This is a genomic window from Nitrosococcus halophilus Nc 4, from assembly GCF_000024725.1.
Lineage (GTDB): Bacteria > Pseudomonadota > Gammaproteobacteria > Nitrosococcales > Nitrosococcaceae > Nitrosococcus > Nitrosococcus halophilus.
This window is the reverse complement of the sequence record NC_013960.1, coordinates 1,484,002-1,540,947: the sequence shown is the minus strand read 5'-3', so window position 1 is coordinate 1,540,947 and position 56,946 is coordinate 1,484,002. Positions and strand designations below refer to the sequence as shown.

59 protein-coding genes and 2 pseudogenes (2 of these 61 cut by a window edge) are annotated in these 56,946 nt (G+C 51.4%); 26 read left to right on the top strand and 35 right to left on the bottom strand.

The genetic code is table 11. The features are described 5' to 3' along the window. From NHAL_RS07385 to NHAL_RS07370, 4 genes are all read left to right on the top strand, one after another. Positions 1–1,280: the 3' portion of a multicopper oxidase family protein gene (locus tag NHAL_RS07385; RefSeq protein WP_203434369.1), read on the top strand. The gene continues 697 nt to the left of window position 1, outside the view; 1,280 of the gene's 1,977 nt are visible here — the last part of the coding sequence; the start codon falls outside the window, past its left edge; the stop codon is at positions 1,278–1,280. Positions 1,281–1,840: 560 nt separating this feature from the next. Beyond that, the gene (locus NHAL_RS07380) at positions 1,841–3,118 is read left to right on the top strand and encodes an alpha/beta fold hydrolase family protein (protein WP_013032549.1); all 1,278 of its coding nucleotides are present in this window, start codon (positions 1,841–1,843) and stop codon (positions 3,116–3,118) included. A 16-nt stretch (positions 3,119–3,134) separates the two neighbouring features. Beyond that, positions 3,135–3,893, top strand: a complete 759-nt coding sequence (locus NHAL_RS07375; RefSeq protein ID WP_013032548.1) for an MlaA family lipoprotein — start codon at positions 3,135–3,137, stop codon at positions 3,891–3,893. Between the two features lie 67 nt (positions 3,894–3,960). Continuing rightward, positions 3,961–5,103 carry a glycosyltransferase family 2 protein gene (locus NHAL_RS07370; RefSeq protein WP_013032547.1) on the top strand — a complete coding sequence of 381 codons (1,143 nt, stop codon included), beginning with the start codon at positions 3,961–3,963 and terminating at the stop codon, positions 5,101–5,103. A gap of 21 nt (positions 5,104–5,124) precedes the next feature. Here NHAL_RS07370 and NHAL_RS22215 read toward each other — a convergent pair whose 3' ends face one another. Continuing rightward, complete coding sequence (locus NHAL_RS22215; protein WP_275261078.1) at positions 5,125–5,259, bottom strand: hypothetical protein; 135 nt, start codon at positions 5,257–5,259, stop codon at positions 5,125–5,127. A gap of 74 nt (positions 5,260–5,333) precedes the next feature. Between NHAL_RS22215 and NHAL_RS07365 the strand changes: the two genes are divergently transcribed. The 5 genes from NHAL_RS07365 (at position 5,334) to metA (ending at position 9,708) form a co-directional block, all read left to right on the top strand. After that, positions 5,334–6,185, top strand: coding sequence for an NAD-dependent protein deacetylase (locus tag NHAL_RS07365; RefSeq protein ID WP_203434368.1), 852 nt, complete (start codon positions 5,334–5,336; stop codon positions 6,183–6,185). Positions 6,186–6,282: 97 nt separating this feature from the next. After that, the gene (locus NHAL_RS07360) at positions 6,283–6,762 is read left to right on the top strand and encodes a VOC family protein (RefSeq protein ID WP_013032545.1); all 480 of its coding nucleotides are present in this window, start codon (positions 6,283–6,285) and stop codon (positions 6,760–6,762) included. A gap of 46 nt (positions 6,763–6,808) precedes the next feature. Continuing rightward, a complete protein-coding gene (locus NHAL_RS07355; protein WP_013032544.1) occupies positions 6,809–7,261 on the top strand; it encodes an OsmC family protein in 453 nt (150 codons plus the stop codon). A gap of 472 nt (positions 7,262–7,733) precedes the next feature. Further along, positions 7,734–8,579, top strand: coding sequence for a hypothetical protein (locus tag NHAL_RS07350; protein ID WP_013032543.1), 846 nt, complete (start codon positions 7,734–7,736; stop codon positions 8,577–8,579). Positions 8,580–8,616: 37 nt separating this feature from the next. After that, positions 8,617–9,708 (top strand): homoserine O-succinyltransferase MetA, encoded by a 1,092-nt coding sequence (metA, locus tag NHAL_RS07345; protein WP_013032542.1) that lies wholly within the window; start codon positions 8,617–8,619, stop codon positions 9,706–9,708. Between the two features lie 736 nt (positions 9,709–10,444). On the opposite strand, the gene NHAL_RS07340 is transcribed toward metA, so the two are convergent. The 6 genes and pseudogenes from NHAL_RS07340 to NHAL_RS07320 form a co-directional block, all read right to left on the bottom strand. Continuing rightward, positions 10,445–10,816 carry an antitoxin Xre/MbcA/ParS toxin-binding domain-containing protein gene (locus tag NHAL_RS07340; protein WP_013032539.1) on the bottom strand — a complete coding sequence of 124 codons (372 nt, stop codon included), beginning with the start codon at positions 10,814–10,816 and terminating at the stop codon, positions 10,445–10,447. Between the two features lie 50 nt (positions 10,817–10,866). Continuing rightward, the gene (locus tag NHAL_RS21835) at positions 10,867–11,202 is read right to left on the bottom strand and encodes a transposase (RefSeq protein ID WP_238985468.1); all 336 of its coding nucleotides are present in this window, start codon (positions 11,200–11,202) and stop codon (positions 10,867–10,869) included. A gap of 5 nt (positions 11,203–11,207) precedes the next feature. Then, a complete protein-coding gene (locus tag NHAL_RS21830; RefSeq protein WP_238985467.1) occupies positions 11,208–11,546 on the bottom strand; it encodes a helix-turn-helix domain-containing protein in 339 nt (112 codons plus the stop codon). Further along, positions 11,524–11,706 (bottom strand): annotated as a pseudogene (locus tag NHAL_RS21825) (IS607 family transposase); the annotation flags it as partial. The gene NHAL_RS21830 and the pseudogene NHAL_RS21825, both read right to left, overlap by 23 nt. Before the next feature lie 4 nt (positions 11,707–11,710). Next, positions 11,711–12,658, bottom strand: a complete 948-nt coding sequence (locus tag NHAL_RS07325; RefSeq protein WP_013032538.1) for an MBL fold metallo-hydrolase — start codon at positions 12,656–12,658, stop codon at positions 11,711–11,713. Positions 12,659–12,666: 8 nt separating this feature from the next. Next, complete coding sequence (locus NHAL_RS07320; protein ID WP_013032537.1) at positions 12,667–13,392, bottom strand: tetratricopeptide repeat protein; 726 nt, start codon at positions 13,390–13,392, stop codon at positions 12,667–12,669. Between the two features lie 548 nt (positions 13,393–13,940). Here NHAL_RS07320 and NHAL_RS07315 point away from each other — a divergent pair. Continuing rightward, a complete protein-coding gene (locus NHAL_RS07315) occupies positions 13,941–14,336 on the top strand; it encodes a hypothetical protein (RefSeq protein ID WP_013032535.1) in 396 nt (131 codons plus the stop codon). 82 nt (positions 14,337–14,418) lie between these two features. Here the strand turns inward: NHAL_RS07315 and NHAL_RS07310 are convergent, their stop codons facing one another. The 4 genes from NHAL_RS07310 to NHAL_RS07290 form a co-directional block, all read right to left on the bottom strand. Further along, a complete protein-coding gene (locus NHAL_RS07310) occupies positions 14,419–15,558 on the bottom strand; it encodes a CapA family protein (RefSeq protein ID WP_013032534.1) in 1,140 nt (379 codons plus the stop codon). 433 nt (positions 15,559–15,991) lie between these two features. Next, positions 15,992–16,207, bottom strand: a complete 216-nt coding sequence (locus tag NHAL_RS07300; RefSeq protein WP_013032532.1) for a hypothetical protein — start codon at positions 16,205–16,207, stop codon at positions 15,992–15,994. Positions 16,208–16,317: 110 nt separating this feature from the next. Then, positions 16,318–17,586 (bottom strand): glucose-1-phosphate adenylyltransferase, encoded by a 1,269-nt coding sequence (locus tag NHAL_RS07295; protein WP_013032531.1) that lies wholly within the window; start codon positions 17,584–17,586, stop codon positions 16,318–16,320. Between the two features lie 83 nt (positions 17,587–17,669). Next, positions 17,670–19,910, bottom strand: a complete 2,241-nt coding sequence (locus NHAL_RS07290) for a tRNA(Met) cytidine acetyltransferase TmcA (protein WP_013032530.1) — start codon at positions 19,908–19,910, stop codon at positions 17,670–17,672. Positions 19,911–20,037: 127 nt separating this feature from the next. On the opposite strand from NHAL_RS07290, the gene NHAL_RS07285 reads away from it, so the two are divergent. Both NHAL_RS07285 and NHAL_RS20985 read left to right on the top strand, forming a co-directional pair. Beyond that, positions 20,038–20,871: an EcsC family protein gene (locus tag NHAL_RS07285; protein WP_013032529.1), complete on the top strand. Its 834-nt coding sequence runs from the start codon at positions 20,038–20,040 to the stop codon at positions 20,869–20,871. A 92-nt stretch (positions 20,872–20,963) separates the two neighbouring features. Beyond that, on the top strand, positions 20,964–21,134 hold the full coding sequence (locus tag NHAL_RS20985; RefSeq protein ID WP_013032528.1) for a hypothetical protein: 171 nt from the start codon (positions 20,964–20,966) through the stop codon (positions 21,132–21,134). 76 nt (positions 21,135–21,210) lie between these two features. On the opposite strand, the gene NHAL_RS21505 is transcribed toward NHAL_RS20985, so the two are convergent. After that, positions 21,211–21,369 carry a hypothetical protein gene (locus tag NHAL_RS21505; RefSeq protein ID WP_013032527.1) on the bottom strand — a complete coding sequence of 53 codons (159 nt, stop codon included), beginning with the start codon at positions 21,367–21,369 and terminating at the stop codon, positions 21,211–21,213. Between the two features lie 59 nt (positions 21,370–21,428). Between NHAL_RS21505 and NHAL_RS07280 the strand changes: the two genes are divergently transcribed. From NHAL_RS07280 to NHAL_RS07270, 3 genes are read left to right on the top strand one after another with little or no spacing between them, the layout of a single operon-like run. Further along, the gene (locus tag NHAL_RS07280) at positions 21,429–22,139 is read left to right on the top strand and encodes a WbqC family protein (protein ID WP_157862501.1); all 711 of its coding nucleotides are present in this window, start codon (positions 21,429–21,431) and stop codon (positions 22,137–22,139) included. Between the two features lie 55 nt (positions 22,140–22,194). Beyond that, on the top strand, positions 22,195–22,935 hold the full coding sequence (locus tag NHAL_RS07275; protein ID WP_013032525.1) for a toll/interleukin-1 receptor domain-containing protein: 741 nt from the start codon (positions 22,195–22,197) through the stop codon (positions 22,933–22,935). A 5-nt stretch (positions 22,936–22,940) separates the two neighbouring features. Beyond that, entirely contained in the window at positions 22,941–25,340 is a 2,400-nt protein-coding gene (locus NHAL_RS07270) for an nSTAND1 domain-containing NTPase (RefSeq protein ID WP_013032524.1), read from the top strand. Here NHAL_RS07270 and NHAL_RS20980 read toward each other — a convergent pair. Next, positions 25,326–25,487 carry a hypothetical protein gene (locus NHAL_RS20980; RefSeq protein ID WP_157862499.1) on the bottom strand — a complete coding sequence of 54 codons (162 nt, stop codon included), beginning with the start codon at positions 25,485–25,487 and terminating at the stop codon, positions 25,326–25,328. The two genes, NHAL_RS07270 and NHAL_RS20980, sit on opposite strands and share 15 nt — an antisense overlap. 69 nt (positions 25,488–25,556) lie before the next feature. Next, a complete protein-coding gene (locus NHAL_RS20975; RefSeq protein WP_157862497.1) occupies positions 25,557–25,709 on the bottom strand; it encodes a four helix bundle protein in 153 nt (50 codons plus the stop codon). On the opposite strand from NHAL_RS20975, the gene NHAL_RS07265 reads away from it, so the two are divergent. Both NHAL_RS07265 and NHAL_RS07260 read left to right on the top strand, forming a co-directional pair. Next, the gene (locus NHAL_RS07265; RefSeq protein ID WP_049780599.1) at positions 25,701–26,066 is read left to right on the top strand and encodes an RNA-dependent RNA polymerase family protein; all 366 of its coding nucleotides are present in this window, start codon (positions 25,701–25,703) and stop codon (positions 26,064–26,066) included. The two genes, NHAL_RS20975 and NHAL_RS07265, sit on opposite strands and share 9 nt — an antisense overlap. 186 nt (positions 26,067–26,252) lie before the next feature. Continuing rightward, positions 26,253–27,392: an IS4 family transposase gene (locus tag NHAL_RS07260; RefSeq protein WP_238985334.1), complete on the top strand. Its 1,140-nt coding sequence runs from the start codon at positions 26,253–26,255 to the stop codon at positions 27,390–27,392. Between the two features lie 46 nt (positions 27,393–27,438). Here NHAL_RS07260 and NHAL_RS07255 read toward each other — a convergent pair whose 3' ends face one another. The 3 genes from NHAL_RS07255 to NHAL_RS21820 all read right to left on the bottom strand — a co-directional run bounded on the left by NHAL_RS07255 (position 27,439) and on the right by NHAL_RS21820 (position 30,184). Then, a complete protein-coding gene (locus tag NHAL_RS07255) occupies positions 27,439–28,662 on the bottom strand; it encodes an IS256 family transposase (protein ID WP_013031487.1) in 1,224 nt (407 codons plus the stop codon). Between the two features lie 446 nt (positions 28,663–29,108). Next, positions 29,109–29,702, bottom strand: coding sequence for an RNA-guided endonuclease InsQ/TnpB family protein (locus NHAL_RS21500; protein ID WP_238985466.1), 594 nt, complete (start codon positions 29,700–29,702; stop codon positions 29,109–29,111). Further along, a complete protein-coding gene (locus tag NHAL_RS21820; RefSeq protein WP_238985465.1) occupies positions 29,639–30,184 on the bottom strand; it encodes a hypothetical protein in 546 nt (181 codons plus the stop codon). The genes NHAL_RS21500 and NHAL_RS21820 overlap by 64 nt, the downstream gene beginning before the upstream one ends. A 51-nt stretch (positions 30,185–30,235) precedes the next feature. Between NHAL_RS21820 and NHAL_RS07245 the strand changes: the two genes are divergently transcribed. From NHAL_RS07245 to NHAL_RS19725, 3 genes are read left to right on the top strand one after another with little or no spacing between them, the layout of a single operon-like run. Further along, complete coding sequence (locus tag NHAL_RS07245; protein ID WP_013032523.1) at positions 30,236–30,511, top strand: type II toxin-antitoxin system Phd/YefM family antitoxin; 276 nt, start codon at positions 30,236–30,238, stop codon at positions 30,509–30,511. Beyond that, positions 30,499–30,651, top strand: a complete 153-nt coding sequence (locus tag NHAL_RS20970; protein ID WP_157862495.1) for a PIN domain-containing protein — start codon at positions 30,499–30,501, stop codon at positions 30,649–30,651. Before NHAL_RS07245 ends, NHAL_RS20970 begins: the two co-directional genes overlap by 13 nt. Before the next feature lie 58 nt (positions 30,652–30,709). Continuing rightward, positions 30,710–30,925: a PIN domain-containing protein gene (locus NHAL_RS19725; RefSeq protein WP_049780598.1), complete on the top strand. Its 216-nt coding sequence runs from the start codon at positions 30,710–30,712 to the stop codon at positions 30,923–30,925. A gap of 201 nt (positions 30,926–31,126) precedes the next feature. Here the strand turns inward: NHAL_RS19725 and NHAL_RS20255 are convergent. From NHAL_RS20255 to NHAL_RS07230, 3 genes and pseudogenes are all read right to left on the bottom strand, one after another. After that, a pseudogene (locus tag NHAL_RS20255) lies at positions 31,127–31,219 on the bottom strand (DUF559 domain-containing protein); the annotation flags it as partial. 291 nt (positions 31,220–31,510) lie between these two features. Beyond that, positions 31,511–32,122, bottom strand: a complete 612-nt coding sequence (locus NHAL_RS07235) for a flavin reductase family protein (protein ID WP_013032522.1) — start codon at positions 32,120–32,122, stop codon at positions 31,511–31,513. 219 nt (positions 32,123–32,341) lie between these two features. Further along, positions 32,342–33,172 carry a lipase family protein gene (locus NHAL_RS07230; protein ID WP_013032521.1) on the bottom strand — a complete coding sequence of 277 codons (831 nt, stop codon included), beginning with the start codon at positions 33,170–33,172 and terminating at the stop codon, positions 32,342–32,344. 64 nt (positions 33,173–33,236) lie between these two features. Here NHAL_RS07230 and NHAL_RS07225 point away from each other — a divergent pair, with 64 nt between their 5' ends. Continuing rightward, positions 33,237–35,171 (top strand): aconitate hydratase, encoded by a 1,935-nt coding sequence (locus NHAL_RS07225; RefSeq protein WP_013032520.1) that lies wholly within the window; start codon positions 33,237–33,239, stop codon positions 35,169–35,171. 6 nt (positions 35,172–35,177) lie between these two features. Next, complete coding sequence (locus tag NHAL_RS07220) at positions 35,178–36,533, top strand: cyclic 2,3-diphosphoglycerate synthase (RefSeq protein ID WP_013032519.1); 1,356 nt, start codon at positions 35,178–35,180, stop codon at positions 36,531–36,533. Here NHAL_RS07220 and arcC read toward each other — a convergent pair. Both arcC and NHAL_RS07210 read right to left on the bottom strand, forming a co-directional pair. Next, positions 36,530–37,438 carry a carbamate kinase gene (gene arcC / locus NHAL_RS07215; protein ID WP_013032518.1) on the bottom strand — a complete coding sequence of 303 codons (909 nt, stop codon included), beginning with the start codon at positions 37,436–37,438 and terminating at the stop codon, positions 36,530–36,532. The two genes, NHAL_RS07220 and arcC, sit on opposite strands and share 4 nt — an antisense overlap. A gap of 16 nt (positions 37,439–37,454) precedes the next feature. Continuing rightward, on the bottom strand, positions 37,455–37,802 hold the full coding sequence (locus tag NHAL_RS07210) for a S8 family serine peptidase (RefSeq protein ID WP_013032517.1): 348 nt from the start codon (positions 37,800–37,802) through the stop codon (positions 37,455–37,457). A gap of 307 nt (positions 37,803–38,109) precedes the next feature. On the opposite strand from NHAL_RS07210, the gene NHAL_RS07200 reads away from it, so the two are divergent. Then, positions 38,110–38,739, top strand: coding sequence for a helix-turn-helix domain-containing protein (locus tag NHAL_RS07200; RefSeq protein WP_013032516.1), 630 nt, complete (start codon positions 38,110–38,112; stop codon positions 38,737–38,739). Positions 38,740–38,743: 4 nt separating this feature from the next. Further along, entirely contained in the window at positions 38,744–42,067 is a 3,324-nt protein-coding gene (locus NHAL_RS07195; RefSeq protein ID WP_013032515.1) for an ATP-binding protein, read from the top strand. 323 nt (positions 42,068–42,390) lie between these two features. On the opposite strand, the gene NHAL_RS07190 is transcribed toward NHAL_RS07195, so the two are convergent. The 6 genes from NHAL_RS07190 to NHAL_RS07155 form a co-directional block, all read right to left on the bottom strand. After that, positions 42,391–42,756, bottom strand: a complete 366-nt coding sequence (locus tag NHAL_RS07190; protein ID WP_041354710.1) for a hypothetical protein — start codon at positions 42,754–42,756, stop codon at positions 42,391–42,393. A gap of 24 nt (positions 42,757–42,780) precedes the next feature. Then, positions 42,781–43,539, bottom strand: coding sequence for an NRDE family protein (locus NHAL_RS07185; RefSeq protein ID WP_013032513.1), 759 nt, complete (start codon positions 43,537–43,539; stop codon positions 42,781–42,783). Continuing rightward, positions 43,539–43,964, bottom strand: a complete 426-nt coding sequence (gene arfB / locus NHAL_RS07180) for an alternative ribosome rescue aminoacyl-tRNA hydrolase ArfB (RefSeq protein ID WP_041354709.1) — start codon at positions 43,962–43,964, stop codon at positions 43,539–43,541. Before arfB ends, NHAL_RS07185 begins: the two co-directional genes overlap by 1 nt. 474 nt (positions 43,965–44,438) lie before the next feature. Continuing rightward, positions 44,439–44,687 (bottom strand): type II toxin-antitoxin system prevent-host-death family antitoxin, encoded by a 249-nt coding sequence (locus NHAL_RS07175; RefSeq protein WP_013032511.1) that lies wholly within the window; start codon positions 44,685–44,687, stop codon positions 44,439–44,441. An 890-nt stretch (positions 44,688–45,577) separates the two neighbouring features. After that, positions 45,578–45,805 (bottom strand): DUF2283 domain-containing protein, encoded by a 228-nt coding sequence (locus NHAL_RS07165; protein WP_013032509.1) that lies wholly within the window; start codon positions 45,803–45,805, stop codon positions 45,578–45,580. Positions 45,806–46,236: 431 nt separating this feature from the next. After that, positions 46,237–46,581 carry an addiction module antidote protein gene (locus NHAL_RS07155; protein ID WP_013032508.1) on the bottom strand — a complete coding sequence of 115 codons (345 nt, stop codon included), beginning with the start codon at positions 46,579–46,581 and terminating at the stop codon, positions 46,237–46,239. A gap of 542 nt (positions 46,582–47,123) precedes the next feature. Here NHAL_RS07155 and NHAL_RS07150 point away from each other — a divergent pair. Further along, complete coding sequence (locus tag NHAL_RS07150) at positions 47,124–47,414, top strand: transposase (RefSeq protein WP_083761370.1); 291 nt, start codon at positions 47,124–47,126, stop codon at positions 47,412–47,414. A gap of 85 nt (positions 47,415–47,499) precedes the next feature. Here the strand turns inward: NHAL_RS07150 and NHAL_RS07145 are convergent, their stop codons facing one another. From NHAL_RS07145 to NHAL_RS07115, 7 genes are all read right to left on the bottom strand, one after another. Further along, a complete protein-coding gene (locus NHAL_RS07145) occupies positions 47,500–49,137 on the bottom strand; it encodes an ATP-binding protein (RefSeq protein ID WP_013032507.1) in 1,638 nt (545 codons plus the stop codon). A 400-nt stretch (positions 49,138–49,537) separates the two neighbouring features. Then, positions 49,538–51,349, bottom strand: coding sequence for an AAA family ATPase (locus NHAL_RS07140; RefSeq protein WP_013032506.1), 1,812 nt, complete (start codon positions 51,347–51,349; stop codon positions 49,538–49,540). After that, complete coding sequence (locus NHAL_RS07135; protein ID WP_013032505.1) at positions 51,342–53,408, bottom strand: hypothetical protein; 2,067 nt, start codon at positions 53,406–53,408, stop codon at positions 51,342–51,344. The genes NHAL_RS07140 and NHAL_RS07135 overlap by 8 nt, the downstream gene beginning before the upstream one ends. Positions 53,409–53,419: 11 nt before the next feature. After that, positions 53,420–54,304: a hypothetical protein gene (locus tag NHAL_RS07130; protein ID WP_013032504.1), complete on the bottom strand. Its 885-nt coding sequence runs from the start codon at positions 54,302–54,304 to the stop codon at positions 53,420–53,422. A 356-nt stretch (positions 54,305–54,660) separates the two neighbouring features. Continuing rightward, complete coding sequence (locus NHAL_RS07125) at positions 54,661–56,124, bottom strand: putative sulfate exporter family transporter (protein ID WP_013032503.1); 1,464 nt, start codon at positions 56,122–56,124, stop codon at positions 54,661–54,663. A 92-nt stretch (positions 56,125–56,216) separates the two neighbouring features. Then, positions 56,217–56,471: a DUF5395 domain-containing protein gene (locus NHAL_RS07120; protein WP_013032502.1), complete on the bottom strand. Its 255-nt coding sequence runs from the start codon at positions 56,469–56,471 to the stop codon at positions 56,217–56,219. 12 nt (positions 56,472–56,483) lie between these two features. Continuing rightward, positions 56,484–56,687, bottom strand: a complete 204-nt coding sequence (locus tag NHAL_RS07115; RefSeq protein ID WP_013032501.1) for a hypothetical protein — start codon at positions 56,685–56,687, stop codon at positions 56,484–56,486. Positions 56,688–56,833: 146 nt separating this feature from the next. On the opposite strand from NHAL_RS07115, the gene NHAL_RS07110 reads away from it, so the two are divergent. Then, positions 56,834–56,946: the start of a PAS domain S-box protein gene (locus tag NHAL_RS07110; protein ID WP_013032500.1), read on the top strand. It continues 1,414 nt past the right edge of the window; the window shows 113 of its 1,527 coding nt (coding positions 1–113); it begins with the start codon at positions 56,834–56,836; its stop codon lies beyond the right edge, outside the window.

Sequence of the window (56,946 nt, the reverse complement as noted above, 5' to 3'; positions counted from 1 at the left end):
TCAATGTCTATGCGGGACCGGCAGGTTTCTATCTACTCCGTGGCGAGGAGGAGGACAACCTTAACCTCCCTGGCTCGGCACCAAAGCCTGATGGCAATCGGCAGGGCCCCCAAAAGTTTTTCGAGATTCCCATTGCCATCCAGGACCGCTCTTTCAACGAGGATGGTTCCCTTTTCTATCCGGATAACCGGGCATTTTTCGAGGGTTTGTCACCAGACCAGCTTAAGATAGACTTCCTTCCCGACTCCGATGTGCCTCCCATCTGGAACCCCGAGTTCTTTGGCAATACCATGGTGGTGAATGGCAGGACCTGGCCCGTACTCCAGGTGGAGCCCCGTAGGTATCGCTTCCGCTTCTTGAACGGTTCGAATTCCCGTTTCCTTATTTTGAAGGCCGTAACAGCTGCTCAGCCAGATAACTCAACTACTTGGTCTAATCTCACAGATGAGTTTGTACAGATTGGAGCCGATGGGGGGTTCTTACCCCAACCGGTGGCCCTCGATGAACTCCTCATGGCCCCGGCAGAACGGGCGGATGTCATCGTCGATTTTTCGGGGTTTGCCCCTGGCGAGGCCATCTATCTAGTCAATGTGGGTCCTGACGAGCCCTTCGGGGGCGGTCGCCCAGGAGTGGATTTCGAGCCTGCCAATCCAGAAACCACAGGCCAAGTGATGAAGTTCCAGGTCGTCCCGCTTACGGAACCGGACCCAAGCGCCAATCCAGATACCCTAGTGCTACCTTCCTTCGAAGAACTCGGTCCATCCACCCATACACGGCAGGTATCCCTCAATGAGGAGGAGTCCCAGGAAGTCTGCGTCAAGGTGCAAAAAGGAAAAGTGCAGCAAATAGGCTGTTCTCCAGAAGCCGAGGAATTCGGTCCCATTGCTGCTTTGCTAGGGACACTCCATAACGGTATGGCCAACCCCCTATTTTGGGAAAATACGATCACGGAGAATCCGGCGCTGGGGAGTACCGAAATTTGGGAAATATACAACTTTACGGAAGACGCCCATCCCATCCATCTGCACCTGGTGCAATTCCAGGTATTAAACCGGCAACCCTTTGGTGATGATGGTTCCTCTGACCCTCAACCTTGGGAGACCGGTTTCAAAGACACCGTGATCGCCCTTCCAGGAGAAATCACCCGGATCAAGGCCAAGTTTGATATTCCCGGTCTTTATGTATGGCACTGCCATATTCTTGAGCATGAGGACAATGAAATGATGCGGCCATACTGTGTTGGCGATCCGGCCAATTGCCCCGCGAATGGTGCACCATAAAATTTCAGAACCCCTTCCCTAACAAAATGCTTGTTTATTTTTTCGGCACGTTTTTATTTTTGATGAGTAAACTAGAAAGCAATTAGATCAATGACACCGAGAATTTTTTCGTATAGCCGCCGTTTATATCTGGCATCATTTTTTTAAGGTAATTGCGTCTGCCCCATGGGCAGATATTATGCCAAAGAGAGTTGTTTCTTTTTAAATCAGTTAATTGCCTAATGCTTCACTGCTTGCTGTGAATTGACTTGCGGACAGGGATGTTGCTTATTGCTAACAATCACTCCCCCACATTAAGGGTAAGGGACTGATATATAATTATATTTCTTGTTGCTTATTTGCAACTATGAAATGTTAATAAGGGTTGGGTATCTGTGGATGAAATGCTCGGAGGACCTGGACTGACTGCATGATAGCCTACGGCTAGCGCTCTAGTGGACAGTTAAAAAAGTTGCGATGATGCCCAGACCCCGTTATGGTTTGAGAATGACGATACGTTGGTACCCTTTCAAGCCATTGTTATTCTTTGCTTATTAACTATCTGTACAGAACAAACACCCATGAGAACCTGGATCATTACCCTCTTAACTTTTCTCTTTGCCCCCTACCCCATTCTCTATGCCGATACACACACCTATGGCTATCCAATCAGCAACTCTTACGAGGCCACCGTAATCGGCACACCCCGTCAATTACAAGCAGATCTGCCGGATAAAATCAATATCAAGCCCTTAGAACTTACGGTCTTCGAGGATCGCAAAATCCCAGAAACGCTCTGGTACACTAAACGTTTGGAGTACTTGCTGGCCGCTCAAAAACAGAAGGCGCCCCTCGTTTTTGCTATCTCCGGGACGGGGTCTAGCGCCAATGCCCCCGGCATGCAAATCTTACAGAAAGCCTTATTCCAAGCCGGTTTCCATGTGATCTCATTACCGTCTCCTACCCATCCCAATTTTGTTACCTCGGCTTCGACCCACTCGGTGCCCGGTCATGTCGTTGAGGACTCCGCAGATCTGTACCGGGTGATGCAACTTGCCTGGAATCAGGTAAAAGAGGACATTGAAGTCACCGATTTTTATCTCACAGGCTACAGTTTGGGAGGCGCCCAAGCCGCATTTGTGGCTCGCTTAGATGATAAAAAACAGATCTTTAATTTTAAAAAGGTGCTGATGATCAACCCTCCCGTCAGTTTGTATAATTCCGTCTCTATTTTGGATCAGCTACTTGCCAATAATATTCCTGGAGGGATGGATCACCTAAATGATTTCATCAATAGGGTGATCAATCGATTTACTGAAATCTATAGGACCGAGGAGCAAGTAGAATTCAATGATGAATTTCTCTACAAAGCTTACCAGCGATACCAGCCCAGCGAAGAGACCTTAGCCGCTGTCATTGGGCTGTCTTTCCGCTGGGCGGCGGCCAACATGATATTTGTCTCTGACGTCATTACCAATTCCGGCTATGTGAAACCCAAAAATTTAAAACTTTCACTTACCGACTCCCTCACTAATTATTTCAAGGTCAGTCTCCGCATCGGTTTCCTTGACTATTTCAATGAATATCTTTTCCCTTTCTTTGAAACACGCTATCCCGGGCTAAAACGAAAACAACTTATCCATAGTCTCAGCCTTAAGAGCATTGAAGCGTATCTCAAGGAAAACGACAAAATCGCTATGGTCACCAACGCAGACGATCCCATTCTTGCTCCAGGCGAACTCGAATATCTGCGCGAAGTATTCCAGTCCCGGGCCAAAATCTATCCCCGAGGGGGTCATCTGGGAAATATGGGATATAAGGATAATGTGGCTTATATGGTGAATTTCTTTTTAAACTAACCGAGGATAAATCTCAATGATGCGGCGCTCTACACTAATAAAAATAGTATTTGTTCTGCTGCTGGGTCTCATTTTACAGGGATGTGCATCCCAACCCCGCCAAGAAAAGATTATACCTCCTGAATATTCACTAAGCGAAAACCCAGAAGCAAAAGAACTTCCCATACTCAATGTTTACGATCCCCTAGAGCCTTTTAACCGGGTGGTATACTTGTTCAATTATCAGTTTGACAAGTATATTTTCCTGCCCGTGGTCAACACTTATGAGTTTATCACACCAGATATCATCGAAAGGGGCGTTTCAAATTTCTTTTCCAATATTGGAGAAATCACCAACTTTACCAATACGCTACTACAGTTAAAATTCTCCAGAGCCTTAAAGACAGTAACCCGCTTTGTAGTGAACTCTACTGTAGGTATTGCCGGTATCTGGGATCCGGCTACTCGCTTGGGATTTTTTCAGCACCGGGAAGATTTCGGCCAAACGCTCGGACATTATGGTTTAGGACCAGGACCTTACCTCGTACTCCCTATCGTCGGACCTTCTAACTTGCGTGATACCGCCGGTTTATTAGCCGATTCCCTCGTCTTTGATGCCATTGACCCCTTTAATTTTGAACATAATGAAGAAATTGAAATCCCCTTCTATTTTGCACGGACTGTCGATCAACGACATCGCGCCAGCTTCCGTTACTACGAGACGGGTTCACCGTTTGAATACGACCTCATCCGTCTTTTATATCTCAAAGTGAGGGAGGCTCAAATTGCTAAATAATTTGTTTCCAGGCTATCCCCCCTCTTGAGTCTTTACACCGAAACTACACGTTAGAACGCCATCTAAAATGCTATATTTAGCTGTATTATTATTGGTTTTCCACCTCTGGCAGCTCCTTACCCTACTCAACGGACAACACCAGTTACACCTACTTCCCCCTGAGCCCCAAAATCCTTGCCGTGGCTGGCCTAAAGTATCCATTATTATCCCTGCACGAGATGAGGAAGCAGAAATCGAGCAGGCTCTGCGGTCGGTTCTAGGAATGGATTATCCAGACTTTGAAATTATTGTGGTCAATGATCGTTCAAAAGATCGAACCGGTATTATCCTAAGCCAAATTAAAGCACAACATCCCCGATTACAAATCGTTACAATTGAGCAATTGCCCGATCAATGGCTAGGAAAGAATTATGCATTACACACCGGCGCAGCAATAGCCAGTGGCGAGCTTTTACTGTTTACGGATGCCGATATTCTTTTCTCCGCCTCCGCATTGAAGAAAGCGGTAGGCGTACTGGAAAAACATAACCTTGATCATTTAGCTTTAGGACCTAGAGTCTACTCGCCCAGCCCTTTGGTAAACCTGCTAGTGGCTCTTTTCGCCAAAAGTTTTTCTTTATATATAAAACCCTGGCTCGCCCGCAACCCCAACTCGCGCTATTTTATCGGGCTGGGAGCCTTCAACTTGGTGCGTCGTTCTGTTTATGAGCAGATCGGGGGGCACCAAAAAATACCACTCCGTCCCGATGACGATATGAAGCTGGGTAAGCTCATTAAACAAAGCGGCTATCGACAGGATTGTTGGTCGGCCTTCGATGATTTACGTCTGGCCTGGTATCCATCGTTCAGGGCCTTTATGCAAGGCCTGGAGAAGAATGTGCTAGCAGGCATAGATTATCAAGCAGGAAAGCTATTTTTAGGTCTATCCCTGATCATTGCTACCAGCTTACTTCCTTGGGCCATCTTGCTGGTAGGGGATTCGATTTCAAAGTACATTGCACTAGCCACCATCGGAGCTTCCATGTGGGGATTTGGCCTCTTCTTTAGGGCCGCCAGTTGCCCTTTCTATCAGGTCCTATTTGAACCGGTCATCCTCTTGCTCTATGTTTTCACACTGGCACGATCAGCATTTCTCACCCTTGTTCGCGGCGGCATTCACTGGCGCGATACTTTCTATCCACTGAGCCTATTGCGAAAAAATAAGGTTTGAATGGCAACGATTGTTCTGCACTCAACTCTCCTGACGGGCAACCTGCCATTTAGCAACTGGAATCTTTTCCAGACCGGCAACCCCCAGGTAAGCCAAAACCGCACCCGCCAGAGAAAGCAAATAAGGCGTCTTCCAACCCGCAAAATACTCGCCCACAAACCATAGGGCAGAACCGACGATAAGGGCCGCTAAAAACTACAAAATAATAGCAAATACAGTAAAATTCTCGTATGCCAACCTTTTCCCCTATCCCCCCCCCTCCTCTAATGGATGAATTGGTCAATTTTGTTGCCCAAAGCAAGCACCTATTCGTCCTCACCGGGGCAGGTTGCAGTACCGAATCAGGGATTCCCGATTATCGGGATGCTGAGGGGGAATGGAAACATAAGCGGCCGCTGCAATACCAGGATTTTATCCGCAGTGAAAATGCCCGAAAGCGTTACTGGGCACGCAGTTTATTGGGCTGGCAACGCATTGCCCTGGCCCAACCCAATCCGGCCCACATTGCACTCGCCTGCTTGGAAAGGGCGGGTTGGATCTACCAATTGGTCACCCAAAATGTGGATGGTTTACATCAAAAGGCGGGCAGCCGACGAGTCCTTGACCTCCATGGCCGACTCGATACCGTAGAATGTCTCGATTGCCAATGGCAGTGGCCCCGGGAAACTTTTCAACAGAGACTTCAGGAGAAAAACCCCGATTTCAAAAACTTTTCAGCGGCAATTGCCCCCGATGGGGATGCCCTTTTGGAAGACATTAACTTTAGCCAATTCCAGATCCCTCCCTGTGAGCAATGTGCGGGTATCCTAAAGCCTAGTGTAACTTTCTTTGGAGAAGGCGTTCCCTCCCAAAAGGTCAAACAGGCCTATGCTTATCTAGAAGATGCCGATGGGCTACTGATCGTGGGCTCCTCTTTGATGGTATACTCCGGCTATCGTTTTTGCCGCGCTGCCTGGGAGCAATGCAAACCCATCGCGGCAATCAACCTGGGCCGCACCCGCGCTGATGATAAACTCTTCCTCAAAATACCCGCCCCTTGTAGCCAGGTATTGCCCGCCCTCGTTGCCCAGCTAGGTATTTAGCACTCTCCAAAAATTAACGGCCTGAGCTAGAGGGCATATAATTAGGGGTAGGTGTATCTGAACAATGAGCCATTAAGTCAGAGGAGGTAAAGTAGCCATGCCAACGCAAAGCCCCCCAGAAACCAAAGCACGCGCTTTAGGAATCAACCATGTGGCCTTGGAAGTAGATGACGTCAATGCTGCCTTGGATTTTTACAGCCAGATTGTCGAGTTTAGCTTGCGTGGACGACACGAAAGCATGGCCTTCATCGACTTAGGCGATCAATTTATTGCATTAATGGAAAAACGCACTCAAAGCCCAGATAAACACCGACACTTTGGTTTGGTTGTCGATGACAAAAACACGGTCAAAAAAACCCTTGAGGCACTTAATGTTAAGCTCTTACCAGGTGAATTTCTCGATTTCATCGACCCCTGGGGTAATCGGGTACAAATCGTCCAGTACAGCGATATTCAGTTTACCAAAGCCCCCCATGTATTACGTGGTATGGGCCTTAAACAGCTTGATAAATCTGACGAAGCAGTACAAGCCCTTGCTGACAAAGGAATGGCCCCAGAAAAAAATTTAGGCCAATAATTCAATACTCAAAATTAACCTGCAAGCAATCTGAGAGGCCCAGGCTATGTCTGAATATACCGTCGATATCACTTGGAAACGAGAAACGGAAGATTTTTCCTATAAAAACTACAATCGCGCTCATACTTGGCATTTTCCAGGAGGCACCAACTTATCAGCCTCCGCTGCTCCTGAATATCTGGGGAATGCTCAACTCGTCAATCCTGAAGAAGCGATGATTGCCGCCCTATCGAGCTGTCATATGTTAACTTTCCTGGCAATTGCTGCTTATAAACGCCTGACTGTGGATAATTATGAGGATCATGCCACCGGTATCGTGGAAAAAAATGAACAAGGAAAAATGGCTTTAACTCACATTACCTTACGCCCTAAAATTACTTTTAGTGGCAGCCCTGCACCAGAGCGCTCTACTTTGGAAGAAATGCATAAAAAGGCCCATGAGAATTGCTTTATTGCCAATTCCGTGTTAACCAAGGTGGCTGTTGAACCCGTCTTTTAGCCTGAATTTTTCACCACCAGGACACGAAGGTGAGGGAATCTCAGTCAATCGGGAAAAATTGATGGATAGGCTCATTGCTAACGAAGCAAATTATTTTAATCTATTTAACTTTTTGATTTCTTTGTGTTCTTAGTGCCTTTGTGGTGATCTTATGAATTATCCAGGTTAGGGGTTTGCCAGAAGGCCTACTGGAGAACCGCAAAAGGCTCAAAAACTCCCAAGCGGGCCACACATAATCTTGGGGCCAGAGGGTAGGCCGGACCGATTCGCCGGGAGCGAATCGGGAACTCCGCAGGAGGCCCGAAGGGGGCGCGCCAGGGAGGGCGCGCATCAATAAGGCCTTAGGGCCGTTTCCGGCAGGTAGCTGGAGAGAAGCTGCAAACCTCGTCCTGCTCATAAGGACAGCCGATTTTCATATTTCTATCTTGCCTTAGTACAATACACATACTCCATTAGCAGCCCAAAATTTGATATGAAGCTTAGCGTTAAAGAATTCCAAACCTGGGAAAATAAATGCATTACCCTTCTCGGAATGTCAGGGGTAGGCAAAACACGCCTGGCCTATATCCTGCGTAAGCATAATTGGTTTCACTACTCCGGGGATTACCGTATTGGTACTCGCTATCTGGATGAGGCCATCCTCGATAATATCAAGCAGCAAGCCATGCAGATTCCCTTTCTGCGCGATCTGCTACACTCCGACTCTATTTACATTTGCAACAACATTAATGTTGATAACTTAAAGCCGGTGTCTAGCTTTTTGGGCAAACTTGGCAATCCAGAACAAGGAGGATTAGGTCTAAAGGAATTCAAGCGCCGCCAGGAGTTGCATCGGCAGGCAGAAATTGCGGCCATGAAGGATGTGCCGGAGTTCATTCGTAAAGCCCGGGAAATCTATGGCTACCAGCACTTTGTCAACGACGCGGGCGGAAGTATTTCTGAACTCGATGATCCAGAGGTACTTCAAATCCTAGATCAGCACACGCTCATCCTCTATATCAAGGCCACTGAAAAAGACGAGCGGGAACTTATTCGACGGGCAGAAGAAGGTCCAAAGCCTCTCTATTACCGCGAGTCTTTCTTGGATGAACAACTGACCCTCTATCAGCAAGAAAAAAACCTGTCCTATGTGGCTTTGATCGATCCCGATGAATTCGTCCGGTGGGTGTTTCCCCGACTCTTTTACTCTCGACTTCCCCGTTATCAGGCCATTGCTGATGAGTACGGGTATACTATTACCACCGATGAACTCGCCCAGGTTCAGGACGAAGCCGATTTTCTGGGTTTGCTGGAAACCGTGGTAGGCAGAAAGCCTTAGGATTTTTGTAATACGACAGAGAGCGGATAATTTACCCATGCCTTTGGTTGCTAACTCTAACTTACCGGCCTTTGAGCGGCTGAAGCAGGAAGGTGAAACCGTCATCCCGAGGGATGTCGCGCTCCACCAAGACATTCGCGAGATGCATATTGGGCTGCTAAATATGATGCCTGACGCCGCCCTAGCTGCAACCGAACGCCAATTCTTTCGGCTGATAGGCGAGAGCAACCAGATTGCTCAATTTTACCTCCATCCCTTTACCCTGAAAGAGATCAAACGGAGTCCCGAAGCGACTGACTATGTGGAGCGATATTACGAAACCTTTGAGCAAGTTCAGGCGGAAGGACTCGATGCGCTGATTATCACCGGCGCCAATGTCACCCAGCCCCGCCTCTCACTAGAGCCGTTCTGGGAACCACTCATCGAAGTCATTGGCTGGGCCTACGAAAATGTGACCTCTACCCTTTGCTCCTGCCTCGCGACCCATGCCGTCCTTGAGTTTCGCTATGGTCAAGAACGGCAGCGGTTGCCTGCTAAACGCTGGGGCGTCTATTCTCATCGGGTAGTGGACCGCTCCCATCCCCTAGTGCGGGGAGTCAATACCCGCTTTGATGTCCCCCACTCCCGTTTCAACGAGATCAGCCGTGATCAATTTGAGGCAGCCGGCCTTCATGTCCTGGTGGAAAGTGAAAGGGGGGGAGTCCACATGGCCGTAAGTGAGGACTTGTTCCGCATTGTGTTCTGTCAGGGACATCCGGAATATGACAGCATCAGTCTACTGAAAGAATATAAGCGGGAAGTCCTGCGCTTTGCCCAAGGACAGCGGGACCACTATCCTCCCTTCCCTGAACACTACTTTTCCCTGAAAATCCAGGCCATATTGGAGGAGTATAAAGATCAAATGATTGTGGCCCGGGATAAAGGCTTACCCCTCCCCGAATTGCCAGAGCCGCTAATTGTCGACTACTTAGATAACACTTGGCACGACACCGCCGAAGCGGTAATCAACAATTGGATGGGAAATGTCTATCAGATTACCAATAATGACCGCCGGCTGCCCTTCATGGAAGACGTTGACCCCAATGATCCGCTGGGATTGCGGCGGGTCAGCTTAGGGCAAACTGCCTGAGGAGAGCCCTCCCCAGTGTATGGCACCAGAATGGATAAGGGCGAACTACACCCCATTTGTCTCTAGGCTGGAAAAAGAAATCACCGACATCTATCAACAGGCGCTCATGGCCTGCGATGAATACGGACTTACTGGGTGAAGCATATTCGCCATCAACAACAGCAAGCTTCTTCCCTCACCCTCTATATAGACGCTTGGCTTGAATGGGGGAGCCAACGGCTTCTGAGCCCCCATATTAGGGTCTAGCTAAGATGTCTACTGTCTTACCGTCTCCACCGCTTGTACTTGTATAAGCGCAGTCGGCACAATTACCTTGCCGCACGACTTTGTTTTACCCTCTCTGCTATCAATTCTGCACTTTGCTCCGTTCAGGCTTCCGCATCCTCCCGAGGGTAGGTCCACAGTCACCGTTGTATCTAACCCTACTTCTGTTGGTCCAGAGATCTCGCATGTGCACTCGCATACCAGTTTGTGCGTGGGGTCCTTGGGCTTGAAAGCCACCTCTGGGTGCGAGTCGCAGGCAGCGAGAATCAGCGGGAAAGCCAACGGAATGAGGATTGGCTTAACCCAGGAGCTCGCTTCAGATGATTTCATGGCGGGGTTCCTTGCTAATCGTGAGACTAAACAGATTAAAGACCTTTTTCAGCCAAATTGCTACCTTCCCAAAGAGGGATCCCATTGAGGAGGTCGAGGCGAAGTTTGAAAAAGGGAGGAGAGTCAGAATCTTGATAGGTGTTTATAATTCCTCCTGTGTCTCAGTCAGCGACTGGACGCTTTTCATCCCCTTTACCCCACCTAGCATGATGGTCAGGGGCGCTAATCCCCCAAGCCGTGGGTTGGGCGTACTCAGCCAATGGGCACGTCGCTCTGGCTGCCCGGGAAATAATTTCTTAAGGGAGCGCTCAATGGCCAGCACATGTCCGGTCCGCTCCAGAACACTTCGGTCCGCCGGTAGCGGTTCCCCCCGTTGCAATGCTGTCACATTGGCTAGCCCCAACAATTCTGCTTGGGTTTTCTCATGCAGCGCCCAGCACTCGAATGTTTCCCTCAGCGCCTCAGCTAATCCTTGACGGGCCTCGAGACTTTGCAGTCCAGGGACTAGGGTCATTATTCACCGCCCATAAAAGTCTAGGATAATCTCTGAAAACCTAGTCTTATTCACACCGTCAACACCAATGCCGCTAGAGCGGTCTTACTCGGCTCTGGTGTGCGTTTTACGTCTGACTTGAGCGTGTCCCGACGATACCTATTTAAATTGATCGCGGCATTGAGATCGCGGTCAATTCTTAGGCCGCAATCACATGCCAACGCTCTATCTGCCAGCGTGATGTCATGGATTTGGCTGCAACCTGAGCACATACGGCTAGAGGGGAAAAACCTATCCACCAGCTCAACCGTGCAGCCACGCAGATAGGCTTTATATTCGATAAATTGCCGCAGCATACCAAAGCCTGCATCTACTATTGACCGGGCTAATTTGCGATTCCGAATCATGCCTTTTACAGGGAGAAACTATCGTTAATATCCTTTTTCTTAAACTTTGGAAAACCAGGTTTCTCCCCCTTCTTCACTCGCCTAAAAAAGTGCTTGAAAGCATTATCCAGGTCATCAATCGCATTGCGTGTTACTCGGCTTGAGACTTCACTATACCAGGGGAACTCAGACCGGATAACCTTAATGTAGTGCTGATAGGCCGCCGCCTTGCTCCACTTATTCTCATCTTTAGAGAAGTGCTCCAGCAGCTTGTTATAACAGTGCCGCCTAGACCCGCACGCCTTATCTAAATACGCGGCTTGGCTGATAGAGGGCCGCAACTCAATTTTGTGTGCTAGTAGCATGCTTTAGCGCCTCTATCGTCTGCGGGTGCTTTCTGCTTCGGCTTCCATATAACCGGGCTGAAAATACCGTGATGATTTCTAAAACATCTTGGGCGAGCTCTTCCTCAAAACTGGGTGGCTCGCCTTTATGGATAATCACAATCTCAATGCCTTGAATTTCGCCATTAGCCTGTTTGCCTCTCAAGCCAAACCGCCAACCCCTTCGCATTCAAGTTGATATCCATTCCCAATAAAGCATCACGCTGGCTGTCATCTTGGGGAAAACCATGGACATCCAAACGATCCCACAGATAAGCCCGCAGCTTACCCTTAATAGCTGTTAGCCGATCGTCTTCCTCCACACAATCCCTTGTCAGGGTGACGAAGGCCTCAAGATCCCTGTGTAAATCTTTGGCTAGCCGCTTAAGATCGGTTACTCGACTATAATGGGTCAGATAAATGGCTTCTGGTTCATATTCCATGAGACGATTAATGGAAGCATGGGCGGCGTCCGGGTCAAAATGGATGGGCGTGGTTGCGGGAAAAATAAACGCCCCCTGGGAAGTATCCAAATCCCGGTAGGAAATACCAAAAGTATCACCAGCGAATATGCTGCGGCTATCCCGATCAATGATGCAGTAATGGTGTAAGGCATGCCCCGGGGTATGGATAAACTCCAGACGACTTCCCCCCAATTCCAGCCATTCTCCCTCTGCTATCGCAATAATGCGGTCAGGGGGGATGGGGACAACCTCTCCGTATAGGCGCCTAAAGACCTTGTCCCCATAAACGGCCCGGGTCCCAGCAACGAGTTTCTCAGGATCGGCAAGGTGGGACGCCCCCCTGGGATGAACGACGACTTGAGCATGGGGCAATTGCTGCACTAGTCCACCCGCACCCCCCGCATGGTCCAGATGAATATGAGTCAGCAGCACATAGTCAACCTGCTGGGGGGTAATTTGCAAAGCCGCCAGTGCCTCCATGAGCCGGGGAATCGAGGGCGCCGGCCCGGTATCCACAAAAGCGGCCCGCCCCCCCCGAAAAATAACATGACTGGCATCCATTTTGGGACGCACAAAACCCGTGTCAATGGCGGTGATGCCATCAGGAAAAGGAGTGAGGTACGCTTTCACCGGATTTCCTAGTGCCCCGAGGATAATTGCCACTCGTGGGTCAGCTTTATGGCCTCGGCAACTTGTGACGTATTCATATCCTTAGCCAGGGTATCTCTGTACTTCTCTGCGTTTTTATCTCCTTGCTTTGCTGCTACGTTGAACCAGAAGTAAGCTTGAACGTAATCCTTTGCTACCCCTTGCCCTTCGCTATACATCACCCCAAGGTTATTTTGTGCCTCCACAATTCCTTGATTGGCAGCCTCCTCATACCATTTAATCGCCTCTTCTCGATCCTGGGCAACCCCATAGCCATTATCGTAGATAAAACCTAGATTAAACTGAGCTTCGGGATCTCCTTCTTCCGCTGCCCTTTTAAACCAATAAACGGCTTTGGGGACATCTTGGGGCACCGATTTTCCTTGATAGTACATCACGGCCAGGTTGAACTTAGCACTCACATCCAGTTGCTCACTAAATTTTTCAAACCACCTTTGGGCTTCTTCCGGATCTTGGGGCAAACCATGTCCATTGGCGTACATCAGGCCCATGTAGAACTGAGCATTCATATTTCCCTCTTCGGCAAGGGGCATGAATTCCCTCAGCGCGGTCTCATAATCTTGGTTCTTATAGGCCTCCCTTCCGGCATCCACATCCGCCTGGGCCACTTGAAATAAACCTAAAAGTAATACCGCCCCGATGAATTTCCATACCCCGGTGGCGTTTCGATAATGAACTCTAGTGTCTTGATTCATAGAAATCTCCGTTTCAGGTTAGCACCCTGTGTTAAAACTTCGCTATCCAGCCCCGGCCTAAAAGTTTGAGGGGTTGGTTTTTCTGGGCTCTCATTCCTTCCCTTCGTGCGCACAGCGCACGCTACCTGTCGGCTTGTAGGGGCGACCCCATTCCACTCAAAAATTTTGCCAAGATCCTTACTAGGACACTCAACGTCAAATTTTCGACGGCTTCTAGCCTCAACCCGGCGTACCGTCCATTTTCCACAAGAGACTCCATCCCATTAAAAAACCTGCAATCCGATTATAGCGCGCCTTGGTTAGAACGGTGGTATCGCAATCCACCATGGACTTACCTCGCCAGGGCTTCTGTACAGAATAAAACGGGATATCAATTCGCATATTAGATTAATCTTTAAGCTATAGATCAAGCGGGGGTGGGCTAAAACAGGACTTGCAGAAGGTACTCCCCCAATCAGTAAAATTTTGCGTGTTGATAACAAGTTTGCTAAAAACTGTCCGAAGTATTGGTACACATTACCCAGGAGATTGTTAAAACGAGTAAGAATATGAAAGAGAAAAGACTTTGGTACGGTTATCTTGATGCAGGCCAGAAGAGTACACTGGTCGTGCTTGACCATAGCCTCCAAACGGGCAATGAGCAGACGGTCTATTTATTTAACCTTGCGCGGGGAAAATTTTTGGAGTATCAGCGCCAGATTGTCGAACCAAAGCTACGGGAATTAAATCCCGAACAGACAACGGCGACCAAGCAACTTAAAACGGCTTATACCAAAGCCCGGCGTAATTTCAAGCCTCACGATAATCGAGTAGTCCAATTTCCGGCACGGGGCTCATCGACTAAAGAAACCGCAGCACAAGAACCCCTAGAAGAGCTAACCGAATTTATGGGCAACGATGGCGAAGGGTTTACCGAAAATGAGGATTGGTTCGACAAAAATTAATATATTTTTCAATGACTTGAGCGTTAAAGTGTTGTTAGCAGCCTAGCGGCCTCCTTTGGGTCTATAACACTGAGACGACGCCTTATTCCCATTTCAGTATTAAGGTATTATTCCTTCCGCCTTCTACTCGGGTACCTAGCTTTTTCCCTTCCCTGGTGAGGGTTTCTTGCAACCATTGGCGGTCCTCCCTTAAGGCCCGTTTTAGGCTAAAGCGTTTGATTTGAAGAGGTACCATCTCCAACCGGCACACCTTTCCTGTCGCTGCCTCCATGGTAACAAAATACATCAAGGTCAACTCACCCCGATACTTTTCGTAACCGCGGATACCCTCATAGTCATTCAAAAAATCACCACACCCATACAGAATGGGGCTCCCTTTATAGATTTCGATTCCCTTGGCATGATGGGGAGAATGGCCATGAATAATATTCACGCCGGCCTCTTCAATCAGTTGGTGGGCAAATGCTCTTTGCTCCGGCGGGATGTAATAGCCCCAGTTACCACCCCAGTGAATAGAAGCAATGACAATATCCCCCGGCTGCTTTACCTCTCGGACACTTTCCCCAATACCGCAGGCGGTTTTCTCTGAAAAGTCCGCCAGTAGATTCACGCCGGCTTTGTGTTTCGAGGCAGCCCAATCCAGCGGTATGCCACTTGTTACCGACCCGTAGGAAAACACCACCACCCTGCCCTTCCCAGACACCTCCATGATTGCCGACGCTTTTGCCTGATTAAGGTTATCGCCTGCGCCGGCAGTGTTTATTCCCGCCTTCTTCAACGTTTCCAAGGTCTCTGCTAGTCCTGAATACCCCCAATCCAGCACATGATTATTGGCTAGCACACAACAGTCTATCTCTGCCGCCGTAATGCAAGAGATATTCTTGGGGTGCATTCTGTAATTGATACCCTTAGGAAGCCAATCGTCACTGGTGGTGATGCTGGTCTCTAGGTTGATGATTCGTATATCTGGAGATGCCAGCGCCAATTCCTCAAGAGCATCTCCCCAAATGTAGGCAAAATCTACGGGTTTTGGGATGGGGCCATTGACCTTTTCCGCAAGTTTTACGTAATCCGTTGCCATATCCATATAGGGCTCATGGATAGCGGGATGATTGGAGTAAGGCAAAATTTGGTCAATGCCCCTCCCCGTCATCACGTCACCGCAGAGAAACAGAGTAATAAGATTGGAATTCTCTTGTGACTTAGGTTCGGCAGGTTCCATGACCTTAAAAGACAGCGTTGGAGCCTCACATGGATGTTAGGCGACCCCCTAGCAAGGTCGCGAAGTGAAACGGCGCGCCGAGCGCGAGGGCCACATGACTTGCGTTTTGCCATGAATTGGCGTTATGATTTTCTTGCTCTCGGAGCCTAGGGTGGGGAGCACCCGAAGTGAAAGCGCGAGGAGCGGTAAAGACCCCAAGACCAAGGTCACCCTTTCGTCGAGGACCGCGAGGAACCGCGAATTCTCCAGATTGATGAAGTTTTGTAGGAACAAAATTGAAATCAGTCATAGCGAAACTCCAATTTTAATATCCCCCATCTACGCCTTCCCCCTAGCGGGAGGGAAGGCGTAAGATGTGCTGTTTATCCGCTATGGCTAACTCCCCCTGCAACAAGAAGGTCGGGGCATAAAATCTGAACTTGGTAGCTCTCGCTCAGGCATAACCGAGCACGACCGCACCTAAATAAACCGCACTCACCCCCGCTAGGCTTCCCCCCATAAGCGTGGCCCAAATCAGCCCTGTGCGGATTCCCACAATGCAAATTCCGATACCCACCAAAAGTGCATACAGGGCCGTCCCCGTTAGCATCCCCTCATTGACTATCGGGGCACCCATTTCTCCGGTTATAGCATCTTCTCGATAACGCATTAAATCCTACTCCAAGATTTGCAGGGGTCAACAGGAGGGGAAATGAAACACCTTTAGGACTCCCATTGACAGTGATAGACACATAAAGCACAGGCGCTACGTTCCCAGTGCTATTCAGCGTAGCCCAGGCCCTTACCACGCGAATTACGCGCATAAAAACTGAGTTTGCCTCTAGGAACAACCACTATTCCCGAGGGGGAGACATGATATCGGCGGGTATCTTCCTGGTAATCATAACCAATCTGGGTACCCGGTGCAATAATGTTATGACGGTCGACGATAACCCGTCGCAGCCGGGCGCCGCGCTTAATTTTAGAATAATCCATAATGATGCATTCCTCTAACTCCGCCCCTGCTTCCACCACGGCTTCCCGGCGGAGGATACAGTTACGCACCCGAGCACCTCTATGAACTACACAGGCGGCACTGAACAGGCTATTCTCGATTTCACCCCCGAGAATCCGAGCTACCGGCCCTTGGTAGTTACTGGAAAAGATAGGCCATTGGGGGTTAAAAGCATCGAAGCGGGGCTCCTCCCCGAGCACATCTTTATGGGCCTCGAAATAGGCGTCAATGGTGCCCACATCACGCCAATAACCCACTTCCTCATAGGGCTTAATCCCTGGAATTTCATTGCTTGAAAAATCATAGGCAAAGAGGCGGTGGCTCTTCAGCAACCGGGGCAGAACATGATGCCCAAAGTCCGTTTCACCCAATCGGTGGCTTTCCATGAGCGCCTCTACCAGCACCCTAGTATCGAACAGGTAGTTCCCCATGGAGGCATAGGCACGGTTGGAGTCGGAGGGCATCGATTTAGGTTGTTGGGGTTTTTCCTGGAATTGCCGTATTCGGCCATCCGCGTCTGTGGCGAGAATCCCAAAATTCGGCGCTTGCTCCATAGGTACCGGCAGGGCGGCAACCGTGACATCGGCTTTCTGTTCCCGATGAAACCAAGCCATCTGCCGCACATCCATTCTGTACACATGATCGGCGCCAAATACGGCCACCAAATCCGGATTATGGGGCTCAAGCAGTCGGAGACTCTGATAAACCGCATCTGCCGTGCCCTTGAAAGTGAGCGTATCCTCATGCATCTGGGGAGGCACCGCCGTGACGAACTGATCAGGGAGCAACGGGGATATCACCCACGCCCTGCGAATATGCTCAATCAAGGCCTGGGGTTTATACTGCACCAAAAGATAAATGGAGCGAATTTCAGAATTGATCAGGTTACTCAGAACAAAATCAACCAGCCGATAACGGGCACCAAAAGGGACAGCGGGTTTACAGCGTTCCGCAGTTAAAGGATGAAGGCGTTTACCTTCCCCCCCCGCCATCACAAAAGCAATGATTCGTCCCCCGTATCTTTTCTTCCTCATCCGTCAACTCCTTGATCTCTATCGGGGCTCGTGCGAATTTATTTAAAATTATAGATGATAGGACGAGATATCGCTGGAGAGAGCTAGCCCCCGGCAAGCCGTTCGGCCTCACGACGCACAGCCTCATTGCCAAAGTGCAGCACCAGGGGACGCAGGGTCCGGCGCAGGACTTCAATCACCTGGGCCCGGCCTGAGAGTTCCAGGGCTGCGGCCGCTTCTTGCCAGCTTCTTTTCTGCAATACTTTGACGATGAGCGCATTTCTCTCCACTTCCCCCAGCAGTGTCGCGCTCTCAGGGGCGGCAAGCGCCCCCCAAGTGAGCTTCCAAATAGGGCCAATACAGACCTCATAGACACGCCGACCAAAGGCAAAAGCCAGCACATCGGACCAATCCTGGGAATCCAAAGGGAGGGGGCCGGCTGGGTCCCCTCGGCGCAAGAGCCAAGCCGCAAGCTGGGGTTCCAACTCCCGCAACGGATCTGCAAGCTGGTGTGGCAGATGCACCAGGAAACGCTCTCGGGCTCTTTTGACCAGCGCCTGGCCGGAGCTGGATAAAGGGTGCAGAACAATGGCGGAGTGGGCCCCGCTGGTGGCCCCCCGCTTCACGCTGAGACGCACCGGCAGAAAATCCAATCGTTCCCAGAAGCGAAGCAACTCCACGGTCGCACCGAAGCTACTTCCCAGATAATCCAAGCCTTCCCCCCCGGTTTCCCTGATAATCGTATCCACCAGGTGAGTTCCCAGGCCTTGGCCCTGAACCGCAGGATGGACGGCAATACGCATGATCCGGGCACAATGCAGCCGTGGCGCCTGCGCCAAGCCCAAGTGGGCCGCCAGGGACTCCGGGAGTAAATGCCCATGGGGTCGAGTGCGCCCTTCCCAAATCCCTCTAGCCGTTTCCTCAACGAAACCGCCCTCCGCAGCAAGTAGCGCGGTGGCCACCACGTGCCCCCGGTAGCGCATCACATACACGGAAAGGTTGGGGCCATCGAGTAAATGGCGCAGATCGTAGGGGCGGGTCTGGTAGTGGGCCAACACCAGCAAGCCGAAGAGTTCAGACAGGGTGGCTTCATCCCTCACCAGGGCATCTCGATCCAACCGCTCAACCGCAACAGTCTCGGGTCTCGCCGACGCGACTGCCGAGTCTGGCGCCGCCGTGGCATCTAGCAGCAAGGCCCGAAAGACGAAATGCTCCAGGGGATCTCCGGATCTCCAGCGGATAGGGGTCTCCAGCCGCAGCCCTTTCCATCCTCGGGTTTTCTCATCCAGCACTCTGTGGAAACGAAGGGCGAAACCCCGCCCCGTTCCCTCATAACCATGAATGGTGGTGGCAAAAGCAATCCGAGAGTAACCCTGGAGCAATCGTTCCAACAAAGGGGTAGGGATGGTTGCCGCCTCATCCACTAACAGCAAATCCGCGGGTCGGGAAGTGCGGATAAGATCGTCCGGGGGGGCGAATTCCATGCCCGCCTCCGGGAGATGGAGGGCTGCCCGGGAAACCGTGGCTTGGGGCAATAGCCGTTGGGCATGGCGAAACACCGGCTCCACCGCATCCAACCGTGGTCCGGTGACGATGATGTGCTTGAGCCCCCGCTGCAGCAGCCTCGCCGCTGCAATCCCCAGGGCCGCCGATTTGCCCCGGCCCCGATCCGAGGTCAACACCACAGGCCGCCGCCGCTGCCCAGTCACCACCTTGACAATCGCCTCCACCGCCCGCCCTTGATCCTCGGTGCGGCACGCCGAATCCCCTGGAGAGGGAGGGTTACCACCCGTTTCTGCCCTCGCCGGGGCTGCAAACGGGACGCTGGGGAGTATTTTTCCTTGCTCGATGATTATCACCCCTTCAGCTTCGCGGAGGATGCGCACCAGGCGTTTCAGAAAACGCCCCGTGACCTCTGTGACCTCATAGGGCGCCGTCACAATGCGGGCATGCTCGGGATCATTGAAGCTTGGCCATGCCGCCAGGGGCGGAGTGAGCAATAGCAGCAGCCCGCCGCCCCGAATGGCGCCGGTGATGATTCCAAAGGCATCCAAGTCAAAACCGCTGTAGGCATCAAAGACGATGGCATCGACTTCTTGCCCCAACGACCGATGCGCCTTGGCGGCCTCCATCCTCCAGGCGTTTTCGGGGGCCTGGGCAGCGATCCACAGAACCGGTTCCAGGGAAGTGCTTGCTAAGCTGACCTGGGCGGCTTGCAGACACCACTCCCGGTCCCCAGACAATACCAAAGCGCGGCGATGGCCGCTCGCCTTGGCCGCGGCTACCAGAGAGGCTGTGATTTTCCTGATATTATCCAAGGTTGGAGGGAAGAGAATGGGGTGCACGATCAAGTGTCGAAAGGAGCATGAGATTTATGACCATCCTACCATTACCCTTATCACTTTGCCCTATCCCTTACCACAAACCCTTTAATACTTAATATTGAACAAGGCTCTGCGAGCAGCACAAGATATGCATCAATCCACACCTTCCCTCTCCGCCCAGGATCTCGCCGATCTCCGATGGGCACACCGACACCTGGAACACCCTTCATTTGCCGCACGCTTGAGCAATGTCGTGGGCACACCTATTGAGCAGGGGCTCAAACTCCTGCCCAAGCGCTGGTACCAACATCTCCATGGAGTCGTGGAGTTCAGTATTCGTCGCACCTTGGATATGGCGATTACCTCCATGGGACGCATTCCTCCCTCCGCTGCTCACGACCGTCTGCACAAGTTTATGGCGATGGGCAGTGGCACTATAGGCGGATTCTTTGCCCCGTTCACCCTCCTGGCCGAATTGCCCATCACCACAGCCCTCATGCTGCGCTCTATCGGGGACATTGCCCATAGCCAGGGCGAAGACTTAAATACCCTGGAAGCAAGGCTTGCCTGCATGGAGGTCTTTGCCCTAGGGGGCCGTACCAAAGAGGACGATGCTGCGGATACGGGCTACTATGGCATTCGCGCGACTCTCGCCTTCCACTTTTCTGATTTTCTTGACTACACGGGTGCGGGAGCCAATATACCTGCCGCCATTAATCTAATTCGGGCCACTACGGCCCGCTTTGGGGTAGTCATTTCCGATAAAGCGGCTGCGCAGATGATCCCCGTCGCTGGAGCAGTAAGTGGTGCCCTATTGAACTTGATCTTTATGCAGCATTTCCAAGACATGGCCCGAGGCCATTTCATCGTGCGCCGGCTGGAGAGAAAATATGACCCTGAGACGGTGAGAGCTGCGTACCAACAGTTAACCCAAGAAGAAGCGGAAGCCGAGAAAGAATACAGCCCCTTGGAAGGTTGGTAGCCAAAATAGGGGCCAATTTTCCTGGCAGAACAGCATTTAATCCATGGCTATACTTTGAGCTATAGGTACCTCGTCTAAAGGAGGCAAAGTCCATGGACAAAACTTTTCTGCTTTACTACAACCCGGAAACTGAAGAGTGGATCGTTCAGGAGAAAGACCTGGATGACCCGGATAAACCGCCTATAAATTATGGCACTTATAGCTCGGAAGAAGAAGCTAAAGCGCGGCTGCGGGAACTAAAAGCCTCCCATCCTGGTACCTAGGTTTTTTTTATCCTGTCTATGCTCCCGGTAAATAGGCCTGAATCCAATGGGAATATTCTTTACCCATATTCAGGGATTATCGCTGGGCAAACTGGGTGGCTAAATAAACCACGAATATCACCACCGCGAGCAAAATTGCCCAGGTCAGAGAAACGATAAATCGACTCATGTTCTCTAACAATCGGTCCGAAAACCGCTTTTTCTGGGCCTTCTTTTCTTCCTGGGATTTAGTCATCGCTCTGCCACTCGCCAACTTAGTGAATTGAATTATATTAATCTTAATCAATAGCCCTTTTGAACGCCGAATTCTCCGGGATGATTATTACCACCCACCAACCTATTTTCCTTCCCTGGCCAGGTTTTTTCTACAAGGGGCTACGGGCCGATACTCTGGTGCTTCTGGATCAAGTCCAATTTCCCCTGGGCCGAAGCTGGATGACCCGCAACCGGCTCAAAAGCGACCAGGGCGAACTCTGGCTCAGGGTCCCGGTGCGGAAAAAAGGCAGAGGAAAACAGAATATTCAAGACATTGAGATCCACAATGAAACCCACTGGCGCCAAAAACATCTCCAAAGCCTCCGGCAGCATTATGCCCATGCTCCCTATCTGGATGATCACCTGCCTCACCTAGAGGCAATCTATGCCTATCACCACTGCCGCCTGGCGGATCTCAACGTGGATCTGATCCAATATCTTTGGAACACCTTGGGCCTAAAAAGTACCTGGGTTTTACAGTCTGAACTGGGGGTTTCCGGCCAGGGCACGGAATTATTGGTCTCCGTCTGCCGCGCCTTGAACGCCGATACTTTTGTCACTTTGCCCCCAGCAGAGAAATATCTCGATAGGGAAAAGTTTAGCACCTGCGGCATTAATCTCGTCTTTACCCCTCTCCGCCCACCGGTCTATCCCCAGTTGTGGGGCGATTTTCGCTACAATCTCTCCGCGTTAGATTTGCTCTTAAATTGCGGCCCCAAGAGCTTGGATATTATCGCCTCTGCACAATAAAGCAGTTTATAATCACTTTCCTGGCAGCGGCCCCTCAGAAAAGCAAAAGCACGTCATGCCTGACCGGATAAAAATTTTTGTCAGTTACAGCCATCAGGACGCCGATTACCTCGAAGAGAACTCGCTGCTTGGATTCCTCAAGGGGCTGGAGAAAGAAAATATCGAGTTTTGGACTGATCAAAGTATCCGCCCAGGGGAACTGTGGGATGAGGTGATTAAAACCCAGATTCAGGACTCCCACATCGCCCTGGTGCTGGTTAGCCAAGGTTTTCTGGATTCAGACTACTGCCAAAACACCGAGATCAAACATTTTCTAGCCCACAAGGCCCATCTCTTTCCCGTCATTCTCTCACCTTGTGACTGGCGCCGGCACGAATGGCTGAAAAGCCGCCAATTCTTGCCTGGCGGCGACCAAACCGTGGAAGAACATTTTCAAGACAACGGCCGCCGCAAGCGTTTATTTCTGCAAATCCGCGAGCAGCTACGCGAGCGGGCGGAACTGATCCGGCAAAGTCATTACAACGGGCCGAGTCCTCCTCCGCCGCCAGGCCCCTTTCCAGGACCCTTTCCAGGAAAAGTCAAAATCGCCTTCTGTGATCGCCTGGGGGATGACTGGAAGCGCCTAGCCGATTGCCTGGAAATACGGGTCAGCGATCAGGCCCGATTTGAACGGGGCGACGAAGGCCGCGGGATCTGGGTGTGGCTGGAAAATCGCAGCCGTTTGTCTCAGCTACCTGCCGCCTTGCGGGAAATTAAGCGCGGGGAATTAGCGGAGTTGCTAGAAAACTTTTCTTGAATGGAATGATGGTGTATTCGGGCAAACAAAAAATCGCCTTTAGCAAGCGCTTGCAGCGTGACTGGAAAGATCTGGCAGATTACTTTGACATCCCACCTCAAGAACAAGCGGCATTTGACAAGGGCCATGAACCCCGAGACATATGGGTGTGGTTAGAGGAACGTGAGCGTCTACAAGAGTTACCGGAAGCACTGCACTACATAGACAGGGAAGATATTATAGCCGAAGTACTTACACCACCGACTCCACCTCCTCCCCCAGCGACTCACACACACCAGAAAGGCTCTCCCTTTCCAGGCTTGCGCGCCTTCACCACAAAGGAGGCCCGGCTTTTCTTTGGTCGTACGGCAGAAACTAACGAGCTATTAAACAAAATTAAGCAGCAGGCCTTAGTCGCCGTTATCGGCGCTTCCGGCTCTGGTAAATCCTCTCTCGTGGCAGCCGGGGGACTGCCGCGTCTGAGAGAACTCCCCGGCGGTGAAAGTTGGCAGAAAATACGTTTTACTCCTGGTGGATTAGGCGATGATCCTTTTCTCCCTTTGGCAGCCAAACTGGAACCTTATCTGGAAACCCACGATCTAAGTGGTCGCACTATCGCTGAAAAGCTACGCGCCACTGGTGATCTGGCCGCGCTAGTAAGGCCCTTATTTGAAGAACGGCCGGCAACCACTAAGTTGCTCTTCTTTATCGACCAATTCGAAGAGCTATTTACTCTGACCGAACCGAAACACCACAAGCGTTTCATTGCCATGTTGGAGAAAGCCGCACAGGCAGACCGGCTGCGTCTCGTTCTTGCCTTACGGGCTGACTTTTTTCACCATTGCATTGACTACCCTCGTTTTGACAAATGGCTACGGGCAGGTTTCTTTTCGCTGGCACCACCGGATCTCCTGGCCTTGATGGAGATGATCACAGGTCCTGCGGCAGTAGCAGGTTTATCCTTTGAGGAGGGACTGTCTGGGCGCATCCTCCGCGATACTGGCAACGAACCCGGCGCCCTCGCGTTGATGGCCTTCGCTTTGGCTGAACTTTATAAGGCATGCCAACCGGGCACCACGCTCACCCATACGGCTTACGACAGCTTCGGCGGCATCAAGGGAGCCATTGGCAAGCGGGCTGAGGACGCTTACGCTAAATTAAACAAAGACGCCCAAAACGCCTTGGCAGGAATCTTCAAAGAATTGGTAGAAATAGACTCGGAACGTGGTATTCCAACCCGAAGACGCTCATCGCTTACTCATTTCAAAACTACCCCCGCAGCATGCACATCCATTGAGCAATTCGCCAAAGCCCGATTACTGAACTGCGGCGATCCTGAGGAAGACAGGGATGTGGTGGAAGTCGCCCATGAGTCCCTGCTGACCCGCTGGCCTCGCTTAAAGAAATGGATTGAGGATCGCTTTGCCGACTTCTGGCGGCGCAAACAACTGCAACAGGCCGCTTTAGAGTGGGAAGTTCAGGAGCGCAAGGAGGCTTACCGCTGGTCCCATGAACGGGTGGTAGAAGCCTGTGGCATGCTCAAGCGCCTTGATTATCAACCCACCCCCCTAGAGCAGGAGTTCCTCGGGCCTATCCATCCCCAGCATATGCTGGCAGAAATCCAAGATCCAGACACCTCCCACGAGTGCCGCGCCCTGATTGGCGTTCGCCTCGCTCTCCTGGGTGACCCGGACCCGCGAAAGGGGGTAGGCCTCCGGGAAGATGGTTTGCCGGATATCGAGTGGCGTCAGGTGCCCCCCGGTGAGGTCATCTTGGAGGTCGAGGGAGATGAACCCGCCTTCCCGTTCCCGGTCGCCCCCTTTTATATTGCCCGCTATCCGGTGACCTGGCAGCAGTACCAGGCCTTTTTGGAAGCGGCCGACGGTTACAGTAACCCCGAACGGTGGCAAGGATTATTAGACCAACACTCAGCACCTGGTCGGCCGTTTCAAGCCTATGACAACCACCCGGCAGACAATGTCTCTTGGTTGGATGCGGTAGCTTTCTGCCGCTGGCTAAGCGCCCGCCTGGGCTATGAAATCCGCTTGCCGACGCAATGGGAATGGCAGCAAGCCGCCACCGGCGGCGACCCAGCAAATATGTATCCCTGGGGAGTGGAGGAGAATCCCGCCTATGCCAACACCTATGAATCGGGGCTGAGCCGCTCTACCGCGGTAGGCATGTATCCCCTCGGCGCTTCGCCCGTGGGGGCATTGGATATGGGCGGTAATCTCTGGGAGTGGTGTCTGAATGAATACAGGCATCCTGAACGTACCCAGTTAAGTGGCGATGAGTCCCGTGTGGTGCGCGGCGGGTCCTGGGGCAACGATCTAGGCCTTGCCCGCTCGGCCTTTCGCTATCATTATCTTCCCAATAACCGCTTCATCCTCATCGGGTTTCGGGTGGTGTGCTCATCCCCCATCTGATTTCTGAATCCCTGATCCCTTGCGAGCGCGCCCACTGGTTCCGCCGACGCAGGCGGCGCTTCCAGTAAGGCCGCCGACCACGGTTTGCGGCCCGAGGCGAAGGGGCTGAAGATGGCCCAGGCACGTCCCGTCCGCACGGAAGATCACGCCAAGACCTTCCCTCGGGCATATAAAAAATGGAGGCGGCTCCTGGGTTTCGCACCCTGAGCCGCCACCTCACTTGGCCTTCATCCAACCGCCCAACAGCCGCCCGAGTTCTGCGACCATCATGCTCACATGCCGGTACTGGCCCTCATTGAGCCAGCGCCACTGATGCGCCAAGCGTAGATATAACCGTAGTTTATTGAGCGCGGCATCGGCGTGGATCATTTTGCCCTCTTTAGCGACAGCAAACGCGAGCTATGGCGTTGGAAACAAGCCATAATTGAACGCTTGGCGGCGCTTAGATTAACCGTCCATCCCCAAGCCCAGGCTACACCCGTCCGCAGTGGCATCCCCTGGCTTGGGTTTATCGTTTACCCTACCCACCGCCGGGTCAAGGCCCGCAATGTGCGCAATTTCACGCGCCGCCTCCAGGCACGGTGGCGGGACTATTGTGCCGATAAAATTAGCTTTGCTGAATTCGATGCCAGCGTCCAAGGGTGGATTAACCATATGCGGTACGCCGATACTTGGGGATTACGGCGGCATCTCCTGGAGCGGCCCTTTAAGCGCTCGCTCGTCTAGCTTAACCTTAATCTGCAATGGCAACTTTACCCCTTCCCCCCTGGCGGCTGAGGTATAGACGGATAAAAGGGAATTGTTTAATTAAGAAACAAGCGGTTGCAAGAATAGAAGGAGTAGACAGGCACGGAGACATCTGATCTCATACGGGTCACGATTAAAAACCGAAGAGAGGTTGTTCCCGTGCCTGTGAAGAAGATTTTACACCGGATGTTGTCGGAGATCATGCATTTAAAACGCTTGTGGACGTTGGTGTTGTTGGTGGAGACGGTCTTGGAGACGAAGCGGTTATCGGTAACCCAGCTGGGTCGGTCATTGAAGTTACCGATTCAAGAGCGCAGTGGGATACGGCGGTCGGACCGATTTATGGGGAATAAGTACGTCCAAGCCCAAAGCAAAGCGGTGTATGAGGCGTTAGTCAAGCAGCTGGTGGGAAACAAACGGCGGCCGTGGATACTGGTAGATTGGAGTCATCTACCGAACACAGACTTGTATGTATTGCGGGCAGCATTAGTGGCGCCGGGACGGGCGTTGACCCTGTATGAGACGGTCCATGCGCAATCGCAGCAGGGGAATGAGCGCGTGCAGCGAGCTTTTTTAAAGACGCTCAAGGCGTTGTTACCGGCGGCGAGTCGGCCCGTGATTATCACGGACGCCGGATTTCATAATCCCTGGTTTAAGCAAATTGTGAGTTATGGCTGGGATTACGTAGGCCGGATCCGGGGGCGAAAATCCTACCGACCGGTGGGGGAGCGGGAATGGCGGCCCTGCCGAGAATTATGGGCGCAAGCCAGTGGCCGAGCGAAGGCACTCGGAGCGGTAGAGATGTGTCGTAAGAACCCGTTAAAGAGTAGGTTCTATTTGTTCAAAGGAAAAGCCCGGGGTCGGCATGGCAAGTCGATAGCCGAATACCGTCTGGCGGCGAAGGAGCCGTGGTTGTTGGCCAGCTCCTTGTGCGGTCGTCAATCGGCCAAGCGCGTGGTGAAACTCTATCGTACGCGGATGCAGATTGAAGAAGGGTTCCGGGATTTGAAAAGTCCAGCCTATGGCTTCAGTTTTAATCTGGCCTATAGTCGTGACCCGCACCGCATTGAGGTGTTGCTGTTGATTGCGGCTTTGGCAGGCATGGTGGCCTGGGCCGTGGGTTGGCTGACAGAGCGGCAACAATTACATTATCAGTTTCAGGCCAATTCGATAAAACATCGGCGCGTGCTCTCTCTATTCTATCTAGGCTGCCAAGTGATTCGACGAAAAGTAAGGGTAATCGTAAGTGAACAAAGTATCCGTGAGGTTTTCGATGCTATCGAAAATGAAGGATGCCCCCCATGAAACAGGGCAATTTATGAGGGTGTCAAGTTTTTTGTGTAACTAATTTTCACTTGGGCATCCGCTCAGCGAAGAGGATGACGAATTGATTGAGGGCGGCCTTCCAGTCCCGAATGGGTTGAGTCCATTTTTTGGTGATATTGTTCAGGGCCAGATAGAGCACCTTGAAAATGGCTTCATCCGTGGGAAAAGCGCCCCGGTTTTTCAAGACTTTTCGTAGTGAATAGTTCAATGATTCGATGGCGTTGGTGGTATAAATGGCTCGCCGGATCTGGGGTGGGTAATCAAAGAAGACCGTCAGCCGTGACCAATCGGCCCGCCAGCTGGGGCTGATGGCCGGATATGTCTCATCCCAACGCGCTGAGAAGCGCTCTAGGGCCTGTTCGGCCTCGGCCAGGGTCGCGGCGCCATAGATGGCCCGCAGGTCGGCCGCCACGGCCCGGCGCTGTTTCCAGGGGACATACTTCAGCGAGCCGCGCACCTTGTGCACGATGCACAGCTGAACCTGGGCCTGTGGAAACACCGCCTCGATGGCCTCAGGCAGGCCCTTGAGCCCGTCCACGCAGGCAATAAAGCAATCCTCGACCCCCCGGTTTTTCAGCTCATTGAATACCGACAGCCAGAATTTAGCCCCTTCGTTTTCACTCATCCACATCCCTAACAGCTCTTTCTCTCCCTCTAGATTGACCCCCAGGGCTAAGTACACTGCTTTCGTTTTCACCATGCCCTCCTGGCGTGATTTCACAAACAAGGCATCAAAATATAGGATGGGATAGACGGCCGATAGGGGCCGGCTTTGCCAGGCCCGCACCTCCTCCAACACCGCATCGGTCACCTGGGAAATCAGCGCCGGGGAGACCTCCACCCCATAGAGCTCTTCCAGCTGCGCCTCAATCTCTCGGGTCGAGAGCCCCCGGGCATACAGCGCTAGCACCTTCTCATCAAAGCCCTCCAGCCGACGCTGACGTTTCTTGACCAATTGCGGCTCAAAATTCCCATTGCGGTCCCGTGGCACCTCGATTTCCAATTGCCCCGCCTCGCTCTGAACCCGCTTCTTGCTCTTGCCGTTGCGGCTGTTGCCACTGCCCCGACCTTCCTGAGCATGGGGCGCGTACCCTAGGTGCTCAGTCAGCTCAGCCTCCAAAACCCGCTCCACCAAGCGCTTGCTCAGCTGCTTCAATAACCCATGCTCGCCCAGAACCTCTTTCGGGCTATTGCACTCCTTCAGAAGTTCATCCAGCAACTCATCGGTCTTTTTTTCAATACTGGTCATCAGTGCTTTCTCCTTGTTGTTAATTACAGATCACCAGTTACACAGTTATTTGTACACCCCCCAATTTATGCGTCTATCCTACAGCCCTGGCGGGGGAAGGCGGGGATGGGGGGTAATTAAACTAGCTCATCATCCACAGTTACCGCCACTTTTTCACCCCCACCCTAACCCTCCCCCATCAAGGGGGAGGGAACAGAAAACAAAGATTGATGCCTTTCTCACCTACCTCAGTCAGCGTGATGCAGATTAGAGTTTCATCGTGACTGATTTCAATGGGGCGTCGCACTTCCTTGTGCTCCTTCAAGGGAGAGATTTAGATACTCCGCAATCACAAAAATGAAGCAAAGCTAACGCCCTATATCTTCCAGAAAAATACATATAATCTGATACCATCAGATTATTCAAACCGAGGATAAGCCTATGAGAACGTTGACATCCTTCCCGCCCTAAAGGACGGGAATTCCTTCCGCAAGACGGCGATGCCCCGCCGCGAGAATGTTCATGGCTGCGTTCACGTCTCTATCGTGATGCACCCCACACCCAGGGCATGACCATTCTCTTATTCCAAGACCTGCCCTACCTCTCGGACTACCGTTGCTGATACCGCCACAGCACGAACAGGCTTGGGTAGTGTGCGCTTCGTTGATCTCTACAAACTCGGCTTGCATCGCTTTCGATTTATAATCAAGCTGAGTTTTCAGCATCAACCCGCCCCCATCTAAAACAGATTTAGCCCTTTTAGTTTTAGCAAGGCGGGAACTGCTGAGATTACCCACGACGATGAATGCATTCTCACGAACCACTTGGGTCGTGAATTTATGGAGGGCGTCTAAACGCCTATTTTTGATCTTGGCATGGATAGCCTTGACCCGTTTTTTCTTGTTAGCCCGTTGCGCTTTTGCCAGTTGCGCTTGCCCATTACGGTAGAAACGAGACGCTTCCAGCTTCAAACCGTTGCTGCAAGTGGCGGTATCCTTTAAACCCAGGTCGATACCCACCTGCCCGGTGGCAGTGGACTGCTCAATAGCCACTTCGACCACGAGGTTGAAATACCAGCGTCCACGGGCATCCTGCGAGAAAGAACCGGAACGCAACGCCTGCTGAGACAAAAGGAGTGACCGGCAAAGTACACCTGACCCTTCTTCCATTTGGCGGCGCCTTTCTTGAAAGGCACCCATCCCAGAGAACGGCGTGGACCACCAGAAACACGCCAGCGGAGCTTGTCAGTTTTGAATTGCTTGCGCGCTTTGTGGTGCGCGGCAATCACTTCCTGCACGCTGGTGGAGTGAATAATAAAGCCGCGTTCCAGCTTGATGCTTTTTAGCAGCTTTTGCAGCTCGTATGCCGTGAAATTGTTGCGGATATAACCCGCACCGGGAACAGGTACATAGGAATCATCCGCCGTGATTTCGTTAGCCGCATTCCAGACCTGATTGACTTCAAAAGCCATGCGCTCAAGGACTGGCTTATGCTTATCCTTGACTCTGACTTTCAGGGCTTTTATGTTGGTCTTAAATTTCATCACTTAATATTAACAGAACCGCCCTACATCCCCTCCCTGAAGGAAGGGGCTTTGGGCGGAATTTCGGTAAACGCTACGGAATTCGTCCGAAATTTTAGGAAATTCCTGGATAGCCTGGAACTTACGGGAGAAGAAATAGTGATTGTCAGGAATCACCAGGAGGTGGCGCGGCTTATTCCGGGACCGGCCCATCAAACGGCCCTGGAAGCCATGGCCGATCTTTACAGGACCCTCTCTAAAGAGGCCGCCGCCGATTGGATTACCGATAGCCGCCGTAGCGGCGAAGCCACCCTCGATGAAGAGATTCAAAATCCATGGGCTACCTAATTGACACTTGCATCTGGGTAGATGTGGAACGAGGAACATTGGCGCCGGCGGACATCGCGATCATCACCCGCCAGGAGCCCGTTTATCTTTCCCCGATCATTATTGCTGAGCTGAAATACGGCGCCGAAATAGCCCGCTGATCCCAGTATCCGTCAGAAGCGCCTGGCGGCCTTACGAAGGCTTCAGCATAAGCCCTCGTTGCGCATCGATGAAAACACGGGCGAAATCTTTGGCAGCCTAGCGGCCCAAATTCGTACCTCGGGCCGAGCCATTCGTTACCGAGTCCAAGATCTATGGCTCGCCAGCCAGGCAGTGCAGCACAACTTTAAATTGCTGCCCCATAATGAAGGCGATTTCAAGGATATTCCCGGATTGGACTTAGTGATCTGGCAAAAAGCAGCAGAATTACGCTAAATGGCGCCAGGCTCCCTATGGCCACAATAACGGGGCAAACAGCACCTCTTACCCCTTCCCCCCTGGCGGGGGAAGGCGGGGATGGGGGGTAATCAAACTAGCTCATCATCTACAGTTACCGCCGCTTTTTCACCCCCACCCTAACCCTCCCCCATCAAGGGGGAGGGAATAAAAAACAAGGAGTTAATGTCCTTTACCTACTCACTTATAGCGTTTCCCTATAGGAAATTGCCTCCGGAATCTATGACCGGAAATCCGCCGCCGCCATAACGCCTGTTCAGCCTCGGTCATATTTTTCCGTAGCGCCGCTACTCAGAATCTATGAAAATCTCATAGGTTCGTTCGCGCCGTCTCTGCCATTGCCAGGCTTTAAAACCGTGGTCTTATATGGCTCTTGCGCGCATTTAACGTCTCGCCGCAGCCTGTCGGGACGGTGCTCAAGAGCACGAAGCCATGATAAACGCGAGGATTTAGGCGTGTCAAGGGCGCGGCAAAAAATATTTTTAGAGATAATCATATATTAATCAAACAGTTAAAAGCCATAGCTCGCCGGGTACTCATGGCAGGGTAAATATGCCCTACCCATTATTTTGGCCGGTTGAGGGTAATGATTTCACCGAATTTCATGTATTCATTGGCCCCTAGACGGCCGATGGGATTGAGCTGATCTCCATGGACCTTGAGCCTACCCTCCTTGCTGCTGCAAATTGCATCATCCACATAGAGAGTGTGGACACGGCCGAAAATCAGGGCTTGGGGGCCACTGCCGATTTCCTGGATTTCATAACACTCGCAGCCATAAGCCACCCGAGCTTCTTGAAGCCGTGGCAACCGCGAGCCTGGAAAGGGGGTCACCGGCAGGCCAAGCTGCTCCACTTCCGAGGCTTCAGCGGGCAGGGTCACAGAACTGGCGTTCAATGCCTCCAATATTTCCAAATGGGCAATGTGGACCACGAAATCCCGGCGCTCTTCGATATTCACCCAACTATCCTTGCGGGTTCCATCGGGCTTTTTTCCCACTGAAATGAGAATCAGGGGCGGCTTGCTACAGACCGCGGTGAAATAGGAAAAAGGGGCCAGGTTATAACTCCCCCCGGCGTTTTCCGATAACACCCAGGCAATGGGGCGGGGAATTAAGGTCTGGATAAGATTGAAATAAACTTCTTTCGGGCTCAGATTATCCAATTCGATATGCATAATTTTTTGACGCTATGGGCAATACATTTTGATGCGCGCCCCCTGAGGGCATCCTTCGGATGTCCCGATTCGCTCCCGGCGAATCGGTGACGAAGTAGATTTTTAAATTTTGAAATTTATTAAAATTTTTGCCTAGATACTATACTGACCATGGAAAACTACCTGATACTGGTATCAGGCCGCAATCTCGGCCTTGCCAAGATAGTGGACTCCCTCAGGCTAACGCCCGCTTTTTATCGCCTCCCTGATGCGGTGAACATAACTATTCATCGCGTGATCCCTAAAAGCTTCCTGCCCCAGCTTATCTAGATCCCGGGTAGCGCCTTGGAAACTATTCCGCAAACGCTTCCAAAGCGGCAGATCCGGGCTGAGCTTCCCCTCCCCATCGATATAGATCAAGCGCTCGGTATGCCAATAGCGTAATCGAGGGCCGGGTAGAGGCACGTGGGGCACGATATCATTATTATTGATAAACCGGATCCCCCGCCCTTCAAATGCCTGATCAAACGCCCTAGCAAAGCTATAGTTCCCCGCCCGAGGCTGGCCAAAAGTATATACCCCCTGAACAGGGATCTGCTCCTGCAATTGCAACCGCGCTCCGGCCAATAGAGCCAACGCCCCCCCAAGACTATGGCCGCCAAGCCAGAGGGGTTGCTGGGCCGTACGAGACTCGCTTAGAGCGTCTTGGAGCTTCGGCCAAATACCCATCAGTGCTTCCCAAAATCCCCGGTGGACTTCCCCCGCAGGCCCCGAAACCAGTTTGAGCATGACATTGGTATGCCAGTCCTTAAGGTTACGGGCTTCGGTTCCCCGAAATAGGAGTAAAACTAAGTTGGCATTGCCGCAGACAAAGGCTTGGGTCTCCTTCTCCTGAACAAAGCGGTAGTGGTCAAACCCCCACTGTCTCACCATCGGCTCGATTATCGCCGAATCTTCATAAGCCAAGTTGGAGGCACACGCCAGGCCAAGGGCATTGTGGGCATGGTAGCTTTCGGCACGGGGTTGGAACGGCGTTTCGGTGGGATCGTAAACATAGTCTCTTGCGTCCATTGTTTTTATTCCTCTTATGCTAAGCTTTCTAAGAATTAAGATTAGACCGATAGGCCAAAAAACCATGGTCCAAAATGTCACCCAAAAGCTGATTGCTAATCACTTGATTTCCGGTGAGATGGAGCCCGGCGCGGAAATCGCTTTGCGCATTGATCAAACCTTGACCCAGGATGCCACCGGCACCCTCGTGATGCTGGAATTCGAAGCCATGGGGATTCCCCGGGTCAAAACCGAACTCTCTGTCCAATACGTCGACCATAATCTCATCCAGGAAGACTTTAAAAATCCGGATGATCACCTGTTTCTACGCAGTGCCTGCAAAAAGTTCGGCCTCTGGTACAGCCGTCCGGGTAATGGGGTCAGCCACCCCGTGCATATGGAGCGCTTCGGCGTCCCAGGCAAAACCTTGCTGGGCTCGGACAGCCATACCCCCGCCGCGGGCTCCCTGGGGATGCTGGCCATAGGCGCAGGGGGACTGGAAGTGGCCATGGCCATGGCCGGGGAGCCGTTTTATATGAAGATGCCCAAGGTGTGGGGCGTCAAATTGACGGGTCGGCTTCCCGATTGGGTGAGCGCCAAGGACGTCATTCTGGAGATGCTGCGCCGTCACGATGTCGATGGGGGAAGAGGCAAAATCATCGAATACTACGGGCCGGGCTTGGCAAATCTGACCGCCATGGACCGTCACGTCATCGCCAATATGGGGGCCGAACTTGGCGCTACCACTACCGTCTTTCCCGCCGATGGGGCGGTAAAAGAGTTTCTCAAAACTCAAGGCCGGGAAGAAGCCTGGGCGGAACTGGTAGCTGAGCCGAATGCCGACTACGACGAGCACGAGGAAATCAATCTCTCCGAACTAGAACCCCTGATTGCCCTCCCCAGCAGCCCGGGCAAAGTGGTTCCCGTACGGGAAGTAGCCGGCCGGGAGATTTATCAGACCTATATCGGCTCATCCGCTAATCCAGGCCTGCGAGACTTTGCCATTGCGGCCCTGATTGTCGATGGCAAACAAGTCCACGACCGGGTGTCCTTCGACATTAATCCCACCTCACGGCAAATCCTGGAAAACCTGATCTCCCTGGAACTGTTAGGAAAGCTCATCCACGCGGGAGCCCGCCTCCATCAAGCCGGCTGCAATGGCTGCATTGGCATGGGGCAGGCACCGGCCACCGGACGCATCAGTCTGCGCACCGTCCCTAGAAATTTTCCTGGACGCTCGGGTACTAAAGAAGATCAAGTCTATCTATGCAGCCCGGAGACGGCTGCCGCCTCGGCCTTGACCGGGGAAATTACCGATCCGCGCACCCTGGCCATGGACTATCCCCCCTTCCGGGAACCGAAGTCCATCCGCATTAACATCAGCATGCTGTCCCCCCCGGCTGAGAAAGAAGAAGAAGTCGAGCTGGAAAAAGGCCCCAACATCCAACCACTGCCCCCATTCGAGCCACTCCCTGATGATTTGGAAGGCCCGGTGCTGTTAAAGGTCGGTGACGATATCTCCACGGATGAAATCATGCCGGCCGGGGCCAGGGTACTGCCCTTTCGTAGCAATATCCCGGAGATCAGCAAATTTGTATTCGAGCCCATTGACGAAAATTACTACCAGCGGGCCATGGAACATCAACAGCAGGGCTCCTGGGTCGTGGGTGGGGAGAATTACGGCCAGGGGTCGAGCCGGGAGCATGCTGCCCTGGCCCCCCGATACCTGGGTCTGAAGGCGGTGCTTGCCAAGAGTTTTGCCCGGATTCACTGGCAGAATCTGGTCAATTTCGGCATCTTACCGCTCACCTTCGTCAAACCGGATGACTGGGAACGCATTGATCAGAGCGACGTCCTCTACCTTGCCAATGTCCGCAATGCCATCCAAAGGGGAGAAAAACTGACGGTCAGCAATAAGACCAAACAAGAAGACTACGAACTCAGGCATTCAATGAGCCCTCGGCAGGTGGAGATGATCCTGGAAGGCAGCCTTATTAACCTAATTCGTAAGAAACAATAGCCGCCAGTGGACAAAGGAAATAATTTCACCAATCGCCTGGTCATCATGGGGGCCGCCGGCCGTGATTTCCATAATTTCAATGTGGCCTATCGGGATGATCCCGGCAGCCAAGTCATCGCCTTCACGGCCACCCAAATCCCGGAAATCGCCGGACGCCGTTATCCCCCTTCCCTGGCGGGGCCCCGCTATCCGGAGGGCATTCCCATTGTAGAAGAAACGGCATTAGCCACTCTCTGCCGTCAAGAACATATCAGTCAAGTGGTCTTTGCCTACAGCGATGTGGACTATGCCCATGTCATGCACCAAGCTTCCATCGCCCTGGCCGCGGGGTCGGATTTTCTGCTCCTGGGTCCCGAACGCACCATGTTACAGGCGAAGGCGCCGGTCATTGCCGTCTCGGCGGTAAGAACCGGCTGCGGCAAATCCCAAACCAGCCGCTGGCTTTCCCAACTGCTGAGAAAAAAAGGATTGCAGGTAGCGGTCATCCGCCATCCCATGCCCTATGGAGACCTGGCGCAGCAGGCGGTACAGCGCTTTGCCACCCCTGCGGATCTGGAAGCGGCCCACTGCACCATTGAAGAACGGGAGGAATACGAACCCCACCTGGCGGCGGGCAATGTGGTTTATGCAGGCATCGATTATGCCCAAATCCTGGCCCAGGCCGAAGGGGAAGCCGATGTCATTCTCTGGGATGGGGGCAATAATGATTTTCCCTTCATCCGTCCCGACTTGCACATCGTGCTGGTGGACCCCTTACGTCCCGGAAGCGAAACCAGCCATCATCCCGGGGAAGCCGTACTGCGGATGGCGGATATCATTGTCATCGCCAAGGTCAATTCAGCCTCCGCAGAAGATATAGAACAAGTTACGGCAACAGCCCGCCAAATTAACCCCTCCGCCACCCTGATCCAGGGCGCTTCCCAGGTGCAACTGGATGATCCCGAAAGGGTGCGGGGAAAGCGAGTCCTGGTAGTGGAGGACGGCCCCACCATGACCCATGGCGGAATGCCCCATGGCGCCGGCTATGTGGCCGCCACCCAAGCCCAAGCGGCAGAGATTGTTGATCCCCGCCAGGTGGCGGTGGAGAAAATCGCTGCGGTTTATGCCCAATATCCCCATATGGGACCGGTACTCCCCGCCGTGGGCTACCATCCAGAACAACTCCAAGCCCTGAGGGAAACCCTCAATGCCGCTAATGTGGATGTGGTGGTCTCAGCAACCCCCTGTGACCTGGGCGCCTTGATTGAACTTAACAAACCTATCGTTCGGGTGCGCTATGAATTCGCGGAAGCCGAGGAACCGGGGCTAGGCCACTGGGTGGAAACGTTTCTCCGGGAACAAAAGCTGGAATCCAGGGATTAATCCCAAGCAATCAATGTCCCCGCCTCGCCGGCCAGGATGGCCTGGGCGTCCTGGAGTTGGCCAATGCCGGCAATGCCCCCCGTCTCTTCCACGAATTCACAAGCCGCTTCCACTTTGGGTCCCATGGAGCCGGGGGCAAAGGAAAATTGACGCAGAACCGATGGTGAAATACGCCGAATAGGCCGGGCTTGAGGCTGCCCCCAGTCCTGCCATACGGCTTCCACATCAGTCAGCATCAAGAAAGCATCCGCTTTCAATTCCCGGGCCAAAAGGGAGCTAGCTAAATCCTTATCAATCACCGCTTCAATGCCCACCAGGCGGCCCTTCTCCTGGCGCACGGTGGGGATTCCACCGCCGCCGGCGCAGATCACAACCACGCCCCGGCTCACCAGTAGCTCAATCACGCTCAATTCCAGGATTTGCTGAGGGCGGGGGGACGGGACTACCCGACGGTATCCCTTGCCCTCCCGGCCGATATGCCATCCTTGTTCCCGGGCCAGCCTTTGGGCCTCGGCTTCCCGATAGACCGGACCAATGGGCTTGGTGGGGTTTTGAAACGCCGGATCAGCGGGGTCCACCTGAATCTGAGTCAACAGAGTTGCGCAGTGGCGGCCAGGGGGAAGTGCATTGCTTAATTCCTGCTCGATCAGATAGCCGATTTGACCTTCGGTTTCTGCATCCAGGATATCCAAGGGATAAATTTCATCGGGCTGATAGGCGGCGCCCTGGAGGGCCAGCAACCCTACCTGGGGACCGTTGCCATGGGTAATGACTAATAGATGCTGGCCGGCAATCGGGGCGAGGGCTTCAGCCGCGATCCGCACATTGCGACGCTGATTCTCCGCAGTCAAAGGCTCGCCGCGGCGAAGCAGGGCGTTACCTCCCAGGGCAATGACGACACGCACCGTTATTTATTGAAAATCAAGGGGAGGAAAAAGGCTGGAGAAGCCAATTAGGCTGGGCATATTCCACATTAGGATTGGCCTCCAATTCCTTGACTATCGCTAAGGTCTGATCTTGACTTTCCTGAGCGGAAAGGGTTTCCATCCGCGCCATCTCTTCAGGAACAAATTTATAAACCATTTCCCCTCCCGAAGTACGCCGGGAGGTGCTTTCCAATCCCAACTGTCCCATCTCCCCCTGAGACAAGGCGGCGGCGGCCCCTTCCTTTATCTTGACAATGATCTCCCCCGGAACGAAGGTCGGCATGGCGGAACGCGCCATCACCACGTCGAAACTTCCCTCTTCCTCCCCTCCGTAAATTCCCATGCCCGTCTCCTTAAAGTGTATTTATATTTATTTAAAATTCCCTGGTTTTACGCAGATAGCTCAAATGGTTTTATAGACACCCCCCGGCTATTTCTCTACCAAATTTTTTAGGGGGTTTGCTGTTGGCCAGAATATTTCGCGCTCCTCAACTACCCCTATAGCCCCACACTTAGCAGGTAGCGTGCGCCAGGCGCACGAAGAGAAATCAGGAGAAGATTCTCGCCCCCCCTCACTGGAAAAATCCGGGATGTTGTAAGATTCCGCAAAAATAACTTTGGATGCGGGATAAAACTCGTCAAAAAACCCCATGAATTTTCAACCCAGTCCCCTACAAGCCTTGATTCTGTGGCGATTACTGACCAGCGAAGGGCAAGCCTACCTGGCCGATATCCGACCCAAGCCTAAACGGCGCGACCGGAAAGCCCTGCTAGAGGCTGGATTTATCGAAGAAGAATGGCGCCGCAAGCCCAAAGGCGGCCGAGCGATCTACGTGCAGCTGACGGATAAGGCCTGGGCCTGGGCAGGGGACCATATGGATGCTAAGCTTTCCCATCAGTCTCCCGCTGCCGGCCCTATTTTTCAGGCCTTTCTTACCCGATTACAACCGATCCTGAAGCGCCGTCAAATCACCCTGGCGGAGATCTTCAGTTCAACCCAGCAAGCTCTCCCCAGGGAAGATCCGGAGCAGCAGTTACAGGAAGCTTACTTCCATCTCTCTGGCGGCCAAGGGAATGTCCGGGTCCGACTGGCCCAGCTCCGACAAAGATTAGGGACGATTCCCCGTTCCACCCTGGATGGGGTGCTGCTGAAGCTACAACAGGAAGGAAAATTGGTGCTGTCGCCTCTCGATGACTCCCGGGAAATTTCAGCAGCGGACCAGGAAGCAGCCCTCAGCGTGGCTGGATTTAAACGACATATCGTCTACATGCAGAAGTGAACTAATGGACCAATGTAAGATACTGAAGGCGGTCAATTTTGACTGGACCATGCAGCTTAAAAGTGTATGGGATGACTTGGCGTTTCACACGCCTGGACTCCATGAAAACTTGCGAACTGAACTCATTGAAATCTTGCAGAATAGGGCGGGAAGCAATGGTCAGAATCCCCTGGGGCAAGTCATTACCGGTCCGGCAGGGGCCGGAAAAACCCATTTCCTCGGCACCCTGCGCCAGGAGGTGGCCCCCCTCCCGGCCTGGTTCGTGTTAGTGGATATGACCGATGTCAAGGATTTTTGGGAAACGGTGCTGCTGGGATATACCAGCTCCCTGCAGCAAACGATTTCAGGAAATCGCCCCCAATTCCATGACCTCCTGGCAAATCTCCTGAGCCCTGAAATCAAGGCTCCAAACATCCGTCGCACTTTCCATCGAGCCGGATCTCAACCGGCACCTTCCCCCGGCCTTGTGCAACGGCTGATCACTTTGCTGCTGAGGAGGAAACCCCAACATCGAGAAGTGGCGGATGCTCCCCCAACCCCCCGGCAAATTGCGGAATACGGAGATGAAGACCTGGCCAGGGTGATGAGGCACACCCTCAACCGCCTGAGCAAACAATACCCGGAGGAGATCAGAGAACACCAAGACGCCCTTCGCGCCTTGATGCTCCTTAATTCTAACGATCTGGAGCGGTCCAACGTGGGCTATAGCTGGCTTCAGGGAATGCCTATCGACCAGACGGACCGGCAACTCTTCGGCTTTTTATGGCCCCAAAGAGAGGCTTCCGAAATCGTAAAATCCTTGTCTTGGCTCATGAGTCTCCATAGGCCCACCCTGCTCGCCTTTGATCAACTCGACGCCATTGTAGCCCAGCACCACCTCACCGCCGGGGCTAAATCCACAGCACCGATGACAGCGGAACAGGGGGCTTCCCAAGCCATCATTGAAGGGATTGCGGACGGCCTTATGGCCATCCGGGATACAGTTTACCGCACCCTTACGGTTCTGGCCTGCCTGGAGGCTAGCTGGGAAATACTGCGGCAAGGGAGCCTGACTTCGGCCACCGATCGGTTCGACTCCCCCCACACCCTGGCGCCCATTAATAATGCCACCCTCGCTGAGGAAATCGTCACCCTCCGCTTGGCTGAGGCCTACCGCGCCCAAGGTTTTAAACCCCCCTATGCGAGTTGGCCTTTCCAGCCCCAGGTCTTTGCCAGCGCCGCCACGCTCCTGCCCCGGGAATTGCTGAAGCGCTGCGAGGAACACCGAGTCCAATGCCTGAAAAAGGGAAAAGTCATCGAACTGACCGACTTCGAAACCCCACCGAACTCCTTTGAAAGTTCAGGCAATATTCCCACGGAGTCCGAACTTGATCAGTCCTACGAGGCATTCTGCCGCCAAGCCCCCTTACAGGAGCTGCTGGCCGAGGAAGCGGAAGACGAAACCCTGTGCCAGTTGCTACAGGCGGTCTGCCGTTGCCTGTTGCGGGAAAACCCCCTACCGGATAATAGGGAGGCCGCGGTAGACACTGAATTCCCGGGAGATAAAAACTACCGTTCCCTTCATGCCCGGGTTCGGCTCATGGATTCTAGCCAGAAGGATCGGGAACACCACTATTGTTTTCGGGCCTTACAGAAGACTCATGCCGTTGCCTATCAGAGTCGTCTCAATGCGGCCCTCACCGCTTCCGGGATTGATCCCCAGCTGCCTTTCAGAAAACTGGTCATCCTCCGCACCACGCCATTGCCCCCCGGCAAGGTCACCCAAGAAATCACCGACCAATTTCTCCAGGCAGAGGGTCAATTCGTTGCCCCTAATGAACAGGATCTGCGGGCCATGTGGGCACTCTATCAGCTTGAGCAGCAAAATTTGCCTGACTTTGAAGCTTGGCTTTGCAAACACCGCCCGGCCACCCAACTCCAGTGGGTGCAGGAAACCCAATTAGCCCAGGATCTCCCTGATAAACCCGCCCCCGAAGGCAACCCGTTAGACCCAGGGGCAAGCACAGAGGTCTGGACGGAATACCTGCCTTCTCGGCATGAAAGTCCCAAAGCCCCCACGCCCCTCTACCCATCCACCCTCCCGGTGGGGCGAACCTTATCCAACCCAGCCGAATCGGTAGCCATCTCCCTGCCGATGCTCACCCAATATACCGGGGTTTTGGCGGGAAGCGGAGCGGGCAAAACCGTGCTCCTCAAGCGGTTGGTGGAAGAGGCGGCATTGCTGGGAATCTCCTCCATCGTGCTAGACCACACCAATGGGCTGGCCTCTCTCGGGGATAGCTGGCCACAACACCCTGATTCCTGGACTCAGGAAGACAAGGAAAAAGCCGAGCACTATCACGCCAAAGCCGAAGTCATCATCTGGACTCCCGGACAAGCCGCCGGCAACCCCCTGAAACTGGAACCACTGCCTGATCTTGCCTCCCTCGTAGAGCACCCAGAAGCGTTGGATCAAGCCCTGGAGATGGCCCAAGCAACCCTGAAAGACATCGTTGCCCCAGGGGAATCCGCCAGTTCCCATTATAAAATGGGGGTTCTTACTTCGGCGCTGAAGTTTTTTGCTCTCCAGGGAGGTAAAACCCTGCCGGACCTTATCGCTATCCTCTCTAACCTACCGGCGGAAGTGAGTCAGGGGATCTCCAGCGCCTCTCGTTTCGGCAGCGAGATGGCCCAGCGCCTGCAAGCGGAAATAGAGAGTAATCCTTTGTTCCAGCAGGAAGGCCCTGCCCTCAATCCCGCCCTCCTCTTCGGGGACGCTGCCCTGAAACGACCGAGGGTTTCCGTCATCAACCTGGCCGGCTTGCCTGACCTTAGAACCCAGCAGCAGTTTCTCAATCAGTTGGCCATGACCCTCTTGAACTGGATCACACGACACCCGGCGCCCCCCTCGATGCCGGTGCAGGGATTTTTGGTGATGGACGAGGCCAAAGAGTTTATTCCTGCCGAAAAATCCGCGCCGTGTAAAGAAAATCTGCTGCGACTGGCGGACCATGCCCCCACCTGCGGCCTTGGATTGATTTTCGCCACCCAGGCGCCTAAAAATATCGACTCCCTGGTGATGGCCAACTGCTTCACCCAATTTTTTGGAAAGGCCAGCGCACCGGCCACCATCGAAGCGGTACAGGAACAGCTCAAGATGCGCGGCGGAAAGGGTGACGATATTCCCACCCTAGAAGCCGGCCATTTTTATTTCCATACGGAAGGAATGCCGGCACCAGAAAAAATCGCCGTCCCCTGGTGCCTCTCCTACCACCCGCCCAATCCCCTAGAGAAATCCGAAGTTCTCCAACGGGCGGCGGCTTCCCGTTTCCATGTCAAAGACCAATAATACTAATCCCAGAAATTAACGCTCTTTTATCCCTTCTCCCCTGGCGGGAGAAGGTTAGGATGAGGGGGGGTTAATAGTTAATAAAGAATGTTTTTTATTGAGATTGGTATAAGACCCGCGCCCCGAGATTCCTCTGGGGCCGGGTATTTTTGGGAACCCGTTCACATTCCTTGGAGGCCCTTTGAAAAAAATTTGATTTTTTTTTCGAGAAAACTTGCAAAATAGATACTTTTATTCTTTAATAAGAATTAAGAATACAGGTTTGAGGGCAGAGACCTGAAAAAGGAGCATGAGTCATGGTATTGCGGGTTACCGATTCAGCTTTAAAGGCTCCGATGAGTAGGGGCGTGAAAGCCTTCCAATTGGGTAAGGAAAAGAGCGCTCTCTGCCAAAACACCTGGAGAGGAAAATGTGTTCTGTCCAACGGCCTTCGGGTCCCGGTATTCGGTCAAGCCGAAATCGCCCTCCGAGCCTGCTACCCCCTGAGGGCTCGCCAAATAAGCACGGGGGATACCGAGCCTTTTGGCACGGTATGGCGTCCCGTAAACGGCGCTGATGTGGCGTGGTGTGTTGGACACCACGGCCATAAAGCTTCTGGATTTTTTCAGAGGTTGTTTACGAGAGGTTCCCTTCGATAGCATCAAGCTGGCCCAAAGAGTATTTTCTTTGGCCTTTAGCCTCGAGATCATCTCTCGAGGCTTTTTTTTGCCCCATCAAACGGCTACCGGCATGAAACCAGCCCGGTCCGGTGGCCCTTCCGTAAATAAAAACACAGGCTTATATCCAAAACCTGGGTAACGGGGCATAGCCAGGAGATGGCTGCAAACGGTACCAAAACCATGGGGGAAATCTAGATTCATGGCGGCATAGGGTCCATCCTCCTCTGGGTGCAAGCGGCTCGCCAGCAAGGATTGCCAAGCACTCCAGGTCCCCTTTATAGGGTCCGGCACCTGAACGCTGCGGAAACGGGGCAGATAAATCCGGATACGGGGGACCGAGGTATCATCCAGCTCACGGGCAGTCAGCATATGCAGCCCTGGTGGAATCTCAAAGACTTCTACCTGTTCCTGCCGCTCGCCGCCCAGGTTGCGAAGCCAGAAACCAGAGATCGGATCCCCAATAAATAGATTGAAACCCCGATAGGCCCCTGGTGCCAGATCGGCAAGCGCCTTTGCCGCTTCCCCGGCTTCGGCATGATCTAAAGCTTCCAACACCAACTCGCCGCGGCTGCGCTTGTCCGTCGCTGGACCCAAGGTCCCCTCCCGGTTCATGACCGCCGCCACCACTCCATGGTCGTTGATCCCCAGCCAACTGCCGCCGGCCTGCCAGTCCAGACCCGCCACCACTTCAGACCGATCTTCCCAGTGCCGGCCTGGGGGCGCCCAAGGCCGATCCCGCATCTCATCCCGGTTACCTGCCACCAGCAAAGGCCATTCATGATTCGGCCGTCGGAGGATAACCAGCGTACACATCAGTCTGACAAGGGGGTCACCGGGCGCCGTGCCCGCTTCTGCTCCCCGCGACGTCGTTTCTCATCCAGGCGCCGTTGTTTAGCCGCCCGCGAAGGTTTTGTTATCCGCCGGGGTTTAGGCTTTTCCGCCGCCTTTTGCAGGAGTGCAACTAAGCGCTCAATGGCATCCTGACGATTACGCTCCTGAGTGCGGAAGCGCTTGGCGGTAATCAGCAATTCGCCTTCCTTAGTCAGCCGATTTCCGGCTAACTTCAGCAGTCGACTCCGGACATCCTCTGGCAAAGAACGGGAATGGACCGCGTCAAAGCGCAACTGGACTGCGGTCGCCACCTTGTTTACATTCTGGCCACCAGGACCGGAAGCAAGGATGAATTGGAAATGCAGTTCATCCTCCTTAAGCTGAATTTGAGGGGTGACGTTAATCATCATCGAAAAACTATTATTGTGCCGCTCCGCGGATATTAGGCAAGGCCCCTTGGGCGATTCTATTCAGAGCCGAACAGGCTCCTTGGCGTTAATTCGCGCAGATTCGTAGCTGCCTCCATGAACATACATTCTAGAAGCTCTGGAATTTCAGCCAAACATGCCTGATTTTCCTCGCTCCAACCTATGAGGGTTTTATGCTGAGCATTACTCCCCTCCCGTGATCTTATATTTTACAGGCATAGAATGGACTAGCCCAACTTGATGACAAAGTATGCAGTGATTTTATTTCGTAAAGCGTAGACCATGAACTGAATATTACCACAAATTTATAATAAGCAATGAACAAGACCTGACCCCTTAACTCGGTTAAGTCGGTTGGATAACCTCGAAGTGTGCTCATCGATTTCTTCCCCTTTCCTGTTTTACTCTCAAGGTGAATTAGAACCATGAGCACACCCACCTTCTCATTCCTAATCAGGGTTTTCCAACAGATTCTGAACTGTAGTTTCCTTCTCGACCCAACCTTATGATATCGACGATATCTTTCGATGAGATATCCAAATTCACACCTTTAATGTCCAGGGGCGATTTTTTAGAAATTACAGGTTTAATGTAGAACGATTCGCCGTTTCTCTTTCTTATGCACACGACACCTTCCTTTTTTGCCTCATCTAGGATAGATGCAAAGTGTTGCCGCGCTTCTGTAAAACTGTACTCTTTCATTTTTATACCTCCAAGCAATTCACACCCGATTGTCTCGCTGAGAAGATCAAACTATTATCAAGCGTTAAAAGTGATGTATTCGTTTGTAACGCACACTGAATAAGGTATGCATCATACACATAAATATTTAGACGATGAGATAATTCTATTGATTGCTCTAACGGAACGTCTATAAACCGAATTCGAGATAATCTCCCTCTTCATCAAACCAAATAGTTACATCCTTTCCCATAGAACCTCGCCTTGTTTTAAACTGTCAGTGAAGTAAGCTGTGATAATGAAATGATCGCTTTCTAAGTTCTTCACCACGATATATAGATATTTCTCTGTCACCGGTGTGGACTGGTAAAATTTATAAAAGAGTTCAACTAAAGGGTCTGTCCTAGAGCGCACAACTTTATCGGGACCAACTAGCGTTTGCCCTATACGTTCAACCTGCCCTTTCATCTCCGGATGAGTAGATGCTGCCGCCTTTCGTCAGTTAATCGAATGCTTCTTTTATTAAAATCTTTATAGACCATAAACTAAATCTTAGAAGCTGTTGGAAAATACCTTTATGGGTAGGGTGGGTTGAGCGTAGCGAAACCCACCGATTCGCCGGGAGCACATGGGGACCTCCGAAGGATGCCCATAGGGAAGGGGTGCATCACCGCTGTTCGTGGGTCCCCTTTTCCATGGTGTGCATCGCTGCGCTCTGCACACCCTACGCTGTCCTCAAAGTTTTCCAACAGCTTCTTACCGTAGATCCAAAAATAACAAACCACAAGACACCTAAACACTCCTATTTTTCAATGGATTGGCTTGGATAATTAAAAATATTAACTCTTATGTATAATCACTTAACAAGACCTGACCCCTTATGTCGAAGAGAGTCAGATGAGTTTTTCTCCTTAAGCGATTTTATTCTTCAATATGCCTTGATCTAACTCAATCGTATAAGACAAAATTGTGTTAATATCAATCTTTTTTGAGGCATTAAGTATTTCTATCCCGGTAAGTTTTCCATCATTGGTAGTATCGATATTGACGCCTTCCTCGATCTCAATGACCCCATCTGGTTCTAAATCACCAAGCTTCAAATACAATGCATCTATTTCTTCATCATAATGTACTTTCATTATTTCTTTCCTCTTTTCAGCGGATAATTTGTGATTACAGTCGTCGTATCGTTTTCAACAGAGACAATAATCTTTATTGGATATCTAAACCCGACCATATCTCTGATTATCTCATGCTCGCCATCAACTAAATCCGAATCTTCTAGTATTTGCTTAATAGTAGACTCCGATATCTTGTAGAGCTTCGCTCTTCTTTTTGCATGTCGTGAGAACTTTATTGTCACTTTGTGTCTCTATTCACGTTATTATTTTTCCTAATGGCGGGGCTGAGCAGCGAGTTTCTTCAGGTACCGGAGAATGAGGTTAGCCGGGCAAACTGACCCGTTTGAGCATTCGATTGCCGGGACGCTCTGCGCCAAGAACCAAGTACCTGAGCAACGACTGCCAGTAAATGGCCGCAGACCAAAAAGTAGTCCTACTTAAGCAGCCCGTTAAGCATCTTGTTTTTTGAGCGTAGCCAATAAAGGCTGTTTCCCTTTTAAAGTAGCTGCTTCAGCGTGCAGTTCCAAACCTAGTGCTTTTATTACCTTGAGAATTGTATCGAAGCCAGGAGTTCTTTCTCCTGAAAGCGCCTTATAAAGGCTTTCCCGTGATACGCCGGCATCACGTGCAACTTGCGACATCCCTTTAGCGCGAGCAATATCACCCAACGCTTTGGCGATAAATGCGGCGTCGCCATTTGCTTCCTCAAGGCAAACTTCCAGATAAGCCGCCATTTCCTCTGGTGTACGGAGGTGCTCGGCAATATCGTAACGAGTTGTAGTGGTCTTAGCTATGATAAATTCCTACAGATTTTGCACGAGACGTAATGCGGTCTTGATATCCTTGGCTTGAGCGCGCTTGTCCCCACCGGCCACTGACCGCGCTTTATAAAATACACCCGATAACCGAAACTATTATCGATATTCAACTCAGAAACGCCCTCCCCTACTGGTCCGACGTCACTTGGATTTTCAGCTACCAAGCGCTCAACTCTCACAAAAATGCGGGCTCACCCATGGATATCGCGCAAACTATCCAGCCACTTAGTGTAGGTCTCCGTTTTGCGGATTTCAGTCATGGATAAATGTAGCCTAATGGCTACACTCTGTCAATATGTCCTGCTAAGACTTTTAGGTAGGCCCAACCAGGATAAAGGGAGGTCTCCCAGTATCCTTATTTCTACACCTCCGGATATACGGATCACGTACCACAGGATCACGAAATAGCATCCAAACAGGGATTAGTCTTGCATAGTGCGTTAGGCAGACAGGCACCTTTTATTAGCACTAAGCAAAGATCTGACCCATTACAGTGCAAGATCTGACCCCTAATGTAAATGACCCCTAATGTAATTGGGGTCTCGCCGAGAATAAGACAATCTGGCACCTCACTGGCTCAGCGAGGATTGATGTCAAAAATGGGCAGACGGGCACTGCGTAAAGCGTTTTTCATGCCCGCTCTGGTGGCCCTCCGATTCAATCCCGTTTTAATCGAGATGAAAAAACGCTTGCTCGCCGCTGGAAAACCCAAAATGACTATCGTCGGTGCCGCCATGCGAAAACTCGTTCATCTCATCTATGGCGTTCTAAAAAATAAAACCCCATTTGAACCCCACTTCGCTGTTTAAATCCCTTGACTCAAAAGACGGTATCTGACCCCTTATGTTTGAAGCGGCAGCGGAATGGCAATCTGGTGGATGCCATTGTTAGCGCTCAACTTATCTCAGAATAATTATGTATTTTTACATCAGGAAAGGACTTGATTTCATAAACAGGAATAGATGTCCCATCAATATCATAGTAGTACAAAAAATCACTAATTTTTCTAAGTGCCGATTTATTGCCAATTTCCCAACAAATTATACATTTTGTTTGCTTAGGATTATGGCCGTGATTGATAAAATTTTCAAAAGTTGCCTCGAATTCAACAGGTACGAAATTTTCCAGAGATGATTCATCGTCAATTTGAAAGGATGCAATAACATCTATTCCATCTTTTTTTGTGTGTTCCCAAGTGATGAAATTCTCAAATGGCAATCTCCCCAACGCCTCTAGTTTCCAGAAAATACACAATGTGTGCATTTCAGAATTATCAGGAACTCTATGTATGACTTTTGTTCCTTCATCAGTCTCAACACAAGCATATTCTTGGTTTGCTTTGCTTAATGCAGCTTGCCTCTTTCTAACTGCTGATGCTTTATTACGTTCATCCTCTTTTCTTTTGTTCTTTTCGAATTCTTTATATTGGTCAACCTCTGTAAATTCATCAAAACATTTGGATGTTAATTTTTTAAACGTTTTTACAATGGGGTCATCCCCCATTTGATTGCTAATATTACTTCTATCTAAATTTAATTTCGGCTCTATTTCGTCGCACTCAACAACAAAGCTACATAAATCTTTATATTGCTGAAATTTTTTACCCTTATATTCATAAAAAGGAAACTGAAAATAGGGAATGCCCTTTACTGATAATCGTAATCCAGTGTTGTAACGATAAGGCGACAAGCCAAATTTACCAGTGTCAAGAGTGAAACCGCCTTTTAATGTTACTTTTATTTCCCTTTCTTTCCCATCTATGATTACTTTCTCCGACTTCGATATTGGATTTTCTATTACCACTGTTCTCCAGTCTCTTGACCCATCGTCCAAGAGTTGTGTTGTGATGTATTTAAAACCAATATCTAAATTCTTCTCTTCAGAGTTTACTTTTAAAAAAATCTGAGGCTTATGGCTAATATCCTTTGTTATGCCCAAAGCGGTATTCCAATACAGATATCTTTCTATTTCCTCCATAGAATACATTTTTTTCCCGCCATCGTAGCCAAGCACTTCAATTTTTGTCCCTTTATGATCAGATGGCAAAGAATCTCTTTGTGTAAGGTAATAATCCGGAGCTATAGGGGGTTCTGATAACAAAGAACTCCTTGGGTTAATGATGTTTAAAATAATAAATTTTTCATCTGGGTTACCTGTCCAGGTTTCGACCACCAATTTATTACAATTAAGCATAAGTTTTGACCCAAGACCCTTCCATCCCCAATAGTCTGCAGACAATCCAGCAGCACGTGAAAAAGCAAGGCCTATAAACCTATCCAGTCTGCCAGGATTTTCAGCATTTCCTGTATAGGACATCCCAATTCCGTTATCTTTCAGAATAAATGAAGCATTGTATTCAGGATGGCTATAATGCTGGATTCGCAATTCGGATGCGCCAATTTCTGGAGCCATCATATTGCTGATGCCCTCCCTCAACATATCCAAAGGATGGGATCGACTCTCCATAATCTGTTTAAAGGTGCTTAAGTCATGTACTTGTGGTTTTATCTTGGTGGAAGTTGTAGTTTCCATATCTTCTCCTGATTGTGTCTTGTCGATGCGCTAATCGGGGAGTTGACTGGCGGGTTCTCCTGCATACATAGACGCACAGCGTCTGATTATGCGGGAGGTTCTGCCAGTCGAACGGTTGTTCGCGACGCGAAGCGGCGCAGGCAACCGTTTGACGTAGTCAACTCCCCGATTCGCGCCGCGTAGCGGCGCGAACAATTTATTCTCAAGTAAATACACTCTGATAAGTTGATATTACCTGATAATTTAGGTGCTTTTGACATGACAATAACCCATTCAAGTAATCTTGCCCTGATAACTTAATCTTGATGTATAAACCGGACAAATTTGCCTGCATATTTGATTTGTAACGAACATAACGATCGGGAAGGTCTTGCTACTCCCGGCAACCATAACCCCACCCTCACCCCTCCAAAATCAAACGGCCCCGTTCGGTGAGCTCCCGCCCTTTTGTTGTGAGGGAAATCGCTTCCAATTGGAGTAGGTAGGGCTCAACCATCTGGGTGATTTCTTCCCGCTCTACCGGAAGGAGCGAGACCAGTGCGCTTAATCCCCTAGGCCCGCTTTGTAGAGCTTTTAGATAAGTATGGTCAAGTTGCCGTAGTCCATGGGTATCCACCCGCCAACTCTCCGTGGATATCCGTTCCAATCCTATTTCATTGAGGGGGTATTGCTTTTCATCAAACAGATGGTGGCTTAGCATTTCCTCGGCCCGTTGAATGGCCACCCGAGGATTTAATCGACCCCGTTTAGCCAGCCCTACCAAAAAGGATTCTTCCACGGCTTTACCTGATTTTTGAAAAACTGGCTTAATGATGGCGGCCACTTCCTCCGCCGTATAGGGCACGAGGTCGATGATTCGAAATCGGCTAAGAAAGGGGCTAGGAAGCAGTCCAGGAGTGGTCGTTGCCGCCAGCAAAGTGGCATTTTTAAAATCGCCCACTACTTTTTTGCCAACCGCCCGCTTCTCCTTGGGCTCAAACATATTCAAGAAGGTATCCGCATTGCGGCGCAATTCATGCACCTCATCGAGAAAGATCACCAGGGGAGGATATTCCATCTTTTTAAGCCCGGAATCAGTACCCACTTCAATAGGCTCTTGCCCATTTTTTTGCAGGGTTTGATTAATTCTCTCCAGAAGACTGTCCACATCCCGCACTGTCGTTGCAGGAACATCCACTAGAGGTAACCCCAAGGCTTTTGCCACCCGCCGAGCCAGTTCGGTTTTACCCAAACCGCCCGGTCCAGAAAACATCAAGTTGATCGGCATTGTTGGAGGATTGCTTTGCTTCAATGCCAAGGTGCACTCGATTTTTAACCGCCGCACCGCAGCGTAATTACCCACATACCCGGCAAACGCCGCCTCGATTTTCTCGGCGAACTCCGATTGCGTCCCGGAACTTTCCTTTTCTAGATCAGGGGTAACGCGAAAAATCTCCAGCCTTCCCGTCTCGAAAGCTTGCCCTTTTACGGCATTGAGCAAGTGCAAATAAAACAACACCTGGGCAATTTGCAGTTCAATCTGCCCTTGCAAGCCAAACTTGTATTCCCATACCTCCGGGCGCCCCGTCTCCCCATTCAACATGACCGCATCCGGCTTGCCTCGAAGATGTAATCGCCGGCCTTTCCATTCGATCTCCCCTTCCATATAACTTTCCGTGTCTAGAAAAAACGCGCTGGGGGAGAAACGATCCGCATCCACACTCCCAAGTTTCTTGGCAATATCCCCCAACCAGAGCTTGATGCACTCCACGGCCAAATCGCAACATTCAAATTTCTGGGGATCTCTCAACAACCCCGATCCTTGAATAAGGGGAAGCAATCGCCTTGAGAAGAGAATGCTCCAAAGATAATCTACTCGCTGTTCTTCGTTATCCTTGACCAAGGCTTCCCGTAAAATCGGGGCGCCCTCACGACGGAAAAATTTAACCGATTCGTGAATCCACTGGTGAGTGAGAAGGCCCACTTCTTTAAAGGAGACGAAATTGTTTCGATTTATCCCATCAAGGGAAGCGGCAACTCGCTCTCGATAGTGAGGCAGCACAATTTCCAGAATTTGCTTGGCACGGCTAACCGTAAGGGAAGGAACTCCCCGTTTATGCTTGGCGGGGGGATGTTTGGCCACATGGGAAAAGAGCGCATCGAAAATGGGCGGTTCAATGTGAGCCCGAATCTCCGGATCCAGTTCCAGGGATAAAAGCTGGGATTTAAGCATAGGCCTCCTCCACGGACCAGATCAGGATCTGAGTCTCTTCCACGGTGTGAGTGTCTTCCGGATAACGCAATAAATCGTGGCAGAGAGGCTCCGAGGCAATGGCCGCCCTTAATTCTTCGGGCGTCACCTCCAGGTGATGGATAGTTTTTAACCGGCGGCGGAGGCGCTCAAAAATCAACCAGCGGTCCGATTCCATGAGGGCTCTTATCGCTTTCACTAAGTCCTGGGGCGGCATTTGAATTTGGGCCTGAACCTGAGTAGGGATTGCCATTGGAGGGAGGGGCGGAGTTGAAGCGGAAACAGAAGCAGAATGGGGATTAACCAATGCCAAGACTTTTTTAGCCACTTGGCCGTGAGCAAGCTTTGGGATTTCCCCCAGACATTGTTTGATATTTTCAGGAGTTGGAGGCGGATCGGTATTCAAGCCCGCGAATTCTTGTTCCCGCAAACTAGCCAGGACTTCTCCCAAGGCATAGGCGTCACCGATTTCCGGTCGTGGTAAATGAATAAAGATTTTATCTTTTTGAAATTCAGTCAGCCGCTGGCTCGTGACTTTGCCAGAGATGGGGACTTTACCATCTCTAATGAGTACGCTTTCCAGAGGGAGAGGCATTACCTTTTTCATAAAATTGGGAAACTGGGCTCCTTGGTGGATATGGTGACCCAGGAGGCGCATTTCACAGCCATCAATTTTTAAAAGGGTATCTGTTCCCCGGAAATTTGCTTCAGAGGCCAGGGGTCCCAGGTGGGACTCAAATGCCCGCCCCTCTGCCGCGCAAAGCACCTCTAGGACTTCACAGAATCTATCGGCCAGGATGTCTTTGTTGATTTCCAGTTCGTTTTCATTAATCTTTGCCCGGGCCTTATCAAAGGCCGTCTCAATTTCCGCTCCCAACTTAACGGGCTTTTCCACTTGGCCACTGGTGACTGCCGAATACCTCGCCTTGGCTTGGCGTAAAAGTTGGCGTGGGTAAAGAGGCTCACCCTCTACCAGTCCCCTAATATCTGCTTCCCCCAAAGGATAAAGGGGATTATTGATACCCTGTGCTATTCTCAACCGCACCAATTCAGGTGTCGCCAGCCTGAGTTTTATCAGCGCTTCCTTTTCCTTAATATCCCCCAGGGGTTGTAAGGCCACTACAGGAAGGGGCTCTTCCAGTCGGTCTCGGAGAGCCGTGCTAAATTGGCTTTTCCAAAAATCGAATTTGTCATCTATCAAACTCACCACGAGATACCAGTGCTTGCTCTCGTCAATGAGGGCAAAGAACAAATGTTGAAAGGCATCGACAAGGGCGGGTTGGGTCATCAAATCAAGCTGGTCGAGAACCAGCACGATGGGGGTTCCCTTAGGGACTGTCGCCCGGCCCACCCGGCTTAGAATTTGCAATTTCATCTCTTCAGGGAGGGGTTCCCTTTGCTCAATGGCAACCAGTTCCTGATCGATTAGATTCGTGGACCCGGCTAACCAACGAAATGCCAATTCACTTCTTTCGGGATGGAGAACATGGGCTAGAATACGGGCCAGATCCGGCTCATGGGGAAATTGCCGGGTCACCAGATAGTGTTGCGCTTTAGAGAAAAAAGCTTCCGGGTCTGCCTGGGCGGCTTCATGGAACTCATCCAGGGTGCCGTTAAACCGAAAGCCATCCCTAAGCAGTTCATACAGCAGTCCATGGAGCTGGGTGTAAGGTTTGACTTCGCCATTTAGGCAAGGATGCTTTAAGCCTCCGATAACCTTGCTCAGCACCCAACTTAAGATCCCCTCGGCACGGGTGGGCGGGTTAGAGGCAAATGTAAAAATGGCCTCATGCCCCATCCTCCGCCGCAAGCGAGAGAAAAGATGGGATTTGCCAGAACCCCCGTTGCCGACCAAAAAACGAACCCGGGTATTGTGTCGAGGATCTTTTTTGACCTGGATGATATCATCGGTCAATGCCTTAAAAGGGCCTTGATTGATGGTTTCAATATCTTGAAAACCGTTCTCCTCTTCAGCCCAAATTTCATCTTCATTGACTGAGATGCTTAAGAAGGGATTAATAAAGCGGAATTGCTCATTCATGGCAGCTCCCATCAAGACAGGATGGTCCAGTAATAATTAATCCGACCCTCGAAGTTCCGGCGCAAAACAGAGACCTCTTCGGCGGAGAGATCCCGGGGGCTGTCGTGGGGAATCAGGGCAATATGGCTGCGGGCCGCCATCTCCTCCAATAGCTGATGGAAGCGATCAGAATTTGGCAAAACGCCGCGCTCTTGGCACCATTGCCCATACCGTTGCCAGGTCCAAGGAATGGGCATTGACCGCAATCCCTCCCTTTGCGGAAGATCCTGTCCATACCAGCGGACGAGTAATTCTTCCGTTAAATCCTGATCCAGCAAATTTGCTTGAGGATGGGAAGAGACCTCATCTTTCCCATCTAAAAATTCGAGCAGGGTGGTCAAATCCAACGGTTTCTGGCGGTATGGGTTAATGCGAGCAAGGAGCTTCTGAAGGGAATCTTTTTGGGCCTTGGTGATAAACTCAGTAGGTTGTGGCGGCTGGATTGAAAGATAAACGGAATTGCGCTTTCGCCATTGGAATAAATCCTTGGCATGGAGCAAATCTCCAACAGCCTCATCCAGGAATTTCACATAAGCTTTAGGCACGCTGCCCCGCAGGGAAGCCTCCGTCCAGGTGGTTTTGGTGTTAAACTGCTGGTGAAGTAGTTTATCTTTAAGATACTCGACCGCAGAGCTACCAAAATAACAGGGAGTAGCATTGCGCCCGCCTCGGTGAGGCGGATGGCAAAAAATTTGATGACGACGAACCAACTCCTCCAAAGCGGATTCCAGCTCTGGATTTTTGATTCTAATGTCTAGCTTTCGAAGCTTGGTTCCAAGGGTGGATAGGGGCGTAGGCTTGGGAAGTGCTTTTACCTGCTGAGCAATGAGTTCTAAGGTCGCCTCATCCATAGTCATATGTGTTCCTTAAAATATTTTTTAGAATGACTCGATGTTTGCCTTTGATAAGAAGGTTACCGCAATAAATCGACTTTTAAACTCTTCTTATCGACAGAAGATAGAGCAACATAAACTTAGCCCCTCTTCGTGCGCACAGCGCACGCTACTGTTGGCTCGTAGGGACGGTTGTGCTGCCTATGTGCGCAAGCAAGGCAGCACGAAACCCACCCCCTTCCGCTCAAAATTTTCACCGAGATAATTAACCAAGAAAAATAGGGGTATTTTAGTCACAGCCCCAAATTGATGATGGGTAGGAGCGGCCTTCTAGCCGCGAATATCAAACCGCGTCCTGAAGGACGCTCCTACAACAACAGCTACGCCGTGGGGGGCATCATCCCATGGTGAAAGATCCAAGCCACGCCATAGGCAATAGGGGCAATAATCGCAAACAGAGCAATAGCGTAAAGCAGCGCCAGTTTGCCCATCCCCTTGAGCTTGCTAAAGTCGGTAATCACACCGATGCTGACAAAGGTCAGCATGAACATCATCTTCCGCATGGGTCCTTCCACCACTTCGGCGCCCTGGGTTGCCGTCCCGCTCAATTCCGGCCCCAAGGTGGCAATCGCCATATAGACAAACCAGGCCAAAAGATAACCCAACACGAATTTGGGGAAACGGTGCCAAATCTCGATCACTCCCACCTTGGACTGTCCCGGCTGGCGCTCCACCTTGTAAACCCAAACCAGAGCCAAGAGAAAAGCCCAAACGCCGATAAACATGTCAATCCAGATTTTAGTCACAATGGAGGATGTCAGAATCCAGCCCTCTTGCCAGACCACTCCCAAATTAGCTTCAGCGTTGGCCCGCATAAGTTCATCAAGAATAGCGCCGGCAGCCGCGTCGGCCCCGTCGGTCTTGACGGTCATGCCCATGGCCGCGCCGTTGACGATAGGCTGGTTGGGCGCCACCGCGGTATAAAAACCGGGCAATACAATGAGCTCAATCATGGCGAAAATGACGATCAGCATGGAGACCATGACCGGCAACACGGGACGGGCCCGGATAGCGCCGGCAGTGGCAATGGCGGCCGAGACCCCGCAAATAGAAATGCCCGAGGAAAGGACCGCCGAAGCTTCACGGGAGAGGCGAAACACTCTCCGGCTGAGGGTATAGACGATAGGCCAAAATAATAAATAGGCCACGAAGGTGGCGGCAATACCGGCAAGGGCCAGTTCAAAGGTAAAGCTCGCCGCTTCGATGGACATGAGACCAATCTTGATCCCCAGATAGACAATCGCGGTCTTAATGAACCATTCCGGTTTGGCCGCTTCCCTCAAAAACTCAGCAAAACCTTTGAAGAAATTCCCGATAACCAGCCCGACCACCAAAGCTAGCATGTAAGAGAAGCCTCCCCCCAGGGAGAGCCCCCAGGACAAACCATACTTATCGAACTCGTTAACGGAGGCCTTAAAGTGGGCTTCGTGACCCATAATCCACACCGCCCAGGTCATTACAAAAAGGAGAGTCCAGCCGGCAAAAAAGCGTTTCAAGTTGAGTTTCATGGCGGCTGCCCCGAGGCAGGTCAGGGCAGTAAACACTAGATAAGTAACCAGCAAGGAAAGAAGCGGATGCCACTCTTGGTAACCGGTCGCTTTCAAGGCCTTGTCCCAGGAAAAATCCCCCCATACCCAGGTTCCGGTTTTTGCCATCCAACCGACCAAATCCCAACCCCAAATAGAGGTCAAACCGGCCAGAAACATAATCAAACCTAGCCAGACCGCCCACCAATCTTCAGTGGTGGCCATACCGGAGTACCATCTCCGATTCACTCCAGCCATTGATACTTCCCCCTTTTTTTCTTACTCAGCAATCACCCGTCAATAGTCCGGTGACTGAAGCCGCAGGTTTCCCTGCGGAGGTTTCATGAAAGCTACAGGCGCAGCAGAACATAGCGGTTGAAATAATGATAGGCATATTGCCGGATCCAAGTAGGTATGGTGTCGTAATCAAAACCCATGAACACCGTTACCTGGCTAGATGCTGGAAAATCCCCCTTTTCCCGCAGGCGCTGGGTAAGGTCTTGGTCCAGTTCAGACAAGGTCCGACCACGAGCTTCCAGGGTCGGGTGGCGAACAATCCAGTAAGTGCCGTCATGGATCAGGCTGACTTCCAAGTCCGCTTTCATTACAGTATCACGTTAGGAAAGCAAAAATTGATTGATCAAAAACCCTAGTATCACTAGGGCAACAGTCCCAATGCCTATACTCCAGAGGCACAGCCGGGTTTCCCATTCCGCCCAAGGTTCAGGCTCTCCAAGCACTGACTCAGCGAATTCCCCTTTGCTGCTAAGCTCCGAGGCAATTTGTTCTTCGGTGGTTTTCTTCGCGTTGATTTCCGCCATAGTTAATTCCTCCTGGATAAGGCTTCTATATATAAGCCAACCCCCTGCTCGGTGGCAACCTTTACCATTCTGCCTAGAAAGTTAGGCCGCAGTATTGTCCCCTGTCGCTTCTCGGTTTAGTCTGCTCATCTTGGAAGAGGATTATCATGGAAAATAAATATCCAAACCTGCAATCTTCAATACCCTTCTCTGGGTTGTTCAAAGCGGCATTAGAAGCCTGCGCCGATCACATTTACATCTACGATCGAGAGGGACGTTA

Coding starts and splice junctions, on each gene's coding strand:
- NHAL_RS07380 (WP_013032549.1), top strand. CDS start 1,841: ATGAGAACCTGGATCATTACCCTCTTAACTTTTCTCTTTGCCCCCTAC.
- NHAL_RS07375 (WP_013032548.1), top strand. CDS start 3,135: ATGATGCGGCGCTCTACACTAATAAAAATAGTATTTGTTCTGCTGCTG.
- NHAL_RS07370 (WP_013032547.1), top strand. CDS start 3,961: ATGCTATATTTAGCTGTATTATTATTGGTTTTCCACCTCTGGCAGCTC.
- NHAL_RS07365 (WP_203434368.1), top strand. CDS start 5,334: ATGCCAACCTTTTCCCCTATCCCCCCCCCTCCTCTAATGGATGAATTG.
- NHAL_RS07360 (WP_013032545.1), top strand. CDS start 6,283: ATGCCAACGCAAAGCCCCCCAGAAACCAAAGCACGCGCTTTAGGAATC.
- NHAL_RS07355 (WP_013032544.1), top strand. CDS start 6,809: ATGTCTGAATATACCGTCGATATCACTTGGAAACGAGAAACGGAAGAT.
- NHAL_RS07350 (WP_013032543.1), top strand. CDS start 7,734: ATGAAGCTTAGCGTTAAAGAATTCCAAACCTGGGAAAATAAATGCATT.
- metA (WP_013032542.1), top strand. CDS start 8,617: ATGCCTTTGGTTGCTAACTCTAACTTACCGGCCTTTGAGCGGCTGAAG.
- NHAL_RS07340 (WP_013032539.1), bottom strand. CDS start 10,816: ATGACCCTAGTCCCTGGACTGCAAAGTCTCGAGGCCCGTCAAGGATTA.
- NHAL_RS21835 (WP_238985468.1), bottom strand. CDS start 11,202: ATGATTCGGAATCGCAAATTAGCCCGGTCAATAGTAGATGCAGGCTTT.
- NHAL_RS21830 (WP_238985467.1), bottom strand. CDS start 11,546: ATGCTACTAGCACACAAAATTGAGTTGCGGCCCTCTATCAGCCAAGCC.
- NHAL_RS07320 (WP_013032537.1), bottom strand. CDS start 13,392: ATGAATCAAGACACTAGAGTTCATTATCGAAACGCCACCGGGGTATGG.
- NHAL_RS07315 (WP_013032535.1), top strand. CDS start 13,941: ATGAAAGAGAAAAGACTTTGGTACGGTTATCTTGATGCAGGCCAGAAG.
- NHAL_RS07310 (WP_013032534.1), bottom strand. CDS start 15,558: ATGGAACCTGCCGAACCTAAGTCACAAGAGAATTCCAATCTTATTACT.
- NHAL_RS07300 (WP_013032532.1), bottom strand. CDS start 16,207: ATGCGTTATCGAGAAGATGCTATAACCGGAGAAATGGGTGCCCCGATA.
- NHAL_RS07295 (WP_013032531.1), bottom strand. CDS start 17,586: ATGAGGAAGAAAAGATACGGGGGACGAATCATTGCTTTTGTGATGGCG.
- NHAL_RS07285 (WP_013032529.1), top strand. CDS start 20,038: ATGCATCAATCCACACCTTCCCTCTCCGCCCAGGATCTCGCCGATCTC.
- NHAL_RS20985 (WP_013032528.1), top strand. CDS start 20,964: ATGGACAAAACTTTTCTGCTTTACTACAACCCGGAAACTGAAGAGTGG.
- NHAL_RS21505 (WP_013032527.1), bottom strand. CDS start 21,369: ATGACTAAATCCCAGGAAGAAAAGAAGGCCCAGAAAAAGCGGTTTTCG.
- NHAL_RS07275 (WP_013032525.1), top strand. CDS start 22,195: ATGCCTGACCGGATAAAAATTTTTGTCAGTTACAGCCATCAGGACGCC.
- NHAL_RS07270 (WP_013032524.1), top strand. CDS start 22,941: ATGATGGTGTATTCGGGCAAACAAAAAATCGCCTTTAGCAAGCGCTTG.
- NHAL_RS20975 (WP_157862497.1), bottom strand. CDS start 25,709: ATGATCCACGCCGATGCCGCGCTCAATAAACTACGGTTATATCTACGC.
- NHAL_RS07255 (WP_013031487.1), bottom strand. CDS start 28,662: ATGACCAGTATTGAAAAAAAGACCGATGAGTTGCTGGATGAACTTCTG.
- NHAL_RS21820 (WP_238985465.1), bottom strand. CDS start 30,184: ATGAAATTTAAGACCAACATAAAAGCCCTGAAAGTCAGAGTCAAGGAT.
- NHAL_RS20970 (WP_157862495.1), top strand. CDS start 30,499: ATGGGCTACCTAATTGACACTTGCATCTGGGTAGATGTGGAACGAGGA.
- NHAL_RS07235 (WP_013032522.1), bottom strand. CDS start 32,122: ATGCATATCGAATTGGATAATCTGAGCCCGAAAGAAGTTTATTTCAAT.
- NHAL_RS07230 (WP_013032521.1), bottom strand. CDS start 33,172: ATGGACGCAAGAGACTATGTTTACGATCCCACCGAAACGCCGTTCCAA.
- NHAL_RS07225 (WP_013032520.1), top strand. CDS start 33,237: ATGGTCCAAAATGTCACCCAAAAGCTGATTGCTAATCACTTGATTTCC.
- NHAL_RS07210 (WP_013032517.1), bottom strand. CDS start 37,802: ATGGGAATTTACGGAGGGGAGGAAGAGGGAAGTTTCGACGTGGTGATG.
- NHAL_RS07200 (WP_013032516.1), top strand. CDS start 38,110: ATGAATTTTCAACCCAGTCCCCTACAAGCCTTGATTCTGTGGCGATTA.
- NHAL_RS07195 (WP_013032515.1), top strand. CDS start 38,744: ATGGACCAATGTAAGATACTGAAGGCGGTCAATTTTGACTGGACCATG.
- NHAL_RS07190 (WP_041354710.1), bottom strand. CDS start 42,756: ATGATCTCGAGGCTAAAGGCCAAAGAAAATACTCTTTGGGCCAGCTTG.
- NHAL_RS07185 (WP_013032513.1), bottom strand. CDS start 43,539: ATGTGTACGCTGGTTATCCTCCGACGGCCGAATCATGAATGGCCTTTG.
- arfB (WP_041354709.1), bottom strand. CDS start 43,964: ATGATTAACGTCACCCCTCAAATTCAGCTTAAGGAGGATGAACTGCAT.
- NHAL_RS07175 (WP_013032511.1), bottom strand. CDS start 44,687: ATGAAAGAGTACAGTTTTACAGAAGCGCGGCAACACTTTGCATCTATC.
- NHAL_RS07165 (WP_013032509.1), bottom strand. CDS start 45,805: ATGAAAGTACATTATGATGAAGAAATAGATGCATTGTATTTGAAGCTT.
- NHAL_RS07150 (WP_083761370.1), top strand. CDS start 47,124: ATGACCCCTAATGTAATTGGGGTCTCGCCGAGAATAAGACAATCTGGC.
- NHAL_RS07145 (WP_013032507.1), bottom strand. CDS start 49,137: ATGGAAACTACAACTTCCACCAAGATAAAACCACAAGTACATGACTTA.
- NHAL_RS07140 (WP_013032506.1), bottom strand. CDS start 51,349: ATGCTTAAATCCCAGCTTTTATCCCTGGAACTGGATCCGGAGATTCGG.
- NHAL_RS07135 (WP_013032505.1), bottom strand. CDS start 53,408: ATGAATGAGCAATTCCGCTTTATTAATCCCTTCTTAAGCATCTCAGTC.
- NHAL_RS07130 (WP_013032504.1), bottom strand. CDS start 54,304: ATGACTATGGATGAGGCGACCTTAGAACTCATTGCTCAGCAGGTAAAA.
- NHAL_RS07125 (WP_013032503.1), bottom strand. CDS start 56,124: ATGGCTGGAGTGAATCGGAGATGGTACTCCGGTATGGCCACCACTGAA.
- NHAL_RS07120 (WP_013032502.1), bottom strand. CDS start 56,471: ATGAAAGCGGACTTGGAAGTCAGCCTGATCCATGACGGCACTTACTGG.
- NHAL_RS07115 (WP_013032501.1), bottom strand. CDS start 56,687: ATGGCGGAAATCAACGCGAAGAAAACCACCGAAGAACAAATTGCCTCG.